Below are 57,671 nucleotides of genomic sequence, written 5' to 3' on the forward strand. Positions count from 1 at the left end.
ACCACCGACCGCCGGGGCCACGAGGTGGTCTGGGCGACGCTCCAGCGCGAGGTCAAGACGGACCCGGCGGGCACGGTCCGCCTCGGCCGGTACGACGTCGAGGCCGACAGCTGGAGCTGGTACGGCTACCGGATCGGCACCACCACCACGCCGGGCGACTGGATCGGCCTCTCCGAGATCACGGCGGTCGGCGACAAGCTCGCGGTGATCGAACGGGACAAGCTGAACGGCCCGTCCGCGAAGACCAAGCGGATCTACACGGTCGACCTCCCGAGTTCGCCGGCCCTGTCGGGCCCGCTGCGCGTCCTCCCGAAGAAGCTGGCCCACGACGTCCTGCCCGACCTCCGCGCGGGGAACGGCTGGACGCAGGAGAAGCTGGAGGGCCTGACCGCGGCCGGGAACGGCGAGGTCTACGCGGTGACGGACAATGACGGCCTGGACGACGCCACGGGCGAAACGACCTTCCTCCACCTCGGCCCGGACCGCGAGATCTTCGGCCGCCGCTGATTCGTTCGACCCCTGGGTCCCGTTGCACGGCCGCCGGCAGTGGTGCCGGCGGCCGTGCGCGGGACGCCACGGCGTCAATGATCGGCGGCCGGAGTTCGCGAGGGCGGCACCGAGGGCCGGGGAGGCGTCACACCTTGCCCTCCATGCAATGACATGGATCACAAAAGTGACCTGTGTGGGGAAAGCAACTATCCCCCTATGCGGCGATTGTCCGGCACGTGAGGGCTCCGTGCCACACCCTTCGCCCGTTTAACGTGCTTCCGCCAGCGGTGTTTTCGGTCATACGATCCGGGCGAAGCCCCGCGTGATGCCACCGCTGGGGTTGCCTCAACACCTTTCGCACCAGCTTTCAAATCCCGCTTTCTCACCTGTTTTTCGGACCCGTGAAGGACTCCGTTGAAGATTCGCCGCATGCTTGCCACGGCCGTTGTCGCCGCCGTCACCACCCCCGTAGTCCTGCTCTCCGTCACCCCCGCGCTCGCCGACGCCAAGGCGTCCGTCGCGTCGCAGGCGCAGCAGCGGGGCTCGCAGGACAAGCCCTCCATCGAGGAACTCGAAAAGGCCGCCGAGAAGGCGCAGAAGGCGTACGACGACGCCGAAGCCGCGCACCAGGCAGCCAGGGTGGTCCTCGACGCGGCTCTCTCCGACGACGCGCCTCTCAGCGTCGCCGCGAAGGCCGCCAGGGCGGAGGCGACCGCCGCCGCCACCGCGAAGGCGAACGCCGACACGGCGCTCGCCGACGCCAAGGCCGCACTCGCCGCGCTGCCCGAGACCGCCACCGACGAGGAGAAGACGGCCGCCGAGAAGGCCGTCACCGACGCCGAGACCGCCGCCGCGTCCGCGGCGGGCGCCAAGACCACCGCCGACGAGAAGGCCACGGCGGCCGACCGCGCCCGCGACGACGCCCGCGTGGCGGCCGTACGGGAGTACGGCAAGGTTCAGAACGCCCTGAAGGAGGCCCTCAAGGAGAAGGAGGCCGCCGACAAGGCGCTCGCCGACGCCCAGGAGGAGGCGGGGGAGCCGGAGGAGCCGAGCTGTGTCCCCGAGGGCAAGCTCACCACCGTCGTCACCGGCCTGCCGTCCAAGCTGGTCGCGGGCGCCACGACCAGCTTCTCGGTGCGCGTGACGAACGGCACGAAGAAGTCCATGGACAGGGTCTCCCCGAGCGTCAACTTCCACGCGACGGACAAGGGCGGCTACAACGTCATCGACGACGCCTTCCAACTCCAGTGGTCGACCGCCGCGTTCCCGGCCTGGCAGAACGTGGGAGATGACCACAAGGCCGGGACCATCAGCCCGCTGAAGGCCGGCGCCCACATCGATGTGAAGCTGCGCCTGAAGATCGACGCCAAGGCCCCGGCCGGGCACGGTCTCGCCTTCGTCTCCGGCGAGTACTCCAACTTCGACGAGTCCTGCGGCGGCAACTTCGCCACCGAGTACGCCTTCGATCTCCTGTCCGCCGGCAGCACGGTGGATGACGACGTCGACGACGCCAAGCCCGGCGGGACCACGCCGCCGGCCTCGGACAACAAGCCGCAGGGCGGTACGTCCGGCACCGTGAAGAACTCCTCCGACGACGACGGCTCCCTCGCCAGCACGGGCTCGTCCTCGCTCCTGCCGCAGTTCGCCGCGGCGGCCGGCGGCGCGCTGGCCCTCGGCGCGGCGGCGGTCTTCACGGCCCGTCGACGCCGGTCCAACTCGGCGGCCTGACACGCCCCGACCCTGACCGCACGCTGAGACAAGGGCGCCCCCTTCCCGGGGGGCGCCCTTGTCCGTCCGCTCCCGTCCGCGCGGGGCCCGCCCCGGGGCCCGTAGGACAAGTTGCAGGGGAGCGGAACGCTGCGCAAGGTGGACGGAACGGGGACCGCTCGCATCCGTGGGAAGGACGACTCTCATGACTCCCCGTGGCAACCTGCCGACCCCCGCCGAGGGCCTGGTTCTGACCCACTTCCTGACCGTCCGGGACGTCGTGGCCTCGCGCCGCTTCTACGCCGACATCTTCGGCGGGGAGGTGGTGCTGGAGGAGAACCCCTGCATCGTGAAGATCGCCAACGGCTGGATCATCATGAACCCGGGCGGCGGCCCCACACCCGACAAGCCCGACGTCATCCTCACCGCCCCCGAAGCCGGTGACCCCGTGTCCTCGTTTCTCAACGTACGGGTGGCGGACATCGCGGCTTTCTACGAGCAGGCGACCGCGAAGGGCGCGCGGTTCCTCACCGAGCCGCTCGACCGCAAGGCCGAACTCCGCTGCTATCTCAAGGATCCGGACGGCTACCTGATCGAGATCGGCCAGGCCACCGGCATCCTGGAAGGCGTCTTCGCGGACCGTACGGACCCGCCGGGCGGCGGGGCGTAGGACGGCGCCAATTAACCGCTCTGTTGTGATTCGGCCAAGCCTCCTCGCATTCCTATTCGGTGCCGACTTCGGTGCGACTTCGTTGCCGAAATCGGCACCGAATACGCGGACATGCACAAGAGGAACCGGCCGATCTTTTTCGTGGTAGAGTCTTAATGAATTTCACAGGACGCCACGAGAAAAAGGGGAATGGCGTGAATACCGAGAAGGTTACGGCTCGACGTCTTACGGCCGGCGAGGTCTCAGAGTTGGGCGTCCAGGACGCCATCTTCGTCTCGGCGGAGATGGATGGCCTTCCTCTCGACTGCTACGCTCCGGCATTCCTTTCGGAGCCGGGAAAGAATTCAGAAGGAGGGTCCTTCGCCACGCGGACGGTATTCGGCGAGGAAATCCATGTTCTCCCGGACAACGCCGACGAGCGCGGGATCTGGGTCGCCGACAAGGCGGGGGAGGAAATCGAGGTTCTCCGGAGCGCCGGCGTCGTCCTGAATCTCGCGCTCTTCGTGCCCAACGGGAACAGGGAGGCGCTGGAGGCGCTCTACTCCGCCGCGCGGGACGCGTTCGGCGCGGGGATCGTCCAGCGCTGGAGCGAGGAAGTCGTCGAGGTGCCGGACGTCAAGGTCGACCTGTTCGAAGAGCCGGTCCGGGGGCGCAAGAGCGCGAGCCAGAACCGCGACCGCCGCGCGTTGGACATCTACCCGACCCGGGTGCGTTTTCTGGAGCCCAGCGAGGGCTGGAAGTTCATTGTCGAACCCCACAAGGAAGTAGTGGACGACACACCCACGATCTGATCCGGCGGCCTAAATTCCGTCTGCGCTCGGCTGGGATTTCCCAGCCGAGCGTTTTCGTTTCCGAATGGCGGGACTCAGCCCTTCTGGGCCCGGTCGTACACCTTCTTCGCCGTGGCCCCCAACACCTCTCCGTACATCTTGGTCGGCGTCAATGCGTCCAGCGAGCCATTGACCGACACAAGGACGCCCTTGCCGGTGGTGGTGTCGAATTCGGCCAGCCACGGGCCGCCGCTGGAGCCGCCGGTCATGTCGCAGGGAATGGCCTGCATACCGTTCTCCTTCTTCGCCTTGCCGACGCAGCGCAGGAGTTCCTCGCCGCGCTGCGGGCGGGTGGCGGAGTAGCCGAGGGCGGAGACGGTGCCGCCGACGGCGCGGTTGAAGGCGATGGCCTGGCCGCCCACGACGTCGGTGAGTTTGCGGCCCTTCTTGTCGGCGTCGACGACCAGCGCGGAGATGTCATCGGTGGAGTCGTTCACCCAGGCACGCGGGCTCGCGGCGGTGCGGACCGCGAAAGCGCCGTACGGCTGCTTGCCCTTGCTGTAGCCGGGGACGAACACCATGGTGGTGTTGGTGTTGCCGGGGGAGGAGCCGCGGCGGACGCAGTGCGCGGCGGTCATCACGGCGGAGCGGTTGGCGCTCTTGACGGCGGTGGCCGTGCACCAGGTGTCGGCGCCGTTGGTGTTGACGAAGAAGAGCCGCCCCACGGTCTTGAGGGCGACGCCCCGGTACGGCTTGGCCTTGGGCCCGGTGGGACCGAGGTCCACGGACTTGCCGACGGCCTTCATCCGGGCGGTGGTCCAGTAGGCGAGGGCCTCGCGGCGTTCCCTGGCGGTGTACGTCATGACGGAGACGGGCTCGGCGGCGGCTCGGCTCTGCCCGACCACGGCGGTCGCCGGCACCGGCACGGCGAGAACGAGGGCCGTACCGGCCGCGGCCAACCCCAGCGCCCGGCCACGAAGACGTGGGATCAGGGAAGTTGCTGTCTCGGACATGGGGGATGTCTCCTCGCCTGGTGCGCGGTCGATGGGCGTGGCCGGTCGGGCCGCACTGCAAGAGAGGGGAACGGGCGTGCCCGGTTGCGCGGTCGAGAACCTGTGACAGTGCGCGTACTTCGCCCATCGAGGTGCCGTCCCGCTGTCAGAGGCGGCGGGTTGAATGAGCCCATGACCGCATACGACGTCGCGCGCCGACTCCCCGCCATCGCCGACCTGCGGAACCTGTGCCGTTCCTTGGCGGTGCTCGATACGATCCTCAGCCCGGACTGGGAGTTCCGGTACTACTCCTTCGACTCCGCCTGGGCCGAGGGCGAGGAGATGGCCTCGATGCGCAACGGCTCGGGTGACGACTACTCCATCGTCTTCTCGCCGGTCGGCGCCTATGTGCGCGGTTTCGACCACGAGTCGCCGATGAGCCCGTACGTCAACGACGGTGAGCTCTGGCCGGGTGTGATGGACGAGGTTCCCACGGCGTTCCGGTCGTGGGTCGAGGAGCCGGCGTTCAGCGACGAGGACAACGTGCCTGTCGCGACGGCCTGTATATGGCGCGAGGCCCCGGACGACCGCTGGAGACATGGAACGATTGATTTTCCGCCGGGCCGCGAAGACCCGGACGGGGCGGACAGTCTCTTCCGACTCTTGGTGGAACGTTCCCCCGAGGCGTACCGGCGATTCGCCGAGGACTACTACGAGGTTCCCGTGGACCTGGAAGCGGTACGCCATGTGTACGCGTTGCGACCGGTGACTCCCGCACTCGTGTCGTCGCTCAACGCGGAGGCCGACTTCTCGTTCGTCGCCGATGAGATCGAGCGCATCGGCCATCCATGCGTCGCTTCACGCATCGCTCAGCGCACCGGGAAGCCGAACGAGTAGCCCTGCTCCTTGAGTTGGGGGAGGAGTTGGCGCAGGGCCTCCACCGTCTGGGTGCGGTCGCCGCCGGCGTCGTGGAACAGGAGCGTCGGTCCGTTGGGCAACTCCCGTTCCACCGTGGCGACGATGGCGGCCGTACCCGGGCGCTCGAAGTCCTTGGTGTCCACGTTCCAGCCCAGCGGGCGCATGCCCCGGGAAGCGGCGAGTTGGCGGCTGTACGGGGTGAAGGCGCCGCCGGGCGCGCGGTAGTACATCGGCCGTACGCCCCCGGACGCCTTGGTGATCATGCGTTCGGCGTCGAGGATCTGCTGCGACTGGTAGGTCTGGGAATCCTTGTCCATGGCGGTGTTGTGCGACACCGAGTGGTCGCACAACCGGTGCCCGTCCGCGACCACCTTCTTCACGAGGTCGGGGTGGGCCTGCGCCTGCGTCCCGACCATGCAGAACGTGGCCTTCACCTCGTACTCCCGCAGCAGGTCGAGCATTTGGGGGGTCCACACGGGGTCGGGGCCGTCGTCGATGGTGATGTTGACCCCGCGCTCCCCCGCCTCCGAGGCGTGCGCGATGGTCGCCGCGACCGGCTTGATGTCACCACCCGGCGTGGCCGGCGCGCTGGGCTTCGCCGAGGAGTCACCCGGGGTTACGGCGTGCGTGGTCCACACCGAGGCACCGGTGGCGAGCATCGTCACTCCGAGCGCCGCCCCGATCAACTTGCCGTACCAGCCACGCCCGCCGCTGTGCCGTGCCATGTCCACCCCTTATGCGCGATCCCGTTGATCCTCGGTGGCCTGACGACCAACTGACAGGACGAGGCATGGGGGCGGTGGGATGCGTCCGTTACCGATCGCGGACAACTCCGGGAGAGTTCCCGGACAAGGTCAGAGCGGCCAGTTCCGCAGGGCCGCGTCGGTCATCGCCCGGAGCTCGTCGCGGCAGACACCGCTCGCGGCCTGCACCGCGATGCCGAACGCCAAGGTGGTGACATAGCGGGCCAGCAGCCCCGGATCGGTCTCCGGTGGCAGATCGCCCTCGTCGACGGCTCGACAGGAACCTTCTCGGACGAGGCGGGCGAACTGCGCTGGTAGACATGGCCCGATCCGGGCGACACCCCCGGGCCGCCGGCCCGGGGGTGCGTCGTGGAGCCGCTTCGATGGTGCCGCGACGCCGTCGGCGCCGGCCAACGGACGTGCGTGAGGTGTCAGTTGGACCAGGTGACCGGGCTGTCGCTGTACGCGTCGCCCTCGTCGAAGGACGCGGACGTGACCGCGGTGCCCTTCGTTGCGCTGAGTGAGCAGGTCTCGTAGGACGCGTCCTTGGTGGTGAATTCGGCGGGCGCGGTCTCGTTGTCGCACTTGCCCGGGATGTCGCCGATCAGGACGACACCCGTGGCGCCGCCACCGTCCAGCACGCCGTTCAGCTTCAGCGACGCGTACGACAGGTCGGTGCCCCCGACGTTCTCCACCTTCATCTTGATGAAGTACGGCGTCATTCCCGCCGCCTTCTCGCCGAAGGCGGCCATGTCCGCCTCGGCGCCCTTCTCGATCGCCGTGACCGTCACGGCGATGGTGCCCTTCTTCTCGCTCGTGTACTCGAACGGCACAACAGCCCTGTCGCCGACCTTGAGTTCCGTGCCCGGCGCGGTGGTGTCCCCGCCCTCGGCGCTCGGCTCGGACGAGGCCGGGTCCGGGTCCGGGTCCGGGTCCTCGGCCGGGTCCGAGGTCGATGCCGCCGGTGAGTCCTGTGCCGCCGCCCCCTCGTCGTCGCCGTTGCACGCGGAGAGCCCGAGCGCCATGGTGACCAGAGCGGCGGCGAATGCGATACGTCCCTTGTGCACTGCTGTTACCTCACTGATATTGCCTCAAGAAATGACCGGCAGCGCGGGTGGACCTGCTTGAGCGGCCCGCCGACGGCCTTTCGTTGCCGAGGCGCACAGTGACACGCACCGGAATACGGCGGGCACACGCCGGGAATACGAGGTGTCCGGCACGGCTCGGAGCCGTACCGCTCAGCGGATTCTGGCTCGCACCGCCGCCACCTCGTCCGCCAGCTTCCGCGCGGCGCTCTCGTCACCCGCCGCGGACCGCAGTCGCGCCAGCTTCTCCAGGACACCCGCGAGCAGATACGGATAGTCGATCCCGCGCGCCACCTCCACCGCGTGCACGCCCCGCTCGATCGCGGCTCGCAGGTCACGACCGTCGTGCGGGTCGTACAGGCGGAGATCGAGGAGGTCGACGAGAACTCGGGCCTCGAACATGGGGTCATGGGTCGTGCGCGCGAATTCGACGCCTTCGAGAAGACGGCGGCGCGCGTCGGCGTACTCACCCCGGGCCAGATGGAGACAGCCCCAGGCGTGGGCGGTGTAGAACGCGCCCGCCGACCCGATGTCCCGTACGCACGCGGTCAGTTCGGTGAACGACTCCGCCGCGTCCGCGTGCCGGCCGAGCGCGAGCTGCGCCTGGCCGAGCCAGTAGGTGTCCCGCGCGATCAGGGTGCGGATTCCCTGCTTCCGTGCCCCGGCGACGATCTCCGCGAGAACCTCCGCCGCGACCTCCGGCCGCCCCGCCTGGAGATGAGCGAGACCGACCTGTGAGTACGCGTGCAGTGCGGCGGCCTCCTGCCCGGCGGCGTTGAGCCGTTCCCACGCCTCGCGGCCCGCCGCGATCGCCTCGGTCAGACGTCCGTTGGGCACGAGGAAGAACGGCGCGTTGCTCAGCGCCTCCAGGTAACCCCGCCGGTCCCCCATCCGCTCGAAGAGGCCCATGGCCTCGGTGTTGGACTCCTCGGCCGGACCGTACCTGCGCCGGGTGTAGCTCAGACCGGCCATCGAGATGAGCAGTCTGGCCCGGCCCCGCACATTGCCCGCGGCGGTGGCCAGGCGCATCGCCGTCTCGTAGCACTCCTGCCAGTCGTCGAAGTACCGCTCCGTCTCGAACAACGCGTGCCCGCCCACGGCCAGTTCCCAGCAGAGCTCGTCCCTGCCCAGCTCCGCGGCCTGTCGCACACCTGTCACCAGCGGGATACGTTCCGAGTCCAGCGACACCATCGGAGCCACGGACGCCGGCAGACTCGCCTCCACCCGCTCCGGCCGCCAACGGGAGGCGTCCCGCTGGAACATGTTCTGTCCCATGTGGTCGCGGTCGGCGATGTCCGTGAGAGCCAGAAGGGCGCTGAGGACGCGGACGACGGCCGCGTCCCGGACCTCCGCCGAGTCCTCCACCTCCGCGCGTTCCCTCGCGTAGGCGCGGATCAGATCGTGGAAACCGTAACGGGCCTGGCCGTTGGGCGTTCCGGTGACGTCGAGCAGATGGACGTCGACCAGCTCGTCGAGGAGTTCCTGGGCCGCGCGCAGTTCGGTGTCGACCGCGGCGGCTGCCGCCCAGAGCGGGAAGTCGGGTGCCTCCAGGAGCCCGAGGAGCCGGAACAGCCGCCGCGCCCCGGGCCGTAGCCCTTCGTAACTCAGCCCGAAACTGGCCCGTACCTCAAGATCGCGGTAGCGGAGCGCGTCCAGCCGATGCTGTTCGTCCGCCAGCCGTGACACGAGGTCCGCCACGCGCCAGTGCGGTCGTGACACCAGGAGCGAACCGACGATCCGCAGCGCGAGCGGCAGCCGCGCGCAGAGCCGGACCAGGTCGGACAGCTCCGCCGATGTGGCCGATGCCAGCCGGTCGCCGGTGCTGTCGCGCAGCATGCCCAGGCTGTCGGGCTCGGACATCTCGCGGAGCTGTACCCGGTGCGCGCCGCCGAGCCCGCCGAGCCGTACGCGGCCGGTGACGATCACCCCGCACGTACCGCTGGCCGGCATCAGCGGCGCCAACCGCTCCTCGTCGAACGCGTCGTCGAGCACCACCAGGATCCGGCGCTCCGCGAGCAGGCTCCGGTAGAGATCGGTACGTTCCTCCGGATCGTCCGGCACCGCGGTGGCGGGCACTCCGAGTGCGCGCAGGAAGCGGCCCAGTACGGTGGCCGGTTCGGCCGGCTGGCTGCGCGTACCGGCCAGCGTCGCGAACAACTGCCCGTCGGGGTAAGCCGACTTGAGACGGTGCGCGGCCTGGACCGCGAGCGCGGTCTTGCCGATTCCGCCGGGGCCCGAGATCGTCACCACCGCGGCCGGCCGGTCGGCGGCGCGGTCTTTGCCGAGGGCCGCCTCGATCTCCGCCAACTCGGCCCGCTGGCCGCTGAAGTCGCCGAGTGTGGGAGGCAGCATCCGGGCGGTGTTGGCGTTCGGGTGCTCGCTTCTCGCGGTCGCGACGGCCGGATGCGCCGCCGGATGTGCCGTTGGGTCCGCCGCTGGATCCGCCGTGTGACCTTCCGCCGGATCGTCCGTCGGTTCCTCGCCGAGAATCGTCCGGTGCAGGTCCCGCAGCCTCCGCCCCGGTTCCAGACCGGTCTCCTCCGCCAGGATGTCCCGGACCTGGAGGTACGCCAGCAGCGCGTCCGCCCGCCGGCCGCAGCGGTACAGCGCGAGCATGAGCTGGGCCCACATCCGCTCGCGGAACGGGTGCTCCATCGTCAGCGCGGTCAGCTCGCCGAGCAGCTCGCCGTGCCGGCCGAGCCGGAGGTCGACGTCGATCCGCTCTTCGAGCACGCCGAGCCGCAGCTCGTCCAGGCGGGCGGCCTCCGAGGTCAGGGCCGGTACGTCGGCGAGCCCGGCGAACGCGGGTCCCCGCCAGAGCCCGAGGGCCTCGTCGTAGAGCCGCCGTGACTGAGGGGGATCACCGGCTACGAGCGCCGCTCGGGCCATGTCCACCAGATCCTCGAACCGCGCCGCGTCCAGCTCGTCGCGGTCGGCGCGCAGCAGATAGCCGGGGCCCTCCCTGGCGATACGTCCCGGCTCCCCCAGGCGCTGCCGGAGCCGGTGGACGTACGTCTGCACGTTCTTGGCGGCGCTTTTCGGCTGCTCATCGCCCCAGACCGCCTCCGCCAGCGCATCGCCGGAGACCGGCCGGCCCGGCCGGCGCAGCAGGACAGCCAGGACCAACTGCCCTTTCGGTGTGCCCAGTTCCACCGGTACGCCGGCCCGCCGCACGGTCAGCGGGCCCAACACCCCGAAGTCCACAGCCGCCCCCCGCCACGTTCGACGGTCATCGTAACGGCCGACGGCTCGTTACCGGCCCGACAGCGGGGTGCTCGCCACGGCCGTGATCGTGATCGTCGCGATCACCCGGCGGGCCGTTTCAGTGTGCGCCCGTGAGCAGTTCCGCCGCGGCGATTCCCGAAGCCGCCGACGCACCGTGTGTGCAGATGCGTGCCGCTCCGGTGTCCGGACCGGGCAGGCCCATCTCGACCACGAGCGCGTCCGGGCGTACCGCGGTGATCTCGGCGAGCGCCTTGCCCATCCACAGGTGCCTGGCGGAGTCCCTGACGACGACGACCAGGGGGCGTCCCGAGGCGGCTTCCAGGCCGCAGGCGTCCACCGCGGTGCCCGGTTCACGCAGGGCGTCGCCATGCACCCGGACCGAGGTGGTCCCGCGGAGCCGTTCGCTCAGCGGGAGGGCGACGCCCCACGGGGTCTCGTTGCCGACGGCCAGGTTGGTGACCGGCACCAGTTCCGCCACGTGCGGCGCGGCGGACAGCGGCAGCGCGTCCCGTACGGAGCCGGTCAGCCGGAGAGCCCGGCGGGCGGCGACCAGCCCGATGGCCTCGTCCCCCGTGGCGTCCGGCTCACCCCGGCGCAGCTCGGTGGACCAGCGCGCGAACGCACCCACCCTGTCCACCGCGTCCGCGAGGCGGTCCTCGGACAGCTCGCCGCCGATGACGGCGTCGCACAGCGCGTCGGCGAGCCGCGTGGTGGTGCCCTCGTCGGCGTTCTCGCCGCCCACACAGATCGCGTCCGCACCGGCGACCACGGCCCGGACGGTCGCGCCCTCGATCCCGTAGCGTTCGGTGACCGCGCCCATCTCGATGGCGTCGGTGACGATCAGGCCGTCGAAGCCCAGCTCGTGGCGGAGCAGATCGACGAGAATGCGACGGCTGAGCGTTGCCGGAAGATCCGGGTCGTACGCGGGCACCAGGAGGTGACCGCTCATGACGGCGCGCACTCCGGCGTCCAGCGCGGCCCGGAAGGGCGGCAGTGCCTCGACGGCGATCCGCTCCCGGGACGCGGTGTAACAGGGGAGGCTGTGATGGGAGTCGACGGCCACGTCCCCGTGCCCGGGGAAGTGCTTGGCGCAAGCCGCGACACCGGCCGACTGGAGGCCCCGTACCCAGGCGCCGGCGTGCCGGGAGACGGCCTCGGGCTCGGCCCCGAACGACCGCACGCCGATGATGGGGTTGTCGGGGTTGGAGTTGACGTCGACGCTCGGCGCGTAGTCCAGGCTGACACCCACGGCGCGCAGTTGGCGTCCCAGATCGGCGGCCACGGAGGCGGTGAGCTCCGTGTCGTCGGCGACGCCCAGGGCGTAGTTGCCGGGCCGGGTGGAGCCGGTCGCGGACTCGATCCTGGTGACGTCGCCGGACTCCTCGTCGATGGCGATGATCAACTCGGGATTCTCCGCGCGTAGTTGAGCGGTGAGCCGGGCGACCTGCTCGGTGGAGACGATGTTGCGGGAGAAGAGCACCACGGACGCGAGGCCGTTCCGGATCTCGCGGAGTATCCACTCCGGCGCGGTCGTGCCCACGAACCCTGGCTGGAGGAGGGAGAGGGCAAGCCGCCGCAGCTCCTTGCTGTGTCCGCTTGACATGATCTGTGCCTTTCGCGTGGGCCGGCGCCGCGATCTTTGGTATGGACCAATAGTCTGAACCCAGGCCGACCCCCCGCGTCAAGAGCCAACCCCCACGTCAAGTGATCGTCGGGCCTGCGTGTGAGGTGGGCAACACGGCCGGCGGCCCGACTCGCCCGCCTCGCGCGTGAATCGACTTTCCCGGGCGGCGGGGGCGTGCTCCCAGCTCGCGAACTTACGTTCCGTCAGGAGGTTTTGACGCTACGTCGCGCCGATGGAGCTGTTTGACATACGAGTTGGTCTAGTCCAACTTTGTGTGCACACGTGCCGTAGGGGATCTCGACAGAGGCACCGCGCTTCGCATCCGGAAGCGCTCCGCGCCGGACCCTGTGTTCACCCGCGCGCGCCGCCGACGGGCATGACCGCCGACGACGCGCCCCGTGTCGTCCGTTCGTTCCCTTTGTCGCGACTCCGCCACCGAGTCTCGGAGCAACGCATGCCAACGGCTAATCCGTATCTCCACCGTGCCGCCACCGACCGCCCCTACTTCAGCGCGGACGGCGAGACCTACCTCGCCCAGACACCGCTGCGCGACATCAAGAAGACGCGCCCGCTTCGCGTACTGTCCGAAGAGGACTTCACTTTCTGGCAGACCTACGGCTACGTCGTGGTGAAGCAGGCGATACCGGCGGAGTCCGCCCGGCGTCTGCTGGACTTCACCTGGGACTTCCAGGGCCTGGATCCCGAACGCCCGGAGACCTGGTACGACGAGCGGGAGTACCGCTCCGAACTGGACCAGGAGCTGCACATCTACGGCTTCGTGGAGGCGTACCACCACCAGCTTCTGTGGGAGAGCCGCCAGAGCCGCCGTGTCTACGACGCGTTCGCCGACGTGTGGGACTGCGAGGAACTCTGGGTCACCCTGGACCGGTTGAACCTCAACCCGCCCAACATCAAGACCCGTGACCGGTCCCTGATCGAATTCCGTGAGACGGGCTTCGACATCAACCTCCACTGGGACGTGGACTCCACCCTGGGCATCCCGCCGCAGCGGGTCCAGGGCATCATCGCCCTGAACGACACCAACGCGGAACAGGGCGGTTTCCAGTGCTGCCCCGAGCTCTTCCGCGGATTCGAACGCTGGAAGGCTCTCCAGCCGGCCGACCGCGACCCGATCCGCCCCGCGATCGACCGGGCCGAACTCCCCGTCGTACGGCCCGATCTGGAGGCCGGCGACCTGCTGATCTTCAACGGCTTCCTGGCCCACGGCGTGGCCCCCAACCGCTCGCAGGACAAGGCGCGCGCGGTGCAGTACCTCTCGATGATGCCCGCACTCGACGGCCACCAGAGCCTGCGCCGCGAGCGCGTCGAGTCCTGGCGCGACGTCACCACACCGACCTGGAACGGGACGCTGCTGGGCGACGCGACCCGCCCCGAGTCCGAGAGGTACGGCCGGGCCACGCTCGACGAACTCGGCAGCAAGCTCCTGGGTCTCAAGGGCTGGCGCGGACAGGACCTCGACGAGCACGACGGGGAGCGGGCATGCGAAGAATCTGCCTGACGCTGCCCACCAACCGGGCCTGCCCGGCGACCATCGAGGCCATCGGCGCGGAGGCGGTCCACGCCGCCGAGCACTTCGACGTCGAGGTGCACCTGCTGATCCTGGACTCCTGCGACACCCCGACGTACGAGGAGCACGCCGCCGCCGTGCGCCGTCTTCCCGGGCACCCGCGCGTCGTTCCCCACCACCTGGACGGGGCCCGCCAGAAGGACTTCCTGGAGCGGACGATCGGCCGGGCCGATGCCACCAAACCCGAGCTGCTGCTGCGCCTCATGCTGCCGGAGTCCCTCTCGTACGGCGCCTGCACCAACCGCGCCTTCCTGATCAGCTTCGCCCTCGGGTGCGAGTCGGTCCACCGCAGGGACTCCGACAGCCGCTACCAAGTGGCCGACGGCGCACCGGTCTTCCCCATCCACCATGAACTGACCTCGCTCGGCCGCCCGGCTGCGGAGGCCGCCCGGTCCGTCTCGGAGACGAGACTGGCCCCCGAGCACGCGGACCGGCCGGTGAGCATGGTCGGCAGCTCCTTCATCGGCCCGCCGTCGGTGGACATCGACGAGATCGAGTCGATCGACGGCGACGTCTACCACGACGTCGTCAGCCTGTGGGCTCCCCTCGACTGGTCTCCGGAACAGAAGCGGGAACTGGTCGACGAGTCCTTCCGGGGCGCCGGCAGTGTCGCGTTCGACCAGGACCGTACGACGCTGTCCCTGGTCGACCCCATGCGGGTCGACATGTGCAACATCGCCTTCCACGGCGTGCACGGGCGCGTCCCGCTGCCCCCCGCCACCGACACCATCGGCAGCGACTACTTCCTGATCCACCTCGTGTACGACGCCGGGCTGCCGGGCGTCCTGCACAACCGCAACATCGTGAACTTCTATACGGCCGAGCGCCGGACGGACCCGGGGTTCGTCGCGTACCAGACGCGCTTCGCCAAGTTCCTGCTCTCGATGCTCTATTACAACGTTGTCTACGAAGCTCTGGGCCGTGCCGGGGACACCCTGCTCGACAAGGAGGGGCACGTGCGCGCCCGCGCCGTCGCCGAACTCGTCCGCGAGAGCACCGGAGTTGACACGGCCGACAACCGCGAGCGCCTGCGCCGCCTCGACACGGCGTACCGCAAACTGGGCGGCCGTTACGCCGACTTCGCCGACCATCTGGCCCCGCACTGTGACCGCCTCCTGGACGAGGCGCGGAGCGACATGGAGGATTTCGCCCTCCTCACCGAGGAGTGGGAGCGGCTGGTGCGCGCGGCCCGCCGGACGCCCGTGCTCAACCCGGTGGGGGAGGGCCGGTGACGAAGGAACTCCCGGCACGGCTGACGGACGCGCCGGCGGATGAGTTGAGGGACGCGCCGGCTCACGGACTGACCGACGCGCTGACGCGCGCCGACCACGACCAGATCGTTCTCGACCTGGACGGGATCGGAGAGCGGTACCGCACACTGCTCGACGAACTCCCCGGCACCGACATCCGCTTCGCCATGAAGGCCTGCCCGGTGGACGATGTCATCGCGCACCTGGCGGACCACGGCTGCGGTGTCGACGGGGCGAGCCTTCCGGAACTCGCCCAGGCACTGCGGGCCGGGGTGCCGGTCGGCCGGATCCACTACGGCAACACCATCAAGTCCGACCAGGACATCGCGGCGGCCCACCGGATGGGCATCACCGACTTCGCCACCGACAGCGTCGAGGACGTGCGGGCCGTCGCGGCCCACGCGCCGGGGGCCCGGGTCTTCTGCCGGGTGGCGACGGCGGGCGGCGGAGCGCTGTGGGGGCTCAAGGACAAGTTCGGCTGCTCGCCCGAGGACGCCGTACGCGTACTGGAGACAGCCAGGTCGCTCGGCCTCACCCCGGCCGGGCTCTCGGTCCATGTCGGCTCGCAGCAGATGGACCCGGACGCCTGGCACGCCGCCGTCGAGCGGATCGCCGATGTCATGGACGCCCTCGGCCGGCGAGGCATCGTGCTCGACCACGTCAACCTCGGCGGCGGTCTTCCCGCACTGGGCTACACCGACCGGCGCGGGGTGCAGCTGGACCCTCCGATCGACAAGATCTTCGCCGTACTGCGCGAGGGCATGGCCCAACTGCGCCGGACCCACGGCGAGCAGCTGCGCTTCGTCATGGAACCGGGGCGCTTCCTCGTCGCGGACCAGGGGGCCGTCCGGGGCCGCGTGGTCCGGCTGTCGGAGCGGGAGATGCCGGACGGCGACCGCAGGCACTGGCTCTATCTGAGCTGCGGCAAGTTCAACGGGCTGTACGAGATGGACGCGCTCCAGTACCGGCTCGTCTTCCCCACCCATCGCGACGACGCCCCCACGGTCCCCGTCGTGGTCGCCGGCCCCACCTGCGACAGCGACGACGCCTACGCCGCCGAGCACCGCCCGGTGCGGGTACCCGCCGCACTGGCCTCCGGTGACCCGGTGTGGGTCCTGTCCACCGGGGCGTACGGGGTCAGTTACATGACCGAGGGCTTCAACGGCGTAGCCCCGCTGCCCCGTACGACGACGGGCGGCGGGCCGCGTGCGGCGGACAGGAGGCGGGGGACGGCGGACGGCGGCATCCGGATCCGCCCCATCGGGGAGGGCGACTGGGACGCCGTCGTCGCCCTGGAGTCCGACGCGTACACCGGGCTCGGCCTCTCCGAGGGGCGCACCGCCCTGCGGTCCCGGGCCGACGCCTCGCCCGACACCTGTTTCCTCCTGGAGACCGCCGACGGGCCGGCCGGCTATCTGCTCGCGCTTCCCTACCCGGCCGGCCGGTACCCGGACCTGGAGCGGCCGGAGGAGACCGGCTTCCGCTCGGGCAACCTCCATCTCCACGACATCGTGATCGCTCCCGCGTACCGCCGACAGGGCCTGGGCCGCCGCCTCGTGGCACATCTGGACCGGACAGCCCGGTCCCAGGGCTACGAGCGGATGTCTCTCGTCGCGGTCGGCGGGAGCGAGCGGTTCTGGTCGGCGCGCGGCTTCACCGCGCACCCCGACGCGGTGGCTTCCGGCAGCTACCCGGCGGGCGCCGTCTACATGTCCCGTACCGTCCCGGCAGCAGCCGTCCCGTCCCCCCTACCCGAAGCGAGCTGAGCCCGGTGCTCCGTGTCCACGACCCCTTCCTCCGCGGACAGTTGGCGACGGCCGCCCTCTTCTCCTCCCTGGGCTTCCAGTACGCCACCTGGGCCTCACGCATCCCGGCGTTCAAGGCCGATCTCCACCTGACGTCGGCCGAGGTCGGGTTCTTCCTGATGGCGGCGGGTGTCGGCGCCGCCGTGTCCTTCCCCCTGGTGGCGTATCTGATGCGGCGTCTGGGCTCGCAACGGCTCGCGCTGTTGTCCGCCCTCGGCCTCACCCTGATGCTGCTGGCCCTGTCGGTGGCGCCGAACTACCCGGTGGCGCTGCTGGTGATGGGCGTGGACGGCGTCTTGGTGGGGTGTCTGAACACCGCCATGAACGCGCAGGGGGCGGCCCTGGAGACCACGTACGGTCGCAACACCATGGCCAAGCTGCACGCCACGTTCAGCGCCGGGTCGTTCGCGGCGGCGCTGCTCGCCTCCGGCATGAACGCGGTCACCTCGTCCGTCGTGGCCCACTTCGGCGTCGCGGCGCTGCTGCTCGTGATCCTCGCCGCCTGTGCGCGTACGGGACTGCTCCCGGACGAAGGAGCCCCTGCCGATACCGAGGAGAAGAAGACGTCCCGCACTCGCACCGGTTGGACGCTGCCCACCGGCGTCACCCTCTGGATGTGCTGTGCGATGGCCTTCGGCACCGTGGCCGAAGGAGCCATGAACGACTGGTCCACGCTCTACATGGAGGACATCGCACTGGCGTCGGAGCAGGTCGCGCCGCTGGGCATCGCGGTCGTCTCCGGAGCGATGGTGGCGGCCCGCCTCCTCGCCGACGGCTGGCGCGCCCGCTGGGGCGACGGCAGGGTGGTCGTCCTGGGCAGCGTGGTCGCCGGGGTGGGCCTGGGCACGGCCCTGCTGGCGGGCGGCGTGATCCCGGCCCTGCTCGGCTTCGGCGCGGTGGGCCTGGGCGTCGCGGCGGTAACCCCGTGCGTCTACGTGGCGGCGGCGAAACGCGGCTCGGACACCCTGACCCTGGTCGCCGCGATGGGCACCACGGGCCTGCTGGCGGGCCCCCCACTCATCGGCTTCGTGGCGAACGCCAGTAGCCTGGCGTGGGGCCTCGGCCTGGTCTGCGTCTGCGCCTTCGTGGTCACGCTGTGCGCCACCCGGATCCCGTGGGAGACACCGGCGCCCAAGTCGGAGCCGCTGCCGGCGGACTAGGGCGTGTCCGTCGGGGCACCGCCCTGGGATGATTCGCATGTCCTGGGGCGGGGAGGTCCGATGGCCGATGTGTTCGTGTGCGCGCGGTGCCGCGCAGTGCTGACCGCCCCCGTGTCGCGGGTCGCGCTTCCGGTTCATGCCCATCACACGTACGGACACGACATGCTTCCCGCGCTCATGGAACCGGGGACGTACGCCGTCGATCCGGAGCCCTTCGGGCCGCCTTGGCGGCCGTGGAGCGAGATCGGGGCGGACGAGGCGGAGGCTCGCGGCATCTTCGCGCCCGTGCACGCCCTTTCCTTCGGTGCGCCGGGGGCGGTCGTCGTCGCGCCGGGCGACACCCGCGGCACCGTCCTGATCCCGGAGCGGTGCGACGGCTACTGCCTGGGGCTGGACGGGAGGGACGGCCCGAACCTGGCGTGTGCCCGATGCGGGTTGGCGGTGGCGACACGCATCGATGACTGCTCCCTCTGGCAGGCGGTGTGGCTCGCGCCCGACGCCGTGCGCCGGCTTCCCGCCGAAGGCTCCGCCGGCCGGACCGCCGAGTGGAAGGGCACCCCCTCGGTCGAGCAGTCCGGCAGGTGGAACCCGAGGTGGGAGGCGGCGGTTGGGGCTGCGCTGGCACACATGCTGGCTGCTTCGGCGGGCGCGCCTGTAGCCGTCCCTGACGGCCTCGTCGCGGACACCTTCGGCCGCGCGCTCGAAGTACTGCTCCCACCGGGCCAACCACCGCAGCGAGCGAGCCTCACCGGCCCGAACCTGCCTGCCCCGTGCCCTGTTGCCGACATCGCCCTGGTCCCACGGCATCCGCGAACGGGTAAGACGTGGCAGCCGCCCGGCACGGCGAAAGCCGTACCGTTGGCCGCCGACGTGTGGACCGCTCTGGCCTTCCCCCGCGAACAGCGGCCGGTTCCGGCGACAGGCGGAATGCCCGAAGGCGTCCTCCGCGACGACCCCCTGCCGCCCTACCCGCACGAGCTGTTCCGGCCCGACTCGAAGGTTTTCCTCCACACGCTGGCACGACTGCCCGCGGTCCGTGAGCCATGGCTGCGCAGGATCTACGACCACGTGCGAAAGCACCCGTACGCCCGCCCGTTCTAGGATCCGTTCCAGCCCTCTGCCCCGTCGTCATGGCCGAGCCGGTGCAGGATCTCGTCGCCCTGGGGGACGCCGATGTCGCTGAGGACACGCGCCAGGTTGACTCCGACGAAGCCCCGGTCCTCCGGTGTCAGTGACTGAAGCGTCGCTGCCAGGGTGTGTTCCCAACTGCCCTTGTCGGAAAGGAGATCGCGGTGGGTCACCGTCCATTCGAGCACGTCCTTCGCCTGTTCCGGCTGGGTCAGCAGCCAGAGGGCGGCCAGGCCGACGGGACCGCCCGCGATCACCTCCCGGTAGAAGCGGTACGCCTCACGGTGGGCTTCGCCGAAGCCTGGCGGGAGGGCGGGTTCCGTACCGGTGCCGGGGGTGGGCAGGAGCGCGGCCGGCGGGTCCAGGAACCAGTACGTGACGCCGACGCCGTCGATCACCCGTGGCCGGCCGGGCGGTTCGACCTCGGTCGTGCCGAGGTGGGGCGGCGGTCGTCGTAGCGGATCGGCGTCTCCGGGCAAGGTGGCGTTCCTGCTGATGTGGGCGGCCACCCACTCCCGTGCCCGTTCCTCGGTGATCCGGTTCCTCGCCGCGACGACCGGGTTGCTGATCCGCCAGGCGACCCCGTACCGGGCCGGGGGTTTCGGCGCTCGGCGCGGGATGTCGACCGAGATCCGCCGTTCCGCGAGCGAGACCCACACGATGTCGAAGAAGTCCCGCTGACGCACCGTGCGCACTGTCGGCCGGGGATAGCCCCAGTAGTCCCCGTCGCGAGGCGGCACCACGCCGTCGGCCCCGTCGTCCGCGAGGAACACCAGTGCTCGGTTCTCCGGAGGAGCGCTGAAGCGGAGGCGGAGCAACTGCCAGGCCGGCGAGGACTTCAGAGGTGTGACGAGCGGACCGGTCATGACGCGAACCCTTCTGCTGAGGAGGCCGTACGTATGCGATGGCGGCGCAGGACGAAGCGCAGGACGCCACGGTTGGTCCGGGCCGCGCTGGAAAGTGCTGCGAGGAAGCGCGGGAAGGCGGTCCGGCGCCGTGAGTCCGGGTCGCTCTCGATCACGGACAGACCCCTCGCCATCGCTTCGTGGGTGGCGGGGTCGTCCAGCGCGGTGATGACGAGGTCGAGGGCCCACTCGGGGTGGTCCGCGAGCAGGTCGGCCAGTCGCACGCGCCTTTTGCCCGGCGCTCTGGGCAGGGGGAAGGTATCCACGCTCACCGACTCGACGAAGTGAACGGCGAGGGCGTGACGCTGTGTGCCCGGCTCGGTCCCCTGCCACTGGCTCAACCTGTCCAGCACGAGGCCGTAGTTGGCGTCCTCGGAGAGAAGGGTGCTGAGAGCGAACGACACCGCCGTGCGCAATCTGCCGTCCAGGTCCTTGTCCGGCTCGCCGAGCACGGAGTCCAGCAGTCTCAGGGCGACGGCGGGCCGGGCCAGGCCGTAGCCGCCCGCGCAGGTCTCCGCCACGGTGCAGCGGAGTGGGACATGGGCGGCCCGGCTCCATTGCCGTAACTGATCCCGTACCGCGCCGGTAAGGGCGGGGTGCTGGACCATCTCCCCGAGCGCGTAGGCCACCAGACGGCGCCGCCAGCGTTTGTCCGAGGTGGCGAAGGGGTGCAGCTGGCGCAGAGTGTCCGGGCCGGTCGCGTGGGCGAGTACCTTCCCGATCGCCCGGCCCGCCGCCAGTTCGATGCCGGGGTGGTGGGGAACCTCGCCCAAGGTCCTCGACAGCAGGTCCCCCATGCCTTCGTGGTCGAGCCACAGACAGCGGAGCAGGGCGTCCGACCGGTGGCGACCGGAGAAAACGACTGGCTGGACCGGATAGCGCTGCGCCGGTCCGAAGCCGGGCGGCAGTTGACGTGCCCCGACGGTCTCCAGCCGTTTCTCGAAGGAGGGCCCGAGAAGGTCTCGTGGCGTGTGAGCCCCGCGTTCGGCCGGCTCGGCCGTGACAGGTGCCGGGCCGCCGCGTTCCTCGATGCGGGGGCGCAGGATCGCGCTGAACTTCTCGATGACCGTACGGTCCTGTTCCGAGAGCAGCGAGATCGCCGCCATCAGGGCGAGGCTGTCGGCCTGGTGGCTCGATTTCGCCAGCGCTTTCCGGGCCGCCGTGAGGCTGCCGGCCTGTAGATCGTCGAGTACGGATGCGGCGGACTTTCCAGGTACCACGAAGAGATCACCCAGTCCCTCCGCCACCTCGACACCGTCCTGTGGCAGCGAATGGGCCCGCAGATGGCCGGTGAAGTCCGCGGAGGCGAGGTGCCTCAGTGCGTCGGCACCTTGCCCCGGGGTGAGTTCGCCCGCCTCAACCATGATTTTCAGACGCTTCGAGGCCACCTCGACCGGCGGTGGCGGGCGGTGTACGGCCTGCCAGGCCACCGTGTCGCCGGGCAGCTCCGTCTCCGCCCGTACGGTGACGATCAGATGGGCACCCGATTGAAGCAACACCTCCGCCAGCGCGGTGAGTACGACTTCGCTGAGCGAGTCCGCGGCCCTCGGTGACAAACCCTGGAGCAGATAGCCGCGCCTCTCCGTCGGGCGCCAGCGCGAGAAGTCGTCCGGTGAGTCCAGGCCGGTGATGCCGTCGGCTCCGTACCGCTCCGCGAGCAGTGCGAACGCGGCCGTGCTCGCGCCCGTTCCGCTGCCGGCCGTCAGCAGCAGAACGCGGCTGTCCAGCACCTTCCGGCACCGCGCGTAGGTGGGCGGTTCCACGAATCCGCGCAGTCGTTCGTGGACATCGGCCGCGGGGTAGGGACCTTCCCGGAGCCGCGGCGGAACGATGAGGTCCGTGACGTTCTCGTCGAGCGCTGCCGCGTTGATCACGGTGACGTTGCCGCCGACCGGGCCCATGACTTGAGCGCCCTGGCCCAGCCGCTGTTGATTGCCGCGGTAGGAGTCCCGTACCCCCGCCTGGTCCGCGCTCTCCGAACCGTCCGGGTCCGGATCCGGGGCCGCCTCGGCGCTCACCGCTCGTCCCCGTCCCCGCCGACCCGCTTGTCGCCCGTCACGTTGTCGCCGCTGCCCCAGTGCTGGTTGGTACCGCGGTACGAGGTGGCACCGCCGGTGTAGGTGACGTCCCGTCCGACGTTCCCCATCACGGCAGCGCCCTCGCCCACGTGCTGGGTGTTGCCGCTGTACTGCGTGCCGGGCCGCGCGACCGGCTCCTGTTGATGATCGACCGATTCGCCGCCCTGCTCCGCGGATTCCTCACGCGGTCGTACCCCGGCCTGCACCAGGTTTCCGGACGGGGACGGGACGTACAGCCAGGCCCGCTGCGAGAAGTTCTTGCCCTCCACGGTGGCCGGGACCTCCACGCAGCGGTCCGGGTGCAGTCCGGTGTACCCGCCGAGCACGACGTCTTCGAAGACGCGCTCAGAGATGACCGCCGCCAGGTGGGTGACCTGTTCACTCGCCGCCGCCAGGATGGCCTTGACGGGACGGGAGTCCAGCAGCCGGTGTGTGTCGTTGCGGGCGGTGCCGTTGCCGTCGCCGGGGTTGTCCGCGTCCGGCAGCGGCCCGACGTGGACACTGGCCCGGAGCCTGATACGGGGGCCCACGGACTGCTTGTTGTACGCGCCGAGGATGTCGTCCAGCACGCCCAGGAACGGCCAGAGGACATAGGGCAGCGACGCCGGGTCGAAGCCGAACACCACGCCGTCGCCGGTGTTGGCCGGAAACCGCTTGGAGTCACGCAGTTCGTGAAGCCCGGCCTGCTCCAGCGCCTGGTCGACGAGTTCGGGGATCAACTGGCTGACGGGGCCGTGCTGCACGGCGGGAAGACCGGTGAAGTCCTTCGCGTCCACGGCGAACAGGGCGCGGTAGGGAGGCAGCGGTCGGCTTTCGGAGTACGGGGCGGGAACGGGCGTGGACATGCGGGATCTCCTCGTGGAAGGGGGCGTTGGCGAAGCCGATGGCCGGCTGCTTCGAGGTTCTGCCGGTTCCGCGCGTCCGACTGCACAGTGGTGGGCGCTTCGCGGGTGTCCCACGTCACAGCGTCCGTGTGCCCTTGGGGCGAACCGCGTTCACCCGTCTACGGTGCGGCCGTCGCCCAGGCGCGCAGTACCTTCATGTCCCTGACGACGATCGTCCTGCGGGCCGTCTCCACCGCGCCGGACTCCCGCAGCCGTTGCAGTCCCGTGATGGCCGCGTTGCGGGTCACACCGATCGCCTGGGCGATCTCCTCCTGGCTCAGGCCGGTCAGTCGTACGACGTCCGATTCGGTTCCGGGCGCGGTGAGTTCGACCAGTCGCAGGAGAGCCCGCGCCAGCCGGACGACCAGCGGCAGGGTCAGCAGTTCGCTGCGGTGGGCGTCGGACTCCCGCAGTCGCGAGAGGGCCTGGCGCATCAAGTCCATGACGAGACCGCGCCGTTCGACGAACTGGCGGAACCGTTCGGCTTCGAGCACGACAGCCGTGCAGGGGGTGAGTGAGACCACTTCCGCCGTACGCGGGGTGCCGTTGAAGACGGACACCTCACCCAACAGGTCACCCGGTCCGCGGAAGGCCAGCCAGGTCACGACTCCACCCGGCTCCCGTGACACGACTTTGGCAAGGCCGTCGGTGAGTGCGAGCAGGTGCGTTCCCGCGGAGCCCTGTCTCAGCATCACGCTACGTTCGCGAAAAGTACGGGTGGTTCCCTGCCCCAACAACTCACGCCATGCGTCGTCCGACAGCACCCGTCGCCTTCCCCGCCAGCGTGACTCCCCGCTCCTCCCACAAGTTCTACGCCGGACCCCCCGCTTTCACCGCGAGTCGCACGACCTTGTCCGAGAACAGCTGACGGCCGCAATCCGGCGCTTGCGGACAAGTCGCCCGGCCGTTCGGACCGGAAGCGTGGCAGGTCGGCCGGCGCGGAGCCGGAGGGCGCGGGCTAGCGTCCTTCTTGGCAGGTGACACCAGGGAGAGGAAGACCCCGATGGATCAGCGAACCTCCGACCGCGACGCCGGTGCGACCACCGAGTTCGAGAGCGATGTCGTCAAGCTGTTGCTGGAGACGATGAGCAACGTGGACAAGCAGGAACGCGAGGATGCCGGTACGGAGAGCCTGCTTGCCGCGCTCGTGTCGGGTGACTCGGACGCCGGTTCCGCGATCGCCCCCGGGATGAGGGCCTCCGGCTCGCTCAGCGGTTCGATCTCGGCCCGTGGGACATCCGTGTGGGTCAGCGGCGACGCGGGTGACGGCGTGGCGGGAGCCCCGGACGACGAGCGGGAGATCGACTCCGTCTGGCGGGAGGTCCGGCAGGACAGGGCCAGGAAGCTGCGGTGGAAGAACCGGAAGAAGGAGGAGGGGGAGCAGGAAAGCGTTGAACTCCCGCCGGTGACCGGTGCGTTGCGGGCCTGTCTGCGCGATGCGCTGGTGAACGCGCGGGAGGAGGGCGCCGTTTCGGTGCGTGTGCGCCATGTGGCGTACGCACTGGTCGAGTTGCCCGATACACGTGCGCGCGAGGCCATGGTCGTGGAGAAGGTGGACGTGGCCGCCGCCTCGGCCGCGCTCGACGCGTTGCGTGGGAGCGACACAGCGCCGGAGCCCGGCTCGGTGTTGATGCTGCGCAAGTCGGGGACGTTCGGGAAGAGCGGCAATCCGCTGACCCGGAAGTTCAGCGCGTGGGTGTTCGGTGGCGGCGCGGGGTTCGGTTCCTCGGTCGTGAGCGCGGTGCGCGCGGAGGCGCTGCGGGGGGCGGTGCGGCGCGGGGCGCCGGAGCAGGAGCCCGTCGACGTACTGCTGGGAATCCTGGCGCTGGACCGGTCGTTGGCCGTCGCGGGACGTGAGCTGCCGGAGAAGCTGACGGGCGCGAACCAGGGGGCGGAACTGCTGCGCCGGTACGGCGCACGGCCGGACGCTGTCGCCCGGGTGCTGTTCTCTGCCACAGGGGCCGCGGAGGGGGAGCTCCCGTTGGGCGACGGCGCCGGCGACCGGGACCGACGGCTTCTGCACGTCGCGCAGTACACCGCTTCCTCCCAGGGCTCGCCCACGGTCGGCACCACCCATCTGCTGGCGGCCCTGCTGGACAAGACCGGGACGGACGCGGAGTCCGCGGCGGAGATCGAACGTGTACTGACCGAGAGCGGGGTGGACGTCGCCGCGCTGCGCGCGGAGCCGGAACTCCGGGTCCCGGGAGGAGCGGCACGAGCTGCCTGAGGCCGCGACGGTTCGCCGACGCGTATGACGAGAACAGCCGTTGAGCACGGCGCCCACACGGAGGAAACCATGACCCCGGCCGTGCGACCGTGGAGGCGGGCGCGCCGCGAGGCCGCCGCGATCCGGGACGCGGTGCGCGCGGCGCCCCGGCGGACCGTCGCCACGGAATCCGTACTCGTCGGCCTGGTCCTGCTGTGCTCGCTGGCGCCGATTTCGCTGATACCGCCGGCCCACCCGGTGACGACGGCCCTTCTGGGGGTGTGGGCGGCGCTGCTGGTGCCCGCGCGGCGGCTGTACCCGGCCCTGACGGTCCTGTGTTGCGTGCCGGTGGTCGCCGGGGACAACGTGTGGGCGATGGTGGTGGCGCCGTTCGTCGTGTGGTCCGCCGCGCGCCGCATCGCCCCAGCGCGGCGCGCCTGGAAGGTGGTTGGGGCGAGCGCTGTCGGCTCCGCGCTCGCCGCGACCGCCGTCCAGTCCCTCAGCGGACTTCCGACGATGCCGTATCTGGCCGCCGGAGCCGGCATGAGCGGGCTGTTCATCCTGCTGCCCGCGCTGTCCGGCATGATGCTGGGGCGTCGCCGTCCGCTGACCGGGCTGCTGCGCGAACGCAATGCCTACCTCGAACAGGCCCGCTTCCTCACCGACGAGGCGGCCCGCATGGAGGAACGGGCGCGCATCGCCGCCGAGATGCACGATCTGCTCGGCCACCGCATCGGTCTCATCTCGATGCACGCCGGAGCCCTCCAGCTCGCCGCCGAACGACAGGCACCCCCGCTGGCCGCCCAGGCCGAACTCCTGCGCACCACCGCGGGAACAGCCATGGAAGAGCTGCGCGGGATCCTCGGCGTCCTGCGTCACCAGTCCTACGAGGAGACCGGCGAGCGGGGGACCCGCGAGGATCTCGCGGCCCTCGTCGCGGACTCCCGGAACGCGGGAGCCGACGCCGAACTGCACTGGAACGCGACGGGAGTTGCGGACGCGGACGCCCGCACCCGGCAGGCCGTACACCGTGTGACCCGCGAAGGACTCGCCAACGCGCTGAAGCACGCGTCCGGCGCGCCTGTCCGCGTGACGTACCACGACGAGGGGGACCTGGTGGTGGTCTCCGTCGTCAACGACGCCCCGCCGGTGCCCCGTTCGCCCGGGGACGGGAACCGCAGCGGACTCGTCGGCCTTCGGGAAAGGATCGGCCTGCTCGGTGGCACGCTGAGCGCCGGGCCGTCTCCGGAGGGCGGCTTCGCTCTCTCCGCCCGGATACCCGCCCGGCCCGCCGTGCCGAAGCCGGTGTACGCGCCGTCGCCTGTGTACGCGCCCTCGCCCGTGTACGCCGCTTCGTCCGGGCCCGTGTCCGGCGGGGCGGGCTCCCAGCCCCCGCTGTCCACGGAAGTCCTCACCTGGCCCCGCCTCCTGGGCGGGGGCTGCGCGGCGATGCTGGTGTTGCTTCCGACGGTCGGCGGCACCCTCCTCCTATTGATCATGGCGGTTCTACACTGAACCGATGATCCGAGTGCTGATCGCCGACGACGAGGCGCTGATGCGCGCCGGGATCCGGCTGATCCTGGAGAACGACGACGAGATCCGTATCGTGGCCGAGGCCCAGGACGCCCGTGAAGCCGTCGAGGCCTGCCGCGCGCACCTCGTCGATGTCGCACTCCTCGACATCCGTATGCCGGGCGACGGCATCACTGGCGCCGCCGAGATCGCCCGCCACTCGCCCCGCACCCGGGTGGTGATGCTGACGGCCTTCGGCGAGGAACCGAGCGTCACCCGCGCCCTGCGCGCCGGAGCGCACGGCTACCTCCTCAAGGACACCGGCCCCCGCGACCTCATCGACGCCGTACGCCGCGCCGCCGCCGGAGAACCCGTCCTCGCCCCGCAGGTCACCCGCCAACTCATCGACTTCCGGACCCGGTCGGGCCACAGCAGCGACGCCGCGTCCCGTCGGATCGCGGACCTGACGCCGACCGAACGGGACGTCCTCCGGCTGCTGGGCACCGGCCTCTCCAACGCCGGCATCGCGGCACAGCTCCACCTGAGCTCCGGCACGGTCAAGGCCCACATCAGCAGCATCCTCACCCGCACCGACTGCACCAACCGCGTCCAGGCGGCGGTGCTGGCGCGGGAGGCGGGGCTCCACGACTGACCCGCTCCGCCCCGCGGCGCCCGCCGCCCGCCCCGGAGAAGCCGCCGCGCGGCAGGGGAAGTTCCAGCAGATGTACAGCAAGCTGTTTGAAACCCAGCCTCGTTGAGGACGAGTTCAGGGACCTCATCGAGGCTCGGCTCGCCCGGTGAACGCGCGGGACATGGCCGGCCCGGAGGGTGTTCGGACGCGTCTACGATGGTGAGGTGGGCGAAGAGCCGGTTGACGGTGGAGGGGACTCCGGAAGTGCGGTGGCTGGGGAACCTGGAAGCCGAGATCATGGACTGCCTGTGGAAGTGGGGGAGACCCGCCACCGTCCGTGAGGTGGTCGACGACATCAACACGCGGCGGCCGGCGGCGTACACGACTGTCATGACGGTGGCGTCGATCCTCCACGGCAAAGGGTGGCTGACAAGACAGAAGCAGGGCCAGGCGTGGCTCTACACACCTGTGCGCAGCCGTGAGGCGTACGCGGCGGCCCTCATGGAGGACGCACTCGGAGCGAGCGAGGACCGGCGGGTCGCGTTGGCGCACTTCGTGGAACGCATGTCGGACGACGAAGTGGCCGCGCTGCGTGAGGCGTTGCGCGACGCCGACCGCGACATCGACGGCGCCTCGGACCGCAGCACCGACCGTGCCGCCGACCACGACGTCGAGCCGTGAACGCCGCCCCCGCACTGCTCGGTTACGCCGCCGCCGTCGGCGTGCTCGCGCCGCGCGTGATGCTGCGCAGCGCGTGGCCGCACCGGGCACCGGTGCTGGCCGCCGCTGTGTGGTTCGCGCTCGCCGCGTCCTTCTCCGTGTGTGTCGCCCTCGCCGCACTCCATCTCGCGACGCCGGGCGCCCATCTGCACGGAATCCTCTACTCGTGCGGCGTGGCACTGGGCGTCGGCCCGCCCGGCGCCGGCGCGGTGCGGTTCCTGGGCATCGGTGTCGCGGCGGCCGTACCGACAGCCCTCGTGGTCACCTTCACGTACCTCGTACTGCGAGCCCGCATGGCCCGCTCCCGGCACCGCGAGGTCCTGGACAAGGTGGGCCGACCGTCGGCGAGGCTGCGCGCCACGGTCCTTGAGCACGCGACCCCCGCCGCCTACTGCCTGCCGGGCCGCCGTTCCAGGATCGTCGTGAGCAGCGGCGCCGTGGAGCTGCTGTCCGACGCCGAGATCGCCGCGGTCGTGGAGCACGAGCGCGTCCACATCGCCGGCCGCCACCATCTCCTGCTCGCGGCGGCGCGGTCCTTCGCCGTCGTGTTCAAGGGAGTGCCGCTGGCCCGGCAGACAGGGGAGCAGATCCCGCTCCTGCTGGAGATGGCCGCCGACGACGGCGCCCTGCACGTCCACTCCCAGCGGACACTGATCAGCGCCATGTTCGAGATGGCGTCGGCCGAGACGGTCCCGAAGGGCGCGCTGTCCGCAGGGGGACGCACCGTGCACATACGGCTGCGCCGGATCCTGACGCCTGCCCGGCGTACGCATCCGGCGTTCCGGGCCGTCGTATCCACCGCGGCTGTGCTGATGCCCCTATTGCCCGTGCTGCTCGCGTGCCCTCCCGGCCTGTCCTAGAGGCGCACGCCCCACATGAACGGCATGCCGCTGCGGGCGATCGACTCGTAGCGAACCTGCGCGCCCGGCTTCGGTGAGTGCAGGATCTGGCCGTTCCCGGCGTAGAAACCGACATGGCTCAGGTCGGTGCGCATGATGATCAGGTCGCCCGGCTTGAGCGCGCTCAGTGAGTTGATCCGGGTGCCCACGTTGGCCTGGTCCTGGGACGTACGGGGTATGGCGACACCGCCCTGCTGGAACGCCCAGGACGTCAGACCGGAGCAGTCGAAGGAGTTCGGGCCGGCCGCTCCCCATACGTACGGCATGCCGACCCGGCTCTTCGCCGCGGCGAAGGCCGCCGCGCCGCGCTGTGACGCACTGGCCTCGTCGCCGAGGTCGACGCGGTCGCTGTCGCGGTTCACCCGGTCCTCCTCGGCCGCCCGCTCCGCGCGCTCCTCGGCCGTCAGCGAGTTGAGGAGGGTCTGCGCCTTCGCCAGCTTGCCCTGGATCTCCTTCTTCTTGTTCCCCAGCTCCTTACGCGTGTCCTGAAGCGCCTTCAGCTGTTCGCCGGCCCGCGCCCGCAGCTGCTGCGAGGTGCGCTGCCGGGACTGGTACTGCTTGAGCGTCTCCGCCTGCCGGTCGCTCAGCCGGTCCAGGTCGGACGCCTTGTCCAGATAGCTGTCCGGGTCGGTGGAAAGCAGCAACTGCACCGACGGGTCCAGCCCGCCGCTGCGGTACTGGGCGGTGGCCACCGAGCCGAGACGGTTGCGGAGTTCGTTGAGACCGTCCTGGCGGCGGGCCGCCGAGTCCTGGAGACTGTCGACCCGCTTTTCGAGCTTGTCGGCCTTCTCCTTCGCCCCGCTGTACTTCTCCGTGGCCTGGGTCGCTTCCTCGTACAGGCGATCGATCTGCGCCTGGACACCCTTCTTGTTCGGGTCGGGAAGCGGGTCGGCGGACGCGGACTGGGTCGACAGCGCCACGGCAGCTGCGGCGGTCGCTGTGAGCATGCCCGTGTACGCGGGGTTCGGCTGCTTAGGACGACGATGGGACGCCACTGAGGCGAGCTCCTTCTTCCTCCGCCGTCACCCCGGGTGGGCGAATCGCTTTGCGAGGACTTGACCGCTGATACTAATCATCTTAGTGGCTGGCTCCAAGTCCTCCGGGTCTCAACGGTCTTGAACCCCGACGGCGCGGAGACAGGTGAACGGCGTGCCCGACCGGTACGTACCTCCCGGCACACCCGACCCGGCAGGAAGGCAACACCGGTGACCGCACCTCGCGCCGATCCCGCACGCACCACGAGTGCGCTCGCCGTGCCCCTCCTCCTGGCATCCCTGGTCATGGGCTGCTCGGCCGATCCCTCCGGCAAGGCGAGCACAGCCCCGAAATCGACTGCCCCGCCCGTCCCTTCGGCCGCGCCCGCGAGCATCGAGAAGATCGCGTCCATGACCGGCTGTGCGGCTGAGATGCGTACCGAGGCCGAAGAACTCCGCGAGGCGGTCTGCGTCACTCCGGAGGGCAACTGGATCGTGACGACCTTCCCGACCGAGAAACTCAAGCTGACCTGGCTCGATACGGCGAGCATGTACGGCGGTACCTACCTCGTCGGCCCGAGATGGGCAATCGGCGCCAAGCCCCAACTGCTCAAGACGCTCCGCACGAAGGTGGGCGGCGAACTCCAGGAACTGCGCGGCATGAAATAGCGTTCCAGGCGAAGGCTGACGATGATCTCGTTCGGCCGCGTGGTTCGGTTTCTCCTTCTCAGCTCAGTTGCTCGGCCAGTCCGACGATGATGCCCTCCGGGCCGCGTACGTAGCAGAGCAGATAGCTGTCCTCGAACCGGGCCATCTCGCCGACGAGTTCGGCGCCGTGCGGGCGCAGGCGGGCAACCGTGTCCTCGATGTCGTCGACGGCGAACATGACGCGGTGCGTGCCCAGAATGTTGTGCGGCCGGTTGCGCGGCCCGGCGCCGATCGCCGCGGGGCTGCGGTACTTCGCCAGCTCAAGCCGGCTGTGACCGTCCGGGGTCCGGACCATCGCGATGTCACAGTGGACGCCGTCGAGTCCCGTGCACTGATCGGCGACGAGGCCCTTGACCTCCGCCCTGCCCTCCAGCTCCATACCGAGTTCCACGAAGAACGCGATGGCGGCATCCATGTCCTCGACGACGATGCCGACGTTGTCCATCCGCTGAATCGCCATGCTGGTTTCTCCTTCTTCCTCGTGCGGCCGGTCGTGGCCGCTGATGTCCCTGGGACGGAGCCGGTGGCACGTTCTCGACATCCGCAGACCGCCGAACCCCGAAAGATCTGACTTGGTCCACCTGGATGCGGCGGCTCCGCGGAGTGGGACGAGGAGGGCAGGTCCGTTGAGGCCGATGAGCTTTCCCGAGCCCCGGCCGGCCGGACGGAGGGATCAGCGCAGTCCGGCGAAGAGATCGTTCTCGGGTACGGTCGCGCCGGTGGCGTCCTTGACACGTACGAAGGTCTCCATGCCCATCAACTCGCCGAACTTCTCCTTGCCCATCTTGAGGAAGAAGATGTTCTCGCCCTGACTGGCGTGCGCGGCCAGCGCGTCGTACTTCTGACCGCTGAACGGGGTGGTGTCCACCCACGTGGTGATCTCGTCGTCGGGGAGGCCGATCTCGGCCATCGCGGCGGCCTCGGCGGCCTCCGCGGGATCCGGCTCCGACTCCGGCACGTCCTCCTGAAACTCGCGCATGGTCTCACCGAACCGCCGCATCAGCGAGCGGGGCATCGTCGTCCAGTACACCTTCGGTGTCAGCGCGGACATCTCCAGCGCCGCCATCGTGATGCGGTGGGCCTGGATGTGGTCGGGGTGACCGTAGAAGCCGTTCTCGTCGTAGGTGACGACCACATCGGGCCGGTAGTGCCGCATGAGTTCCGCGAGCCGGGCGGCGCCTTCCTCCACGGGGGTCTGCCAGAAGGATCCCGGGGCGTCGTTGCTCGGCCAGCCCGCCATTCCGGAGTCGGCGTAGTCCAGCATCTCCAGATCGCTGATCTTCAGGACGTCACAGCTCGCCTCAAGTTCTCGCCGGCGCAGCGAGGCGACGGCCGCCGGATCGTGACCGGGGTCGCCCGGCTTGACACCCCCCGGCCCGTCACCGCAACCGCCGTCGGTACACGTCACGAGAACGGTGCGGATGCCTTCCGCCGCGTACCGCGCGAGGATCCCTCCGGTTCCGGTGGCCTCGTCGTCGGGGTGGGCGTGTACTGCCATGAGCGTCAGGGGCCGGTCAGTCATGGGACAGTCCTTCGGTAGAAATACGTCGTGGTCCGAGTACGCGCCGGGCGTACCGCGATCCCGACGGCCTGGATCCTGGCAGGGGCTGACGACCTCATGGGTCTCCGTGTTCCCCGCCCCGCCCGGCGGCGTCGGTCTCTCGGATGCAACGGCGCTGGCCGGACCGGCTGTTCCCGGCGCGGCGCCGCTGTTACTACACGTGGCTCGGCCACTCCTTCGCGGGACCAGCCAGGCGAACCCCAGGCGAACCCGCCCCGCGCACGAGGCATCACCCCGGCGCAGGTCGCTTCAGGGGTGCTTCAGAGTCGCTTCAGGGCTTTCGGGCAACCGCCCCGTACATGGCGATGTCGCGGCCGTCGATGCCGGCCTGTTCAGGGCCGGGGCGCCAGGTGTGCACCTGGGTGACTCCTGGCTCCTGTAGTTCCAGGTCCTCGAAGAACGAGGTGGCGGTGGGGAGATCACGTAGCACCATGGGCATGTTCTGCTGCCGGTACTCCTCCGCCACCCGGTTGACTTCCTCGGGCGCGAAGTCGGCGGTGCCGATGGTCATTGCCAGATAGCTGCCGGACGGCAGCGGTTCCAGGAGCCGCTTGACCAGGCGCCGGTCGTCCGGAGGCAGGATGAAGTGCAGGATGCCGATCACCATCAGGCCGACGGGCCGGTCCAGATCGATGAGGTCACGGAACTCGGGGCTGTCCAGGATGGTGTCGGGGTGGTGCATGTCGGCGTCCACATACGCGGTGGCCCCTTCGGCCGAGCTCTGGAGCAGGGCGCGGGCGTGGGCGAGGACGATGGGGTCGTTGTCGACGTAGACCACGCGTGATTCCGGCGCCACCTCCTGCACGACCTCATGCAGGTTGGGTGAGGTCGGCAGACCGGTCCCGACGTCGAGGAACTGGCGGATGCCCCGCTCCTCGGCCAGGAAGCGGCCCGCGCGATGCATGAACCGGCGGTTCTCCATCATGTGGACGGGCAACGCGGGCCAGTGCCGGCACATGGCGTCGCCCGCCTCGACATCGGCGGGATAGTGATCATTGCCGCCCAGAATGTAGTCGTACACCCGGGCGGAGTGGGCGCGCGAGGTGGCAAGTCCGCTCTGTCGTTCGTGCGGAGCATTCATGCGGCGCCTCTTTCGGTCAAGGACGGCTCACCAACGGTATAAACGTGGTGTTCGGGGTGCAAGCGAAACAGCGGAATGAGGACGCGTCCGGCAGGCCGGCCAGGCCGGCCAAGCCGGCCCTCAGCGGGCCGAGGGCGGGGGCGGGACCGGGGACTGGGCATCACCCCTCCCTCCGGACTTGCAGGGCGATCACGGCGATGTCGTCCCGGCGGTTCTGGACAGGCGGCAGGAGCCCCCGGATCAGGGTCAGCTGGGGCACCCCCTTTTGGACCAGCGCGTCGGTGTGCTCACGCAGGCGCTGGAGACCGTCACCGATGTCCGTACCCGGCACCTCCACGAGTCCGTCGGTGTAGAGCACCAAGGTGTCGCCCTCCCGGATGACCGCGTGGAGGTCGGTACGGGGGAGAGCCTCACCGACGCACAGTGGTGGGTCCGAGGCCGTGAGGTCGTGCAGGTACCGCGACGGCGCGCCGGCCGGGATCAGCAGGGGTGGCGGGTGGCCGGCGTTGGACAGGGCGATGTGCCAGGCATCGTCCTCCTGCCGGTGCAGGACCGCGTGCACCGCCGTGACCATCGACGGGCTGTCGAGCGCCTGCACGATGCGGTCGAGCCGGCTCAAGGTGGCCGCCGGGCTGGCGGCCGGGCCGCTGTCGTAGGCGAGTCCCCTCAGAATGCTGTTGACGCGCCCCATCGCGGTGGCCGCGTCCAGGTCGTGACCCGCGATGTCGCCGATGGACAGGGCGAGCGAGTCGGCCGAGAGTCTGACGGCGTCGTACCAGTCCCCGCCGACCTCGGCGGCCGAGTCGGCCGGATGGTAGAGCGCCGTGATGACGAGACCTTCGACGGACGGCGGGACGGCCAGGAAGGACTGCTGCAGTACGAGGGCCATGTCGCGGATGCTCTGCAGTTCCATTGTCCGGCGCAGGGGCTCGCTCATCTGCTGAAAGACGTCCTGCAGCAGGGAGAGGTCGGCCTCGTCCGAGGGCGGGTTGCCCCGGCAGGTCGCCGTGGTCGCCAGCGCGACAGTCCGGCCGTCCACCACGACGGGCAGCAGGGCCACGCTCGTCGCGTCGGCCTCCCGCAGCCAACGGACGGTGACCTTGGAAAGACTGTCCTCGGGCGGCTCTCCGGGCGGGAAGGTCAGCAGCCCCGCCTCCTGGCTCTCGATGGCCTCCTGAGCGGCCGGCCCCAGCAGGAAGTCCGCGTCCAGCGGATGGATGGGAGGCAGTCCGGGGGCGAGCCCCACCCGCTCTGCGGACGCCGCGGCCGGTACGCCGTCGGAAGTCCGGAAAGCGGGTTGGGTGTCGCCCTGTACGTGGAAGACAGCGACGGCGTCGGCGAGTTCGGGCACGACGGCTGCCGCGGTGGTCAGAAAAGCCTCGGACAGGTTGTGCGCGGCCGGTACCGGTGCCATACGAGCCAGCAGCTTCTCCCGCATGCGGGAGCGCCAGTCGTCCTCGGCATCGGTGGCGGTACCGACCCACTCCACTTCCCCGCTCCGGTCCTCGACGGGTGCGGCGATGATCTTGATGTGGCGGAAACGGTCGGGGGCGTTCTCCAGCCGTACTCGTACGATCGTGTCGAGTGAGGACCGCTGCTGAGTGGCCTTGCGCCACGCCCGCTGGAACCAGTCCCGGTCCTTCGGATGCACCGCGTCCATCCATGAGCTCTCACCGTCGGGGTGCCACAGCCTCTCCGGCATCCCGCTGCCCATCAACAGAGTGACGACCCCGTCGGCCGACATCACCCAGACCGACTGCGGTACGGCGCCCAGGAGTGCTTCGTACCGTCTGAGGAGAGATCCCTCATTCACCGCCCCTCAGCCCCGCTCCGCACCGAACACCAGAGGATCATCGCCACTCATGGTCCGATCATCCCTCGCATGCGGGACAACAGCACGCCCTGGACCTACAACAGCACGCCTTGGCCCTTCGAGGGTCGGTTCTCGACGCGGTTGTCGCGCCACGTGCCGTTGAAGGCGAGCGCGGTGTCGATGAGCAGTGAGAGCTCCTCTCGGCCGATGTATATCGTTTCACTTCTACCTCGGTCATTTCTTTCGTCCAATGTGTTGACCCGTTTTCTGGACAGCGCCTAGCCTCCGAGGGCCCGAATGAAACCTTTCATCCGCGGAGGCTGCCCATGTCCAGACCCCCGACGCGCAGAACCGCCCTGCGACTGGGCGCCGCCGCGTCCGCCTCTGTCGTGTTCACCGGACCCCGGGCGTCCGCCGCCGCGCAGGGCAAGGGCGACGGCAAGGGCAAGGGCGCGCCAGCCGCGCCCACCGGACTGCTGACCGACCTGCTGCCCCAGGGCCTGGGCACCACCGCCGGACAGCGGCCCCGGTTCAGCTGGCAGGTCCCCGACCTCGGCCCCGGCACCCGCCAGCGTGCCTACCAGCTGGAGGTCGCCACCACCCCGGCCGGGTTCAAGAACCGCCGACTGGTCTGGAGCAGCGGCAGGGTGGCCGCCGCCGAGTCCACCGCCGTGGCCTATGGCGGCCCGGCGCTCAAACCGCGTACCGCCTACTGGTGGCGGGTCCGCAACTGGGCGGACAAGCGGTCGTCGTCGTGGTCGGAGCCCGTGCTGATGGCGACCGCGGTGGAGGACGAGTGGCGGGCCGAGCCCATCTGGGCCCCGGCCGGGCCCACCCTGACGGACGGCACCTTCGCCGCTCGCCTGAAGATCACCGCGGTGGCCGCCGGTCTGTGGTTCCGGGCCACCGACACCGCCAACAACTACATGTGGCAACTGCGCGCCGACGGTATCGCCGGAGTCCTGCGCAAGCACGTGTGCGTGAACGGTACGTACAGCGTCCTCGGCGAGGTGACTCTGCCCTTCCCGGTCGCGACCGGTGAGTGGCTGGACCTCTCCGTCACCATGACCGGCTCCACCTTCACCACCAGCGTCAACGGCACCGTCGTCGACACCACCACCCACACCCGCTACCCGGCGGGCAACATCGGCTTGCGCAACGGCCGCACCGAGTCGCAGGTGTACGACAGCGTCCGCTTCACCGCGGCCGACGGCACCGTGCGGCTCCAGGACGACTTCGCCTCCCACAAAGGCACGTTCTCCGGGGGCACCGTCGCGAACGGCGTCCTCACCTTCCCCACCGGCGCCTCCTCGCTCTCCTCCTACGGCGGCGACAACACCTGGGCGCTGCTGCGGCACGAGTACGGCCTGGCGTACGGCAAGAGGGTCGCCGCCGCTGTGCTGCACGTCGCCGCCACCTCCGCCGGCCCGGCCAGGCAGTACGTGGCCAAAGTGTGGAGCAACGGCAGCCTGGTCGGCTACGCCTCCGTACGCTCCGGCTCCGGGGTCGCGTACCAGTCCTTCGACATCACCGACACCCTGCGCGCCGGCCGGGCCAACGCTCTGGCCGCGCTGTGTCACACCCCCTCGGAGCAGAAGTTCCTGGCCCAACTGGAGATCACCTACACCGACGGCAGCCGGGCCACCATCGGCTCGGGCGGCGACTGGAGAGCCCGCGGCGAGGACGGTCTGCTCCCGGCCGGGGGCAGCGCGGGCAGCGGCTTCTTCACCGCACCGCAGGAGTACTGGGATCTGCGCAACGAGCCCGTCGGCTGGACCGAGCCCGGCTTCGACGACGCCGACTGGCTCACCCCCGCCTCCCGTTCCGCCATCGACGGCCTGGTCCCGGCGCTCATCGAGCCCGTACGGCTGCACGACGTCACCCCGGCCTCGGTGACCGAAGTGGCTGACGGACGCTGGCTGGTCGACCTCGGCCGGGAGATCGCCGGCGGGCTGGCCCTGGAGGTCACCGGGACCGCGGGTGACACCGTGGAGGTACGCCTCGGCGAGGAGCTCAACGCCGACGGCACCGTGAAGCATCAGTTGCGGGCCACCAACCTCTACCGCGAGGTGTGGACCCTGCGCGACGGTCCCCAGCGCTTCGAGCACTGGGGTTACCGCGGCTTCCGCTGGGCCGAGCTGCGCACCTCCGTCGACCTGTCCCGGGCGACAGTCAAGGGCCGCGCCTGGAAGCTCGACTGGGACGAATCCGACGCCCGCTTCAGCAGCTCGGACCCCGATCTGGACCGGGTCTGGGACCTGTGCCGCTACTCCATCGAGGCGACCCGCGGCGACCTCTACCAGGACACCCCGACCCGCGAGCGTGGCCCCTACGAGGGCGACGCGCTGATCAACCAGCTCTCCGAGTACGGCGTACAGCGCTCGTACGCGCTCGCCCGGTGGTCCAACGACTACCTGGTCCGCAAGGGCACTTGGCCCACCGAGTACCGGCTGATGTGCGCGATCTCCGCCTGGGAGGACTATCTCGCCACCGGCGACGACCGGCAACTCGCCAAGGACTACGCCCTGCTCGCGGCCAAGAACCTCACCTCGTATCTGGGTTCCGACGGTCTGGTTCACAAGTCGCCCGGCAACTCCAGCCAGGATCTGGGTGACTTGGTCGACTGGCCCGCCACAAACCGCGACGGCTACGTCTTCACCAATGTCAACACCGTCGTCAACGCCTTCCAGTACGCGGCCTTCGACGCTCTCGCCAAGTGCGCCGACGCCCTCGGCGAGAGCGATGAGGAAGCGTTGATGCGGGAACGGGCCGACACCCTCGCCGCCGCCATGCGCGACACGCTGCTCGACACCTCGGCGGGCCGGTTCCGCGATGGTGCGGGCACCACCCACAGTGCCCAGCACGCCACCGCCTTCCCGGTCGCGCTCGGTGTCGACGCCGCTCTCGACGGCGAGGTGCTGACCAGGATGGGCGACACTCTCGCCGCGGGCGGTATGAGGATGAGCGTGTACGGAGCGCAGTTCCTGCTCGACGCGTTGTTCCGGCTCGGCCGCGCCGACGCCGCGCTCGCGTTGCTCACCTCCAGGGCCACCAACTCATGGCTGCACATGATCGACGACCTGAGGGCCACCATTGTCGCGGAGGCATGGGACCCGTCCCTGAAGCCGAACATGACCTTTTCCCACGCCTGGGCCTCCGCCCCCGCCAATGTCGTGGCCCGGCACGTACTGGGCGTCCAGATCACGGAACCGGGCGCGGCCGGGTTCCGTGTCCGGCCCAGGACCGGGAGGCTGACCCGGGTCGACGGAACGGTCCCGTCCGTGCGCGGCCCCGTCTCGGTCTCCCTGCGCCGTTCCAAGGGCACGCACTCCCTCAGGGTGACCGTGCCGCCCAACTCCCGGGCGGTGGTGGAACTGGAGATCGGCGACGCCGACCCGGGGGCGTACCGGGTGGCCATGTCGGCCTCGGACGCGCACGGAGTCGTCAAGATGACGTCGTTCGACGACCTGACCGGCACGGTGCTGCGGGCCGGCCCGGTCGGCTCGGGCACGACGGTGATCGCGCTGCGTGCGTAGCCGCGTGCGCAGGCGGTGCGGGGCAGGTCAACGGCGGCGCAGGTGAGCGCGGCGCAGGTCAACGGCGGCGCAGGTGAGCGCGGCGCAGGTCAGCGGCGGGGCAGCACGCCGAGGAGGGCCGCGGTCAGGGCCAGCTTCAGGGACACGATGGTGTGCGTCGGCCAGCCGACGGGCAAGGCGGTCCTGATGCCCTTCGACCACGACCGGCAGAAGGAGGTGGCGGGTGGACTGGACCGGATGGTGCGAGCGGCCCGGGAGAGGGCGCGAGGGGCGCGAGAAGGGGGCAGGTGGTGCAAGGCGCTGAGAGGTCGAGACAACGACGAACCCCCAGGTCGATGACCTGGGGGTTCGTGGAAGAGCGGGTGACGAGAATCGAACTCGCGCTCTGAGCTTGGGAATCCACGGCGCTTTGGAGCACCACAGGGCTCTGAACAGGTGTTACTTGGGTCTATGAGCTGTGCTGGCTCCGGTTGGACTGACCGCTTCTGACCTTGGCGTACCGCACTGAAGGGCTGGGACGGGGCTGGCCTGTGAACGGACGGACACGAAGACGGCTCGGGTGGCCTGGGCCGGGTGCGAGGAGGGACGTCGCGTTCAAGGCCACGGAGTGGTGTGCTCGCGCGAAGGATCGCATCCCTGTATCCAGGCTCTCCGCGAATCCGCCCCGAGGAGCGAGTCTCTTGGCGATCGTCGTGCGTATCGCGTCTTCGGATTGTCCATGGGGGCGGAAGAGTTCAAGTTCTCAGCTCGGCGTCAGCTGTATGTGCTCGTCGCTGGCTGGGCGTTGTCGAACAAGGTGCTCCTCACGAGTGGGACAGGTACTCGATCCCGGAGTTCGTGACCCACGTGGCAGCGCTGTCGGCGTCCGCCGGTCGAACGGGAGGTTGGGCCCGGGACTTGCTCGCTGCGTCGTCCGGGAGGTCGGCGAAAACCTCGACTTCGCGTGTGTCCGTGGCCGGCGGTGGTTGTCGGACCTACCCGGCCGGTTCGGGTGAGGGGCGGAAGCGGGCGGGGGAGGCGGTGCCCGCGTAACCCTGTTCCATCGAGAGTGCGCGGGCGGCCCGCAGGGCCGTTTCGGTGGCGCGGGTGCGGGCCAGTGGGTCGCGCATTCGCTGGCCCGCGGCGGCGAGGGTGATGCTGGACGTGGTCTGGCCGGTGGACCCGAAAACCGGCGCGGACACTGCCCAGACGTCGTCGTCCAGTTCGTTCTCGCACACGTCAAAACCCTGCATCCGCACCTGGACGAGATGGGCGGTCACACGCTCCTCCGTGTGCGGGGTGTCCGGGGTGTAGGCCGTCAACTCCTGTGCGCGCAACACCATGGCGACGGTCTCGGGTGTCTGGTACGCGAGGATGCTGCGCGCCGAGGCTGCCGCGTGCGGTGGCATGTCCTGGCCCACCCGGACGAACAGACGGAGCGGGTGCACGCCCTCGACCAGAGCCACGCAGAGCAGACGGGTGCCGGTCAGTTCGGTGAGGAACACGGTCTCGCCGCTCTCCCTGGCGGCGTCTTCCATGGGGCGCGGCGGGCTGACCGCCGTGCCCTGGGAGGCGATGGCCATCGTGGACAGCTCGGTGAAGGCCGGTCCGAGGAAGTAGCGGCGGTTGCTGGGGGAGCGGGTCACGTAGCGTTCTTCGACGAGCGCGGCCATCACCCGGTGCAGGCTGCCTATCGGGATGCCCAGAACCTCGTGCAACTGTTGCAACGAGATACCGCGCAAGTGGGTCGCGATGACCCGCAGGATGCGCAGCGTTCTGGTGTAACTGTCGGTACTCAGCGGTCTGTCCGTTCGTTGGGGCCAAAGGACTACCGGGCGGGGACAGAGGGGCGTCGTCCTGGCACCGTCGTCACGCCCGCTCGTACGTGGCTCCGGTACTGATGTGCGGCTACCGGGCGCTGTTCAGGACGTGACCGCGGTGTCCGCCTGCGGATCGTTGTCGTCCGAGAGTAGCGCCGCGGCGCTTATCGCCACCCGCAGCATGGCGAGTTGGACGGGACGGTAGTCCTCCAGCCAGCCGTCGGTGGCACGGTTGGCGTGCGCGACCAGAACGGCGCCCGCTCGCAAGCCGAGGGCCCCGGCCACCGCCAGCACCGTCTCGGTCTCCATCTCCAGCCCGTCGGCTCCCAGTCCGCGCAGGACGTCCATCCTCGCGGCGGCACGTTCCTCGTGTCCGGACAGCGGTCGTCCCTGACCGAGGTAGTACGAATCGACCGTGGCGACGGAGATCTCGGTGAGTGGTACGTCCAAGTCGCGTGCCGCACGCCGCAGGGCGGTCAGGACGGCCGGATGGGCCGCTGGGCCGGCCGGGTCGGCGGGGTAGTACGAGGCGGCGCCGCTACCCGGCAACGCCCGGGTGGCCGAGCAGACGGTGCCCGGCGGTATGCGGTCGGTCAGGGAGCCCATGCCGCCGGTACGAAGCACGGTCTTCACTCCGAGCCGGGCGAGTTCGACGACGGCGATCTCGGTGGAAGGGCCTCCGATGCCGGTCGAGCAGACCGCGATCCGCCGGCCGCCGGGTGCACGGCCGGTACCGATCCTGAACTCCCGGTTCTGGCCGAGGACATGGAAGTCGTCGAGCACCTCGGAGGCCAGGTCGACCCGGGCGGGGTCTCCCGGGAGCAGACAGACCGGTGGGAGTGCTTCGTCGGCGGCGCCGGCCGGGAGATGGGGCGGTGCCCCCCTGTGCCATGGATCCTGCGCGCTTCTCGCCATCGGCGACAACCTCCGTATGAGCTCTTGGGTTCCACAGGTGGAAATAATGCGTGACGGGGGCGTAACTTTTTGGCGCCCGGGCTGTGGTCACGCAGGCCCCCGTGCTGCGGAAAATCGTACCCGCATCACGGTATACCCCGAATTGCGGGCCAGATCTAGGTCTTGACTGTGGCCGAAAAACAGCCCAACCTCTGACCAGCGCAGTGGAAACGCCTTTTCCAGATACGGAAGCTGCGAGGCGGTGGTGTGCCGGCGCCCGGAACGATCCCGCTGGGCTCCGTACGGACACCGAGCCGCCGTGACTATTGAGGAGATCTTCATGCCACACCACCCCACACAGGCCGATGACAGGTGTCACCGCGTCCCGGGCGTTTCGGGCCGCGCGACTCCGGGGGCGGGGTCCGCATGAACCCCCTCCTGTCGGTGCGAGGCGTCCACAAGACCTACACCGCCGCCAAGCGCTCGAAGGTGGTGGCTCTGGAGGACGTCGACCTGGACGTGGGCGAGGGCGAGATCGTCGCGCTCATCGGCCCCTCGGGGTGTGGCAAGTCGACGCTGCTGAGAATGATGGCCGGCCTGGACACGGACTTCGAAGGAGACCTGAGCTGGAGCGTCCCTCCGCGCCCGGGCAAGGACATCGGCTTCGTCTTCCAGGAGCCGGCGCTGCTTCCGTGGCGCACGGTGCGGCGCAATGTCTCCCTGGGGCTGGAGGCGCAGCGCGACACCTCGGAGCAGGGGCGCGAACAGGTGACGACCCTGCTCGACCTGGTCGGTCTCACCGACTTCGCCGACTCGTTCCCCAAGGAACTGTCCGGCGGCATGCGCCAGCGCACCGCCATCGCCCGGGCGTTGGCCTACAACCCCCGGATCCTGCTCATGGACGAGCCCTTCGGGGCGCTGGACGCGATCACCAGGGACCGGCTTCACGACGACCTGTTGCGCATCTGGGAAACGACCCACAAGACCATCGTCCTGGTCACCCACAGCGTTGAGGAGGCCACCTACCTCGCCGACCGCGTGGCTGTGATGTCGGCACGGCCGGGCCGTATCAAGGCCATCCACACCGTTCCCCTGAGCCGTGAACGCACCCCGGAGACCAGGCAGTTGCCCGAATTCGCGAAGTTCTCCGGCATGCTCCGTCAGGAGCTGGTGTGAGCATGGAAACCCTCACCCGCCGCCGGGGCGCCGACCGGGACGTGAAGGGTTCCGCCGCGTCCGGCCCCGGTGACGGCGGCATCTCCCGCAGGGTCGTACGCGTACTGACGCCGCTCGCCTACGTGGCAGCCGTGCTGGCTGCCTGGAGCGCCTACGTCACGCTGGCCGACGTACCGCCCTATCTGCTGCCCGCTCCCGGTGACGTGCTGGACGCGGGGCTGAAGCTGGTACAGGACGGCACGCTCTGGCCCAACCTCACGTACACCCTGCGCAACATCGTCCTGGGTTTCGTCGGCGGGTCACTGATCGGCATCGCCCTGGGCTGGGTCCTGTGGGCCTCCCGCACCGTCCGGGAGATCCTCGCCCCCTACATGGTGCTGCTCCAGGCGGCTCCCAAGATCGCCGTCGCACCACTGCTGGTGCTGTGGTTCGGCCTCAGCCTGACCTCGCAGTACGCGCTCATCCTGCTGCTGGTCTTCTTCCCGATGGCCATGGCCACGATGCTCGGGCTGAAGGACGTTCCCGCCGACATCAGCACACTGGGGCGGCTGCTGCATCTGTCTCGATGGCAGTACCTGCGGATGATCCAGCTCCCCGCGGCCGTGCCCGCGCTGCTGGCCGGCGCCAAGATCGCCGTCATCGACGCCATGACCGGCGCGTTCCTGGCGGAATACCTCGCCTCCGAACGCGGCCTGGGATACCTCATGGTGCTCGGCAACACATCCAGTGACACCCCCCTGTTGATCGCCGCGGTCCTCGTCACGGTAGCGGTCGGGCTCCTCGGTTTCGGCCTCGTCTCCCTGGCCGAGCGCAGGCTCCTGCGCGGACGCCGCTGAGTTTCACTCCCACTTAGCCCTAAGGAAAGATCATGAACAGAAGGCCCCTGAAGCTCGTCGGCATCCCCGCCGCCGTGGCCGCCGCCGCTCTCCTCGCCGCCTGTAGCCCTGGCTCTTCCGAGTCGGCGAAGACGTCGTCCGACGGCACCAAGAAGGTCACCATCCAGATCGACGGCGCCGCGGTGCCGTACTACGCCCCGCTGTACGCGGCCAAGGAGCAGGGGTACTTCGCCGACGCGGGCCTGGACGTCGAATTCACCTACGCCCAGGGCTCCGACATCGTGAAGAACGTGGCGTCGGGCAACGTCGACTTCGGCTTCCCGAACGGCGACTCGGTCGTCACCGCGTACGGCAAGGGCATCAAGACCAAGGTCGTGCACACCACGTACCAGCAGGGCATCGGGGCGCTGCTGTCCCAGCCTTCGGCGAACATCAAGTCCCCCGCCGACCTGAAGGGCAAGACCGTCGCCGTCACCGACCTCGGCAGCCCGAACTACATCCAGCTCCAGGCGATGCTGGGGAGCGCCGGCCTGAAGCTCTCCGATGTGAAGGTCCGCACTCTGGGCACCGGCGTCATCGTGGACGCGCTGAAGAACGGGCAGGTCGACGCGATCGTCTTCTCGCGCCTGCGCTACTACGCGCTCCAGTCCGCCGGGGTCGATGTGAACCAGATCCTGAGCGACAAGTACCTTCCCTCCTTCGGCAACGTGGTCATCGCCGGCGAGGACAAGGTGAAGAACGACCCGGACACGGTCAAGGCGTTCGACAAGGCGCTGAACAGCGGCATCGAGTACACCGTCAAGAACCCGCGCGCGGCGGTCGACATGTCGGTGAAGAAGTACGCCTCGTCCTTCAAGGGCCAGGAGAGCGAGATCACCACGATCGTCGAGGACCTCTTCGCCAAGAGACTGTGGCAGTCGGACAACACCAAGAAGAACGGCCTGGGCTCCCCGGACCTCGCGCGCTGGCAGCAGGCCATCGACTCCCAGAAGCAGTTCAAGCTCCTCGACACGTCCTTCGAGGCGAGTGATCTGGTGGTGAAGCCGGATGACCTCGGCTGAGACGGCCGCCCGCCCCGGCAGCTCCGCCCGCCCCGGCCGGACGGCCGACGCCGTCCGGCCGGTGGTGATCGGCACGTTGTCCCTGCTGGCAGGTGTCGCGCTCTGGTGGCTGGTCACGGCGGCTTTCGGTATACCGGCCTACAAACTGCCGAGCCCGGCCGCGGTGGCCGAGCACGCTCTGCGGTTGACCGCGGACGACGTGCTCACGGTGCACATCCAGCAGACGCTGGCGGAGGTCGTGCAGGGTGTAATGATCGGGGCGTTGGCAGGGGTCGTCCTGGCGATCCTCTTCACCCGTCTGCCGTTCGTCGAACGCCTGCTGATGCCGCTCGTCATCGTGGCGCAGGTGACCCCGAAGATTTCGATCGCCCCGCTGATCGTGCTCTGGCTGGGGCTCGGTGTCGGCTCCAAGATCGCGCTCGTGGCACTGGTGTCGTTCTACCCCGTCATGATCAACATGGTGACCCGGCTGCGGTCCGTACCCAGGGGCGTCGACGACCTGGCCCGCCTGCTCCGTATCGGACCGGTCGCCAGAGCCGTCAAGATCGACCTGCCGTACAGCTTGCCGGCCATCGCCGTAGGTCTGCGCCTGGGGGTTCTCCAGGCGGTGACGGCGGCGGTCATCGGTGAGTTCATCGGAGCGCAGTCGGGGCTCGGCTACCTCGAGAAGCAGGCGCAGGACAACGACGACATCAAGCTCGTGATCATCTGCCTCGGGCTGCTCTGTCTCATGGCCTGGGTCATGTACGCCCTCATCGGCTGGGCCGAGCGCAAGCTCACCGAGCGATTCGGCGGCTGACACCCCGTTCTTCTCCTCGATCCCCTGATTCTCTCCTCGATCCCCCTGACGCAGAAGGCAGGCCCCATGACGGAGGTCCAGGACCACAGTCCCGCGGTGCTCGACGACCGCGACCGGCATTTCGCGGACCACGCCGCGTTCCAAACCGATCTCGCGGTCTCGCTGGGCCCGCTGCGGCTGGCCAACCCCGTCATGCCCGCGTCGGGCTGCTTCGGGCCTGAACTCGCCGGTCTCCTGCCGGTACACGAGCTGGGCGCCGTGGTCACCAAGACCCTCTTCTCGCAACGGCGTTCCGGTAACCCCTCGCACCGGCTCACCGAGAGCGCGCAGGGGATGCTGAACAGCGTGGGGATCCCCAGCCCGGGCTCGGCGGAGTTCATCCGCACGGTGCTGCCCCGCTACCGGTCGTTCGGGGTACCCGTCGTGGTGAGCGTCGGGGGTCTTGCCGTGGAGGAGTACCTGCGGATCACCGAGGATCTCGCCGACGCCCCTTGCGAGGCACTGGAGGTGAACGTCTCCTGCCCGAACCTTGAGCACGGCGGGCTCGCCATCGGAACGGACGCGGCGACCGTGGAGCGTGTCGTCTCCGGTGTCGTGGCACGCACTCCGCTGCCCGTCGTCGTCAAACTGACCCCGAACGTGACATCGATCGGTGACATCGCGCGGGCCGCCGAGCAGGCGGGCGCGACCGCCGTGACCGTCGCCAACACCTTCCCCGGCATGGCCATCGACCTGGACGGGCGGAGCGCGGTGCTTGGCAACGGGGTGGGAGGACTGTCCGGCCCCGCGGTCCGGCCCATGGTACTGCGCCTGGTGTGGCAGGCCGCCGCGGCCGTCCGGATACCCGTCGTCGGATGCGGCGGCATCAGCACCGCGCGGGACGTCCTGGAGTTCGTCCTGGCCGGAGCCACCGCCGTACAGATGGGCACCGCGACGTTCACCCGCCCGTACGCGATGACCCAGGTCCTGCGGGACCTCGACGCCCTGTGCCGCGAACTAGGCATCGCCCGTATCGCGGACGAACGCGGCACCGTGCGGACCTGACCCTCAGCCGCGGACCACCTATGGACCGTCCCATCCTCGGACCGTCCGGTCCACAGACCGCCCACCCCGGAGCCCCCATGAACCTTGCCCAGGTCCTGCGAACGGCACCCGACGCCCCCAGCGCCTTCCAGAGCGCCCGGCAACGAAGCGCCGAACTGTACGCCGACATACTCGCGGTGGCCCCCGGCGGAGGCCAGGTCGACGCCGAAGCCGTCCAGAGTCGGCCGTCCATCCTGCGTCGTACCGCGGCGCTGCTGTCCGAAGCGCTCCCGCCCGGGACCGACCGGTTGGTGTGTGCTGCCCCCGACGGCATCGCCGCCACCACCGCCCTGGCCCTGCACACGGGGCTGCCGTTCGCGACGGTGACCGGTACCGGGGACGACGCCCGGCTGACCGGCGAGGCCCACGTCGGCGAACACACCGTTGTCGTCGTGCCGTTGGTGGGCACGGCGCGGGACGCGGCACCTCCGGTACTCGCCGCCACGAGGGCGGGGATGCGGGTCTCCTGCGTCCTCAGCGTGCTCGACAGCGGCGACGGCAGCGTGGCGGACACGCTCCTGGAACTGTACGGAGTACGGTTCCACGCGCTCTTCTCCACCACCCCGTCGCGGGCCCCGCTCGGGTCCGCAACCGACAAGAAAGAGGTGGAACCCCGATGACCGAAAGCACCTCCGCGATCCTCTCCGGCGTCCGTGAACTCGGCGCGGCCACGGACGCCTATGGCACCACCCTGAACACCCAGGTTTCCCCGGCCGCGGCCGACCTCGTCGGCCGGGCCGTCGCCGACGCCGTGCGTGACCTGGCGCCGGACCGCATCTCGGTGTGGGAGAGCAGCGACGAAGCCGTGCTCGCCCACATCGTGGCCCTGTCGACGGACGCGACGGTCCTGCGGGTCACCGACGAGTCCGGAATCACCTCCGTCACCCCGGCGATCACACCCGGCGACCGGGTCGTCCTGCTCGCGACCGCCTGGGAGCCGCGCCGGCTACAGGCGATGCTCGGCCTGCTGCGCGGCGCCGCCGCCGAAGTGACCGGGGTGGCCGCTGTCCTGCACACGCCGGCGCTCGATGCCGCGGGTTCCGCACCTGTGGTGTCGCTGCTCTCCGAGGCGGAAGCCTCATCGGCCGGACTCCGATGACCGCACCGACCCTCGCCGCTCCCCGTCGCGCCGACGCCGACCGGCTCCGAACGCACCTGGACACCTTCGCCGGAATGTCGGAGCCCGGCCAGGGCCCCGGCGTCACCCGGCTGGCCTACACCCCGCTGGAGCGCCAGGCCCATGGCGTGTACGCGGCGCACATGCGTGCGCTCGGCCTGGACGTACGTACGGACACGGCCGGCAACACGGTCGCCGAACTGCCCGGCACGACCCCCGGACTGCCTGGCCTGGGTACCGGCTCCCATCTTGACAGCGTGCCGGGAGCCGGCGCGTACGACGGCATAGCCGGTGTGGTCGCGGCGATGGAGGTGGCACGGCTGTTCGTCGCGGGTGGGATCCGGCTCACCCGGCCGGTCCGCTTCGTGGCCTTCGCCGCCGAGGAGGGAGCCCGCTTCGGACAGGCGTGCACGGGCAGCCGGATCGCCGCGGGACTGACCGGCCCCGCCGACCTGAGGACCAAGCAGGACGCCGAGGGCGTATCGCTGGCACAGGCCATGACAGCCGTGGGCCTCGACCCGGACGACACCGAGGCGGCCCGCTGGCGGGGCGAGGACTGGGCCGCCTTCCTGGAACTGCACATCGAGCAGGGCTCCCTGCTGGAGTCCGAGTCCGTTCCCGTCGGACTCGTTGACCTGATCTCGGGCAGTACCAGGCTGCGTATCGATCTCACCGGACGGGCCTCGCACACCGGGGGAACCCCGATGCGGATGAGGGCCGACGCGATGGCCGCGGCGGCGGAGATCATCCTGATGATCGAGACCCTCGCCAACGACAGCCGCCATCACGGCACCCGGGCGACCGTCGGACGCATGCACGCCTCGCCCGGGTCCCTCACCACGATCGCCGGGAGCGCCGAGGTGTATGTCGACGTCCGGGACGTCGACAACGACCGACAGCGGCTGACCGCGGCGGAGATCGTCGACAGTGCGCAGAACATCTGCTCCCGGCGCGGGATCGGATGCGAATCCCGGCTGCTGGCCGACGCCTCCCCCGTCATCCTCCCCAGATGGCTCCGGGACACCGTCGCCGAGGCCGTGACGGAGGCCGGGATCGCTCACCGGGTCATGCCCAGCGGAGCCAGCCACGACGCACAGATGATCAACCATGTGGTGCCTACCGGCATGATCTTCGTCCCCAGTCACAACGGCGGTGTCAGCCACAGTCCCGAGGAGCTGACCCGGCCGGCCGAACTCGCCGTCGGCACCGACATCCTGGCGTCGGGTCTCCTGCGACTCGACGCCAGGCTGTCCGCACAGGAGGCCCCAGCAGCATGAACACCCTCGACACGGAGGCCGGCATACCGGTCCGGGACCGCGTGACGCCGCTGCTCGGGTCCGGGACGGGCCTGCCCGCCCCGACCTGGCACCGTGCCCGGGTCCTCGCCTCCGCCCCGCACGGCCGGGGCTACCACTTCCTGCGCCTGGAGGCACCGAGCATCGCCCGGACGTGCCAGGCAGGACAGTTCGTGATGCTGACCGCGGCCCGGGACGGGGACAGCGGCCCCGTCCTGCCCCGCCCCATGGCCGTGTACGGCCGGAACCCGCGGGCCGGCACCATCGACATCCTTCTCGGAGTGGTCGGTGACGGCACCCGTCGGCTGGCCTCATTCCGACCGGGAGAGCGGATGCTGGTCGTGGGACCGCTGGGCCAGGGATTCCGGCTCGCCCGGCGAACGCGGCGCGTCCTTCTGGTCGGACGAGGCATCGGCACCTGTTCGCTGACCACGGTCGCCCAGGAGTGCGCCGGGACCGACGTCGAGATCGTCGCCGTGGCCAGTGGCAGAAGCGCGGACAGGGTCGTCGGCGCGGATGTCTACCGCGCGGCCGGTGTGACACGACTGCACGAGGTCACCGACGACACCGGCAGCAGCGACCTGACCCGGCTCCGGGACACGCTGACGGGGGACCTCGACCAGGCCCCTCCACAGCAGATCATGACGTGCGGTTCGGAGCGGCTGGCCCGGCTCTGCGAGGAACTCGGCCGACGCTGGGCGGCGGACGTCCAGGTATCGCTGGAAGCCCACATGGCCTGCGGCCTCGGGTACTGCCACGGCTGCGCGACCGGGACCAGAAGCGGTCCCGAGGAGTCCCCGTTGATCTGCGCGGACGGACCGGTCTTCCGCCTCACGCACCCGGATACGCACCCGGATACGCACCTGGGCGTGGACCGGTGAACGGCTCCGTGGGGACGATGATCCTGCGGGGCGTCCGGCCTCTCGGCGGCGTGCCCCGGGACGTGACCGTACGGGGCGGTCGGATCGTCGCCGTTACGGCCCCCGGGACCGGGGACGGCACGAGTGCCGCAGACGCGACGACAGCGGAATGCGACGGTCTGATCATGCTGCCGGCCTTGGTGGACCTCCATACCCACCTGCGTGAGCCCGGTGACACCGCCTCGGAGACCATCGCGAGCGGCACGAGGGCGGCAGCGCACGGCGGATACTCCGACGTGCTCGCCATGGCCAACTGCGTGCCGGTGACCGACACCCCGGAGCGGGTACGGCACATCATCGAGCGGGCGGCACGAACCGCGTCCTGCCGGGTACACCCGGTGGGAGCCGTCACCACCGGGCTCGCCGGCCGCGGCCTCGCACCCCTCGACGGCATGGCTGCGGCCGGCGCCCTGATGTTCTCCGACGACGGCGTATGTGTCGACGACCCCAGACTCCTGCTGCGGGCGCTGGAGGCGGCCCGCCGCACGGGAACCTTCGTCGCCCAACACGCGCAGTGCCCGCGTCTCGTGGAGCGAGGCCAGGTCAACGCCGGCGCGGCGGCGCGGGCCACCGGTCTGCCGCCCTGGCCGGCGACGGGCGAGGAGACGATCGTCGCCCGTGACGTGGTACTCGCCGGGGCCACCGGCGGACGCCTGCACATCTGTCACGTATCCACGGCGGGCACCGTCGAAATCGTCAGATGGGCCAAGTCGCGAGGCTGGCCGGTAACAGCCGAAGTGACCCCCCACCACCTGCTGTTGACCGATCTGATGACGCGCGACGCCGACCCTCTGCGCAAGGTGAATCCGCCCCTGCGCGGCGCCGAGGACGTGGCGGCGCTGCGCGCGGCCCTGCGCGACGGAACCGTCGACGCCGTCGCCACCGACCACGCCCCGCACACCGCGTCGAGCAAGGACAACCACTGGTGCGAGGCGCCTTTCGGCATGCTGGGCCTGGAGACCGCGCTCCCGGTGGTCGCGGAGGCGCTGGGCGCCGGGAGCGAACCGGACTGGGGCCTCGTGGCCACGGTGATGTCGACACGCCCCGCCCGTATCGCGGGGCTCGCCGACGTGGCGGGCCGCCCGCTGCACGCGGGGGAGCCCGCGACGTTCACCCTGGTGGACCCCCGGGCCGACTGGCGGGTGGACCGGACCGAGTCGGTCAGCGCGTCGGACAACACCCCGTTCCACGGCATGACGTTCCGCCACCGCGTCGTCGCGACCATGGTCGAGGGCCGCGTCACCGTCGACATCGACCGCAGGCTGACCTTCCCCACGCGGATGTCGTAGTCGTGTTCACCAACGGCCAGAAGGTCGTGTCCGCCCCGAAGCCGCGCGCCGGGAAGCACGCTGCCCACCGGGCGGGTTCCTCCTCTCAGGCATCCTGGGTGATCAACTCACGACGAACTCCCGGTGAAGCGGACGGACCAGGCGCAGCCGCTCAAGCCCTCGTGCGGTACCCGGCGGACCTCTCTGACCTGACAACCGTCGTGGGCATACTTACGGGCGAACGGGTCGAGGCGCCGTGCGTCGGTGAGATCTTCCATGGAGAGCGGTGCCCCGACGACGAGGTCCTCGTGAAGGAAAAGAAGACCCAAGTCGTTGACTTAGGCCTTCGTCCTGGAGCGGGTGACGAGAATCGAACTCGCGCTCTGAGCTTGGGAATCACTCAGTACCGCGTAGGCTTGCCCGGCTCTGACCTGGGGAAACGCCTCCCTGGGAGCGTGCCGCAGTGGCTTCGTTCGGGCCCAGCTGACCGCTGTTCACTGTCTTGACTGGCACGTAGTGGCATGCCCATCCCGGGTGGTCGGCCGAAACCTGGGCGGGAGCGGCCGCGTTCGGTACGGCCGCAGACCCCGGAGCGGCAGCGGGGCCCGGACCGTGCGTCGAGGCCCCGGCCCTGCCCCGTACGGTGCCGCCCCGCGACAGTGGTGCGTCAGCTCTGTGCGGTGTCGTCGCCCGTCTGCCCGGCGCCCTCGGCTGCGCCTGCCTCTCGCGGATGTATCAGTACAAGCGCGAGACATCGATCCCGAACTCCCCGGTCGCCAGCGCCCCGACCGTGCCCGCCATGGTCTCGAGCTGCGGGACAATCGCGTTCAGCGCCCGGCCACCTACGGCAGAAGCCCTCGTACCGCTCGGCAAGAGCATCCCGGACTCGAGGGGCTCACCAGCCTTCAGCGCGTGACGATCCCCGGGGCGGGTGCCCGGCCGGGCAGCGGGACGGCCGGCGCGAGGCCCGCGCTGGTAAGGTCGGGTCACGCTTGCGGAGAGCCTGGGCCCGTGCCGGACAAGGCACGGGCCCAGGTCCGTTCAGGGCGCCGAAACGAGGAACCCCAATGAAGGCGAAGCAATCGGCCTCCGGTCGCTCCGGACCCGGCAGGTCCGACCGGGGGAGCGCCCTGCGGGGCGAGCTCTCGGTGCCGGGGACACCGGCGCCCGGCCTCCCGCCGGCCGGCTCCTTCGCGGAGCTGGAGCTGCCGGTGGAGCTGATGGGGGTGCTGGCAGGACTCGGGATACGGGAGCCGTTCCCGATCCAGGCGGCCACTTTGCCGAGCGCGCTGGCCGGCCGTGATGTCCTCGGGCGCGCGCGGACCGGCTCGGGAAAGACACTCGCCTTCGGGCTTGCGCTCCTGGCGCGTACGGCGGGCCGGCGCGCCGAACCGAAGCGCCCTCTCGCGCTGGTCCTGGTGCCGACGAGGGAACTCGCGCAGCAGGTGAGCGAGGCGCTGGCTCCCTACGCGGAGGCGCTCGGGCTGCGCTCGGTGACTGTGGTCGGCGGGCTGGCGATCGGGCGGCAGGTGGCGGCACTCCGGGCGGGTGCCGAGGTCGTGGTGGCGACGCCGGGACGGCTGGCAGATCTCGTCGCCCGGCGGGACTGTCACCTGGACCGGGTGCGGATCGCGGTGCTGGACGAGGCGGACCAGATGTGCGACATGGGTTTCCTGCCGCAGGTCTCGGAGGCCCTGGACCGGACGCCCCCCGGCGGGCAGCGGATGCTGTTCTCCGCGACGCTCGACCGCAACGTCGATCAACTGGTCAGGCAATATCTGAGTGAGCCGGTGTTCGCCGCGGTCGATCGGGCGGAGGGCTCGGTCGCGACGATGGAGCACCACGTACTGAACGTCCATCCCGCCGACAAGTACGTGACAGCCACCGAGATCGCGGCTCGGGACGGGCGGGTGCTGATGTTCCTGGACACCAAGCACGGTGTGGACCAGTTCACCCGCCACTTGCGGAGCAGCGGCATACAGGCGGGTGCTCTGCACAGCGGGAAGTCGCAGCCGCAGCGCACGCACACGCTGGCCCAGTTCAAGGACGGGGAGATCACGGTGCTGGTGGCCACCAACGTCGCTGCCCGTGGCATCGACGTCGAGCACCTGGACCTCGTCGTCAACGTGGATCCGCCCTCCGACCCCAAGGATTACCTCCACCGCGGCGGGCGCACCGCGCGTGCCGGGGAGTCCGGCAGCGTGGTCACGCTGGTCACGCCCGGCCAGCGCCGGGACGTGAACCGGATGATGTCGGATGCCGGGATCCGGCCCACGGTCGCTCTGGTTCGCTCCGGCGAGGAGAGGCTGACCAGCATCACAGGCGCGAAGCGCCCGCCGGTGCAGGACGGGGCGAAGACCGGCAACGCGGCGTTCCGGGGTCTGGGCACCCGCGCGGGCCGCCCGCCGAAGGAATCCCGCAAGGCCGCGGAGGCGCGCACGATGGCGGAGGCCCGCAAGGCCGCCCGAGCGCGCAGGGCCCACTGACGAGCGGTACGGCCGTCGCGGTCGGGAGACACAAGGAGGCACCCACTGCCTCGCATCGAGTGGAGCGTCAAGGAGTGCCGATGGCGAACAGGAGCGGTCCGATGTCCAGGACAGCGCTCGGGGAGTTCCTGGACGCCCACCTGTGAGCAGGCCGCATACCGGCCGGCGAGTCCCAGCACGTCGACGGCCGGTCCCCCGCTTGCGGCCCGCCACTGTCTTGTTCGTGTCCAGCCCCGTCGTGGTCCTCGGGACACCGGCGGCCGCGCGGAGCGGGTTCGTGCCGGCGCCGGAGAGCTGACCGGCGCCGACGCGGACCGCTCGACTCAGCTCACCGGTTCGACGCGCAGATCCACGGAGAGCGTCCCGGAAAAGCTGATGGTGAGGATGCGATGGGTGCGATTGCCCAGGTATGAGCGGTCCATCGGCGCATACTTCGCTTCACGGTCCACTCCCCAGTCGATGTTGAACCTCATGCTTCCGCGGGTGACGGTGAGCCCTCGGGTGACGGTGATCGTCTCCTGTCCGTAGGGCGCCGGCGTGCCGTTCGCGAAAGCCACTTGATCTCCGGTGCCGATGATGAGAGGGATGCGTTCGCGGGAGGCTCCCGGTGTGGTCAGCACACGCCTGATTCCATCAGCGCGATGTGTCACGTCCGTTGTCACAGCGCCGTCCGCGGTCACGTACCTCGTGGTGAACACGCCCCTGTATCCGGTCAGCGCGTCCGCCGGGATGGCGGCACCGGACGCCGTCGACCCGGCATGGTGCGTCGCGTTCACCGGGCCACGTGAGGAGGCGGTGCCGACGGTGTCGGCGACGGTCGTCCAGTCGTCCGGACCTGTGCTGTTGACTGTGAGGGCGAGCATGCCTGCGACGGGGTGCCAGAACGCGTTCGTCCCCATCCGCTGGAGCGAGTTCTGCCGCACGCCGTAGAGACCGGCGGTGTAGTAGCCGGGACGGCGGACGAACACGTACTGCTGGTTGAGGGTGCCCTTGCGGAGTTCGGTGAACGTGGACTCGCGCAGATAGCGCAGTGCGGCGACCTGTGCGTCGCGCTGGGCTCCAGGGATCCCGAGCGGGGCCTGCGGGACGTGCATGTGCAGCCGCGGCGACGAGTCCTGTTTCTGCCGAGGCGAGACCGGAGCCGTGGAGTCCCTCCAGGCGTTGCGCGCTTGCGTCTTCTCCTCCGAGCTGGCGAAGAACGCGCCCAGGGCAGGCACGTGGGGCACCAGGGTTCGCGCGAGCGCGCTGCGGTCCACGTCGTCCACCGGGGTGGTGACGAACGTCGCGACGATGTTGCGTGCGCTCGTCCCGGAGAGGATGAAGCCCTCCTTGCGGCCGGGTTCCATGACGACGATGTACCCCCACCAGGCGGCGAACCGCTCGGCTAGCTGGATGATGGCCGGGTCCGGCAGCCGCTTGTACAGCGCGCCGAGATCGGGGAGCATCACGTCGAAGTTGTACCCGGCGTCCGGTGCGACGGGCTCGTGGAAGAACCCGGCGGGCGCCTGTCCGTCCTTGAGGATGATCTGCAGCCGGTTCGGGACGGAGGCGCTGACGGCCGGTTCGCCGAGGATGTGCGCCGCTTCGACGACGCCGGAGAGCCCTGCGACGACCTGGTTGGCGAACTGGACCGGGCGGTTCCAGTGCGGACGGGAGGTGTCGACGAGCCACGCGGAGCTGTCGCGGATGGCGTCGCGGATCTGCAGTCGGCGGTCGTAGAGCTCACCGGCTGCGCGGAGGTCCCGGAGGACGGCGGCGAGCGCGACGGTGCCGAACCCGGTCGGGGAGAGGTGGTGCTCGGTCGGCGAGTACTCCGGGTACGACCCGTCGGCGTGCTGCAGGGAGAGGTAGTAGCCGAGGGCGGCGTCCAGGCGCGCGAGGAGCGCGGGGTCGCGGTAGTACGGGTTCCACGGCCGATCGTTGGCATAGAACCACGAGAGGGTGGCGACGTGCTCCATGATCCGGGAGTTGTACGGCTCGTTGGGCGTGCGCCACCAGCCGTCCTCCATCCACCCGTAGTTCGGCGCGACGTCCCGGACGCTGTTGGCGAGCGGAGCGACGATCATCAGGTACGCGGCCAGTACCTGCTCGTTGGGCGCGAACTGGGTACGCACCGGCTGCCCGGCCGGGAGCGGGGCGACGAGTGGCAGCACGGTGCCGTCCGATGTCGCCAGCGCGGGCGCCGCTCCCGCATTCCCTGTCCCGATCACCGCCGCGGTGGTGCCGACGCCGACCAGGAAGTTACGTCGGCTGAGCGCCGGCAGCATCGGTGGGCGTGTCTGATCCTCATGCATCGTCTCGACTCCTTCGTCTCTCGACCGGGGCGATGAGGTCAGCGGCGGCGTCCGGTCCGCGTCGTCGCTGTGGTGGGTCAGCTCATCCCTTGAGCCCCGTCTGGGCGAGGCCCTGGACGAACTGCTTCTGTGCGATGAGGAACACAACGAGGATCGGGACGACGGTCAGCGACGCGGCGCCGAGCTGCGTGTTCCACATCTGCTCGCCGTAGAAGTCCTGATAGCGCGTGATCGCGAGCCCGAGCGTGAAGTTCTCGGGGGTCCGCAGGAAGATGAGCGCCTCGAAGTACATGTTGAACGAGCGCAGGAACGCCATGATCCCGACCGCCGCGATCGCCGGCCTCGCCAGAGGGAGGGCGATCCGGAAGAAGACCCCGGCACGTGACACACCGTCAAGCCGTGCGGCCTCCTCGTATTCCTTCGGGAAGCTGAGGAAGTGCTGGCGGAATATGAACACGGAGACGACCGCCGTGGGTCCGAAGACCGGCAGGATGATGAGCGGCCAGTGCGTGTTGGTGAGCCCCATCGCCTTGACCGCCGTGAAGATCGGGATGATCGTCACCTCGGTCGGCACCATCATCGTCGCGAGCATGAGCGTGAACGCCGCGTTGCGCAAAGGGAAGCGGATGCGGGCGAAGGCATAGCCCGCCATCGCCGACAGCAGGATCGATGCCGTGGTGACGACCACCGCGATGTACATCGAGTTGCCGTACTGCCGCAGGAACGGCTGCGCGGTGAACACCTGCGCGAATCCGTCCAGCGTCCACTCTTTGGGCAGCAGGGTGGGGGGCTGGAGGAAGATCTCGTTCGCCGGCTTGAACGACGAGAAGAACATCCACAGCGTCGGATAGAGGAACGGGATGGACGCGGCCACGAGCAGCACGTACAGCGTGACGGTCGTCACCCGCGAGCGGCTGCGTGCCGCGCTCGATGCATCAGACCTCATCGTGTACCCACCTCCGGCGGGAGGTCCACTGCAGCATCGTCAGCGCCAGGATGATGGCGAAGAGCACGACGCCGATTGCGCTGGCGTATCCGAACTGCTGGCTGACGAAGGCCGTGCGGTAGAGGAAGAACGGCAGGACGTTCGTGGCATTGCCCGGCCCGCCGTCGGTGAGCAACTGCACGGGAGCGAACACCTCCAGCGAGCCGATGGTGGTGAGGATCCCGGTGAGGAGGATCGTCGGCGCGATCATCGGGACCGTGATCGACCAGAACGATCTCCACGGCGACGCGCCGTCTATCTGCGCTGCCTCTCGGATCTCCTCCGGGACGCTCTGGAGAGCGGCGAGGAAGAGCACCATGTTCAGGCCGACGCCCTTGAACACCTGCACGACGACGAGGGACATGAGCGCGGTCGAGGAGTCGGTGAGCCAACTGGTTCCGTCGATGCCGAGGAGCTGGAGTACGCCGTTGAGCCCTCCGTTGGGGGCGAGGAGGAAGCCCCATGTCACGGACCAGGCGACCACGGACACCACGACGGGTGAGAAGAAGATCGTGCGGAACGCGGTGATGCCCTTCATCCGCCGGTTGAGGAGGACGGCGAGGCTGATGGCGATCACGAGGTTCAGCACGAGGACGCCCGCGCTGAAGAGCAGACTCGCGATGACCGACGCGGAGAAGGTCGGATCGGCGAAGAGGCGGGAGTAGTTGTCGAGTCCGGTGAACTCCATCTCGCCGGTGAGCGGCCGCCACTCGTTGAGGCTGTACCAGATGACGAAGAGGAAGGGGACGACACCGAGGATGATGACGCCGAGGACCTGGGGTGCGACGAAGGCCACGCCGAGCCAGCGGTCCCCGTCAGGACGGGGGCGCCGACTCCGTATGACTTTTCGGTCGTTCGCTGCGGAGGTGCGTGCGGTCACCGGGGTCAGCCCTTGAGCGTCGGCGAGATCTGCTCGCATATGCCGGTGACGGCGGTCTTCACGTCGCCTCCCGACCACACCGAGTCGAGACCTGCGCGGACCTTGTCGGAGAACTG

General features: G+C 70.0%; 49 protein-coding genes and 1 pseudogene (1 of these 50 running past the window's edge). 29 read left to right on the top strand and 21 right to left on the bottom strand.

Annotated elements, in window-relative coordinates; genetic code table 11:
• The 4 genes from ACFWV8_RS23555 to ACFWV8_RS23570 all read left to right on the top strand — a co-directional run.
• The coding region (locus ACFWV8_RS23555) for an esterase-like activity of phytase family protein (RefSeq protein WP_384205960.1) at positions 1 to 507 on the top strand (507 nt) is incomplete at its 5' end.
• Positions 508 to 918: 411 nt separating this feature from the next.
• Complete coding sequence (locus ACFWV8_RS23560) at positions 919 to 2,217, top strand: peptidase (protein WP_384205967.1); 1,299 nt, start codon at positions 919 to 921, stop codon at positions 2,215 to 2,217.
• Positions 2,218 to 2,401: 184 nt separating this feature from the next.
• Positions 2,402 to 2,866, top strand: a complete 465-nt coding sequence (locus ACFWV8_RS23565) for a VOC family protein (protein ID WP_384205975.1) — start codon at positions 2,402 to 2,404, stop codon at positions 2,864 to 2,866.
• A 194-nt stretch (positions 2,867 to 3,060) separates the two neighbouring features.
• Positions 3,061 to 3,657 carry a hypothetical protein gene (locus ACFWV8_RS23570; protein ID WP_384205981.1) on the top strand — a complete coding sequence of 199 codons (597 nt, stop codon included), beginning with the start codon at positions 3,061 to 3,063 and terminating at the stop codon, positions 3,655 to 3,657.
• A 74-nt stretch (positions 3,658 to 3,731) separates the two neighbouring features.
• Here ACFWV8_RS23570 and ACFWV8_RS23575 read toward each other — a convergent pair whose 3' ends face one another.
• On the bottom strand, positions 3,732 to 4,649 hold the full coding sequence (locus ACFWV8_RS23575; protein ID WP_384205988.1) for a trypsin-like serine peptidase: 918 nt from the start codon (positions 4,647 to 4,649) through the stop codon (positions 3,732 to 3,734).
• 171 nt (positions 4,650 to 4,820) lie between these two features.
• Here ACFWV8_RS23575 and ACFWV8_RS23580 point away from each other — a divergent pair, with 171 nt between their 5' ends.
• A complete protein-coding gene (locus ACFWV8_RS23580; RefSeq protein WP_384205994.1) occupies positions 4,821 to 5,525 on the top strand; it encodes a hypothetical protein in 705 nt (234 codons plus the stop codon).
• Here the strand turns inward: ACFWV8_RS23580 and ACFWV8_RS23585 are convergent.
• From ACFWV8_RS23585 to ACFWV8_RS23605, 5 genes are all read right to left on the bottom strand, one after another.
• Positions 5,498 to 6,271 (bottom strand): polysaccharide deacetylase family protein, encoded by a 774-nt coding sequence (locus tag ACFWV8_RS23585; protein ID WP_384205999.1) that lies wholly within the window; start codon positions 6,269 to 6,271, stop codon positions 5,498 to 5,500. The two genes, ACFWV8_RS23580 and ACFWV8_RS23585, sit on opposite strands and share 28 nt — an antisense overlap.
• A 129-nt stretch (positions 6,272 to 6,400) precedes the next feature.
• Complete coding sequence (locus tag ACFWV8_RS23590; RefSeq protein ID WP_384206002.1) at positions 6,401 to 6,703, bottom strand: hypothetical protein; 303 nt, start codon at positions 6,701 to 6,703, stop codon at positions 6,401 to 6,403.
• 17 nt (positions 6,704 to 6,720) lie between these two features.
• Entirely contained in the window at positions 6,721 to 7,356 is a 636-nt protein-coding gene (locus ACFWV8_RS23595; protein ID WP_384206008.1) for a hypothetical protein, read from the bottom strand.
• A 171-nt stretch (positions 7,357 to 7,527) separates the two neighbouring features.
• Complete coding sequence (locus ACFWV8_RS23600; RefSeq protein WP_384206015.1) at positions 7,528 to 10,578, bottom strand: BTAD domain-containing putative transcriptional regulator; 3,051 nt, start codon at positions 10,576 to 10,578, stop codon at positions 7,528 to 7,530.
• 118 nt (positions 10,579 to 10,696) lie between these two features.
• Positions 10,697 to 12,205, bottom strand: a complete 1,509-nt coding sequence (locus ACFWV8_RS23605) for a glycoside hydrolase family 3 protein (protein ID WP_384206352.1) — start codon at positions 12,203 to 12,205, stop codon at positions 10,697 to 10,699.
• Positions 12,206 to 12,677: 472 nt separating this feature from the next.
• Here ACFWV8_RS23605 and ACFWV8_RS23610 point away from each other — a divergent pair, with 472 nt between their 5' ends.
• The 6 genes and pseudogenes from ACFWV8_RS23610 (at position 12,678) to ACFWV8_RS23635 (ending at position 19,127) form a co-directional block, all read left to right on the top strand.
• Positions 12,678 to 13,742, top strand: a complete 1,065-nt coding sequence (locus ACFWV8_RS23610) for a phytanoyl-CoA dioxygenase family protein (protein ID WP_384206022.1) — start codon at positions 12,678 to 12,680, stop codon at positions 13,740 to 13,742.
• Positions 13,724 to 15,043, top strand: a complete 1,320-nt coding sequence (locus tag ACFWV8_RS23615) for a DUF6271 family protein (protein ID WP_384206028.1) — start codon at positions 13,724 to 13,726, stop codon at positions 15,041 to 15,043. Before ACFWV8_RS23610 ends, ACFWV8_RS23615 begins: the two co-directional genes overlap by 19 nt.
• A gap of 44 nt (positions 15,044 to 15,087) precedes the next feature.
• Positions 15,088 to 16,263: pseudogene (locus ACFWV8_RS23620) on the top strand (type III PLP-dependent enzyme); the annotation flags it as partial.
• Between the two features lie 57 nt (positions 16,264 to 16,320).
• Entirely contained in the window at positions 16,321 to 16,827 is a 507-nt protein-coding gene (locus ACFWV8_RS23625; protein WP_384206357.1) for a GNAT family N-acetyltransferase, read from the top strand.
• 5 nt (positions 16,828 to 16,832) lie between these two features.
• Complete coding sequence (locus ACFWV8_RS23630) at positions 16,833 to 18,026, top strand: MFS transporter (RefSeq protein ID WP_384206031.1); 1,194 nt, start codon at positions 16,833 to 16,835, stop codon at positions 18,024 to 18,026.
• Between the two features lie 60 nt (positions 18,027 to 18,086).
• Entirely contained in the window at positions 18,087 to 19,127 is a 1,041-nt protein-coding gene (locus tag ACFWV8_RS23635) for a hypothetical protein (protein WP_384206038.1), read from the top strand.
• Here ACFWV8_RS23635 and ACFWV8_RS23640 read toward each other — a convergent pair.
• From ACFWV8_RS23640 to ACFWV8_RS23655, 4 genes are all read right to left on the bottom strand, one after another.
• Complete coding sequence (locus tag ACFWV8_RS23640; protein ID WP_384206045.1) at positions 19,124 to 20,020, bottom strand: hypothetical protein; 897 nt, start codon at positions 20,018 to 20,020, stop codon at positions 19,124 to 19,126. The genes ACFWV8_RS23635 and ACFWV8_RS23640 overlap by 4 nt on opposite strands.
• Positions 20,017 to 22,077, bottom strand: coding sequence for a hypothetical protein (locus ACFWV8_RS23645; protein WP_384206052.1), 2,061 nt, complete (start codon positions 22,075 to 22,077; stop codon positions 20,017 to 20,019). The genes ACFWV8_RS23640 and ACFWV8_RS23645 overlap by 4 nt, the downstream gene beginning before the upstream one ends.
• Positions 22,074 to 22,982 (bottom strand): hypothetical protein, encoded by a 909-nt coding sequence (locus tag ACFWV8_RS23650; protein WP_384206055.1) that lies wholly within the window; start codon positions 22,980 to 22,982, stop codon positions 22,074 to 22,076. The genes ACFWV8_RS23645 and ACFWV8_RS23650 overlap by 4 nt, the downstream gene beginning before the upstream one ends.
• 158 nt (positions 22,983 to 23,140) lie before the next feature.
• Positions 23,141 to 23,785, bottom strand: coding sequence for a Crp/Fnr family transcriptional regulator (locus tag ACFWV8_RS23655; RefSeq protein WP_384206057.1), 645 nt, complete (start codon positions 23,783 to 23,785; stop codon positions 23,141 to 23,143).
• 239 nt (positions 23,786 to 24,024) lie between these two features.
• Between ACFWV8_RS23655 and ACFWV8_RS23660 the strand changes: the two genes are divergently transcribed.
• The 5 genes from ACFWV8_RS23660 to ACFWV8_RS23680 all read left to right on the top strand — a co-directional run bounded on the left by ACFWV8_RS23660 (position 24,025) and on the right by ACFWV8_RS23680 (position 28,950).
• Complete coding sequence (locus ACFWV8_RS23660; RefSeq protein ID WP_384206060.1) at positions 24,025 to 25,248, top strand: Clp protease N-terminal domain-containing protein; 1,224 nt, start codon at positions 24,025 to 24,027, stop codon at positions 25,246 to 25,248.
• A gap of 69 nt (positions 25,249 to 25,317) precedes the next feature.
• Positions 25,318 to 26,742, top strand: coding sequence for a sensor histidine kinase (locus ACFWV8_RS23665; protein ID WP_384206067.1), 1,425 nt, complete (start codon positions 25,318 to 25,320; stop codon positions 26,740 to 26,742).
• Positions 26,743 to 26,746: 4 nt separating this feature from the next.
• The gene (locus ACFWV8_RS23670) at positions 26,747 to 27,391 is read left to right on the top strand and encodes a response regulator (protein WP_384206072.1); all 645 of its coding nucleotides are present in this window, start codon (positions 26,747 to 26,749) and stop codon (positions 27,389 to 27,391) included.
• Positions 27,392 to 27,634: 243 nt separating this feature from the next.
• Positions 27,635 to 28,051 (top strand): BlaI/MecI/CopY family transcriptional regulator, encoded by a 417-nt coding sequence (locus tag ACFWV8_RS23675; protein ID WP_384206076.1) that lies wholly within the window; start codon positions 27,635 to 27,637, stop codon positions 28,049 to 28,051.
• Positions 28,048 to 28,950 (top strand): M56 family metallopeptidase, encoded by a 903-nt coding sequence (locus tag ACFWV8_RS23680; RefSeq protein WP_384206079.1) that lies wholly within the window; start codon positions 28,048 to 28,050, stop codon positions 28,948 to 28,950. The genes ACFWV8_RS23675 and ACFWV8_RS23680 overlap by 4 nt, the downstream gene beginning before the upstream one ends.
• Here the strand turns inward: ACFWV8_RS23680 and ACFWV8_RS23685 are convergent.
• Positions 28,947 to 29,984: an NlpC/P60 family protein gene (locus tag ACFWV8_RS23685; protein ID WP_384206082.1), complete on the bottom strand. Its 1,038-nt coding sequence runs from the start codon at positions 29,982 to 29,984 to the stop codon at positions 28,947 to 28,949. The two genes, ACFWV8_RS23680 and ACFWV8_RS23685, sit on opposite strands and share 4 nt — an antisense overlap.
• 210 nt (positions 29,985 to 30,194) lie before the next feature.
• Here ACFWV8_RS23685 and ACFWV8_RS23690 point away from each other — a divergent pair, with 210 nt between their 5' ends.
• Positions 30,195 to 30,632 carry a hypothetical protein gene (locus tag ACFWV8_RS23690; protein WP_384206087.1) on the top strand — a complete coding sequence of 146 codons (438 nt, stop codon included), beginning with the start codon at positions 30,195 to 30,197 and terminating at the stop codon, positions 30,630 to 30,632.
• Positions 30,633 to 30,690: 58 nt separating this feature from the next.
• Here ACFWV8_RS23690 and ACFWV8_RS23695 read toward each other — a convergent pair whose 3' ends face one another.
• From ACFWV8_RS23695 to ACFWV8_RS23710, 4 genes are all read right to left on the bottom strand, one after another.
• On the bottom strand, positions 30,691 to 31,131 hold the full coding sequence (locus tag ACFWV8_RS23695) for a VOC family protein (protein WP_329384298.1): 441 nt from the start codon (positions 31,129 to 31,131) through the stop codon (positions 30,691 to 30,693).
• Positions 31,132 to 31,344: 213 nt separating this feature from the next.
• Positions 31,345 to 32,193, bottom strand: coding sequence for a PIG-L family deacetylase (locus tag ACFWV8_RS23700; protein WP_384206091.1), 849 nt, complete (start codon positions 32,191 to 32,193; stop codon positions 31,345 to 31,347).
• A gap of 310 nt (positions 32,194 to 32,503) precedes the next feature.
• Positions 32,504 to 33,313 (bottom strand): SAM-dependent methyltransferase, encoded by an 810-nt coding sequence (locus tag ACFWV8_RS23705; protein WP_384206094.1) that lies wholly within the window; start codon positions 33,311 to 33,313, stop codon positions 32,504 to 32,506.
• 160 nt (positions 33,314 to 33,473) lie between these two features.
• Entirely contained in the window at positions 33,474 to 35,126 is a 1,653-nt protein-coding gene (locus ACFWV8_RS23710; protein ID WP_384206097.1) for a SpoIIE family protein phosphatase, read from the bottom strand.
• A gap of 326 nt (positions 35,127 to 35,452) precedes the next feature.
• Here ACFWV8_RS23710 and ACFWV8_RS23715 point away from each other — a divergent pair, with 326 nt between their 5' ends.
• Complete coding sequence (locus ACFWV8_RS23715) at positions 35,453 to 38,662, top strand: family 78 glycoside hydrolase catalytic domain (protein WP_384206100.1); 3,210 nt, start codon at positions 35,453 to 35,455, stop codon at positions 38,660 to 38,662.
• A gap of 974 nt (positions 38,663 to 39,636) precedes the next feature.
• Here the strand turns inward: ACFWV8_RS23715 and ACFWV8_RS23720 are convergent.
• Both ACFWV8_RS23720 and ACFWV8_RS23725 read right to left on the bottom strand, forming a co-directional pair.
• A complete protein-coding gene (locus tag ACFWV8_RS23720) occupies positions 39,637 to 40,440 on the bottom strand; it encodes an IclR family transcriptional regulator (RefSeq protein ID WP_384206363.1) in 804 nt (267 codons plus the stop codon).
• A 123-nt stretch (positions 40,441 to 40,563) separates the two neighbouring features.
• Positions 40,564 to 41,376, bottom strand: coding sequence for a nucleoside phosphorylase (locus tag ACFWV8_RS23725; protein WP_384206103.1), 813 nt, complete (start codon positions 41,374 to 41,376; stop codon positions 40,564 to 40,566).
• Between the two features lie 405 nt (positions 41,377 to 41,781).
• Here ACFWV8_RS23725 and ACFWV8_RS23730 point away from each other — a divergent pair, with 405 nt between their 5' ends.
• The 11 genes from ACFWV8_RS23730 (at position 41,782) to ACFWV8_RS23780 (ending at position 53,396) form a co-directional block, all read left to right on the top strand.
• Positions 41,782 to 42,531: an ABC transporter ATP-binding protein gene (locus ACFWV8_RS23730; RefSeq protein WP_384206109.1), complete on the top strand. Its 750-nt coding sequence runs from the start codon at positions 41,782 to 41,784 to the stop codon at positions 42,529 to 42,531.
• A gap of 2 nt (positions 42,532 to 42,533) precedes the next feature.
• Positions 42,534 to 43,367 (top strand): ABC transporter permease, encoded by an 834-nt coding sequence (locus ACFWV8_RS23735; RefSeq protein WP_384206370.1) that lies wholly within the window; start codon positions 42,534 to 42,536, stop codon positions 43,365 to 43,367.
• A gap of 32 nt (positions 43,368 to 43,399) precedes the next feature.
• Positions 43,400 to 44,428 (top strand): ABC transporter substrate-binding protein, encoded by a 1,029-nt coding sequence (locus ACFWV8_RS23740; protein WP_384206114.1) that lies wholly within the window; start codon positions 43,400 to 43,402, stop codon positions 44,426 to 44,428.
• On the top strand, positions 44,415 to 45,227 hold the full coding sequence (locus tag ACFWV8_RS23745) for an ABC transporter permease (protein ID WP_384206121.1): 813 nt from the start codon (positions 44,415 to 44,417) through the stop codon (positions 45,225 to 45,227). The genes ACFWV8_RS23740 and ACFWV8_RS23745 overlap by 14 nt, the downstream gene beginning before the upstream one ends.
• Positions 45,228 to 45,293: 66 nt before the next feature.
• On the top strand, positions 45,294 to 46,271 hold the full coding sequence (locus ACFWV8_RS23750) for a dihydroorotate dehydrogenase (protein WP_384206126.1): 978 nt from the start codon (positions 45,294 to 45,296) through the stop codon (positions 46,269 to 46,271).
• A 77-nt stretch (positions 46,272 to 46,348) separates the two neighbouring features.
• Entirely contained in the window at positions 46,349 to 46,930 is a 582-nt protein-coding gene (locus ACFWV8_RS23755) for a hypothetical protein (protein ID WP_384206132.1), read from the top strand.
• Positions 46,927 to 47,409, top strand: a complete 483-nt coding sequence (locus tag ACFWV8_RS23760; protein WP_384206137.1) for a hypothetical protein — start codon at positions 46,927 to 46,929, stop codon at positions 47,407 to 47,409. Before ACFWV8_RS23755 ends, ACFWV8_RS23760 begins: the two co-directional genes overlap by 4 nt.
• Positions 47,406 to 48,704 (top strand): Zn-dependent hydrolase, encoded by a 1,299-nt coding sequence (locus tag ACFWV8_RS23765; protein ID WP_384206142.1) that lies wholly within the window; start codon positions 47,406 to 47,408, stop codon positions 48,702 to 48,704. Before ACFWV8_RS23760 ends, ACFWV8_RS23765 begins: the two co-directional genes overlap by 4 nt.
• Positions 48,701 to 49,603, top strand: coding sequence for a dihydroorotate oxidase electron transfer subunit (locus ACFWV8_RS23770; RefSeq protein ID WP_384206147.1), 903 nt, complete (start codon positions 48,701 to 48,703; stop codon positions 49,601 to 49,603). Before ACFWV8_RS23765 ends, ACFWV8_RS23770 begins: the two co-directional genes overlap by 4 nt.
• 8 nt (positions 49,604 to 49,611) lie before the next feature.
• A complete protein-coding gene (locus tag ACFWV8_RS23775; protein WP_384206153.1) occupies positions 49,612 to 50,931 on the top strand; it encodes a dihydroorotase in 1,320 nt (439 codons plus the stop codon).
• Positions 50,932 to 51,977: 1,046 nt separating this feature from the next.
• Positions 51,978 to 53,396: a DEAD/DEAH box helicase gene (locus tag ACFWV8_RS23780; RefSeq protein ID WP_384206158.1), complete on the top strand. Its 1,419-nt coding sequence runs from the start codon at positions 51,978 to 51,980 to the stop codon at positions 53,394 to 53,396.
• A 323-nt stretch (positions 53,397 to 53,719) separates the two neighbouring features.
• Here ACFWV8_RS23780 and ACFWV8_RS23785 read toward each other — a convergent pair whose 3' ends face one another.
• From ACFWV8_RS23785 to ACFWV8_RS23800, 4 genes are all read right to left on the bottom strand, one after another.
• Positions 53,720 to 55,690 carry a twin-arginine translocation signal domain-containing protein gene (locus ACFWV8_RS23785; protein ID WP_384206166.1) on the bottom strand — a complete coding sequence of 657 codons (1,971 nt, stop codon included), beginning with the start codon at positions 55,688 to 55,690 and terminating at the stop codon, positions 53,720 to 53,722.
• An 82-nt stretch (positions 55,691 to 55,772) separates the two neighbouring features.
• Positions 55,773 to 56,636, bottom strand: coding sequence for a carbohydrate ABC transporter permease (locus ACFWV8_RS23790; RefSeq protein WP_384206174.1), 864 nt, complete (start codon positions 56,634 to 56,636; stop codon positions 55,773 to 55,775).
• Positions 56,626 to 57,471 carry a carbohydrate ABC transporter permease gene (locus ACFWV8_RS23795; protein ID WP_384206181.1) on the bottom strand — a complete coding sequence of 282 codons (846 nt, stop codon included), beginning with the start codon at positions 57,469 to 57,471 and terminating at the stop codon, positions 56,626 to 56,628. The genes ACFWV8_RS23790 and ACFWV8_RS23795 overlap by 11 nt, the downstream gene beginning before the upstream one ends.
• Positions 57,472 to 57,560: 89 nt before the next feature.
• Positions 57,561 to 57,671: the final stretch of an ABC transporter substrate-binding protein gene (locus tag ACFWV8_RS23800; RefSeq protein WP_384206189.1), read on the bottom strand. Its footprint extends 1,179 nt past the window's final position; 111 of the gene's 1,290 nt are visible here — the last part of the coding sequence; its start codon lies beyond the right edge, outside the window — the gene reads right to left on this strand; its stop codon occupies positions 57,561 to 57,563.

The sequence above is a fragment of the Streptomyces sp. NPDC058665 genome (assembly GCF_042714995.1).
Classification (GTDB): domain Bacteria; phylum Actinomycetota; class Actinomycetes; order Streptomycetales; family Streptomycetaceae; genus Streptomyces.

Bases quoted from the DNA above. Each gene is read 5' to 3' on its own strand.
- ACFWV8_RS23560 (WP_384205967.1), top strand. From the start codon at position 919: ATGCTTGCCACGGCCGTTGTCGCCGCCGTCACCACCCCCGTAGTCCTG.
- ACFWV8_RS23565 (WP_384205975.1), top strand. From the start codon at position 2,402: ATGACTCCCCGTGGCAACCTGCCGACCCCCGCCGAGGGCCTGGTTCTG.
- ACFWV8_RS23575 (WP_384205988.1), bottom strand. From the start codon at position 4,649: ATGTCCGAGACAGCAACTTCCCTGATCCCACGTCTTCGTGGCCGGGCG.
- ACFWV8_RS23580 (WP_384205994.1), top strand. From the start codon at position 4,821: ATGACCGCATACGACGTCGCGCGCCGACTCCCCGCCATCGCCGACCTG.
- ACFWV8_RS23585 (WP_384205999.1), bottom strand. From the start codon at position 6,271: ATGGCACGGCACAGCGGCGGGCGTGGCTGGTACGGCAAGTTGATCGGG.
- ACFWV8_RS23610 (WP_384206022.1), top strand. From the start codon at position 12,678: ATGCCAACGGCTAATCCGTATCTCCACCGTGCCGCCACCGACCGCCCC.
- ACFWV8_RS23615 (WP_384206028.1), top strand. From the start codon at position 13,724: ATGCGAAGAATCTGCCTGACGCTGCCCACCAACCGGGCCTGCCCGGCG.
- ACFWV8_RS23635 (WP_384206038.1), top strand. From the start codon at position 18,087: ATGGCCGATGTGTTCGTGTGCGCGCGGTGCCGCGCAGTGCTGACCGCC.
- ACFWV8_RS23640 (WP_384206045.1), bottom strand. From the start codon at position 20,020: ATGACCGGTCCGCTCGTCACACCTCTGAAGTCCTCGCCGGCCTGGCAG.
- ACFWV8_RS23650 (WP_384206055.1), bottom strand. From the start codon at position 22,982: ATGTCCACGCCCGTTCCCGCCCCGTACTCCGAAAGCCGACCGCTGCCT.
- ACFWV8_RS23660 (WP_384206060.1), top strand. From the start codon at position 24,025: ATGGATCAGCGAACCTCCGACCGCGACGCCGGTGCGACCACCGAGTTC.
- ACFWV8_RS23665 (WP_384206067.1), top strand. From the start codon at position 25,318: ATGACCCCGGCCGTGCGACCGTGGAGGCGGGCGCGCCGCGAGGCCGCC.
- ACFWV8_RS23670 (WP_384206072.1), top strand. From the start codon at position 26,747: ATGATCCGAGTGCTGATCGCCGACGACGAGGCGCTGATGCGCGCCGGG.
- ACFWV8_RS23695 (WP_329384298.1), bottom strand. From the start codon at position 31,131: ATGGCGATTCAGCGGATGGACAACGTCGGCATCGTCGTCGAGGACATG.
- ACFWV8_RS23700 (WP_384206091.1), bottom strand. From the start codon at position 32,193: ATGACTGACCGGCCCCTGACGCTCATGGCAGTACACGCCCACCCCGAC.
- ACFWV8_RS23705 (WP_384206094.1), bottom strand. From the start codon at position 33,313: ATGAATGCTCCGCACGAACGACAGAGCGGACTTGCCACCTCGCGCGCC.
- ACFWV8_RS23715 (WP_384206100.1), top strand. From the start codon at position 35,453: ATGTCCAGACCCCCGACGCGCAGAACCGCCCTGCGACTGGGCGCCGCC.
- ACFWV8_RS23725 (WP_384206103.1), bottom strand. From the start codon at position 41,376: ATGGCGAGAAGCGCGCAGGATCCATGGCACAGGGGGGCACCGCCCCAT.
- ACFWV8_RS23730 (WP_384206109.1), top strand. From the start codon at position 41,782: ATGAACCCCCTCCTGTCGGTGCGAGGCGTCCACAAGACCTACACCGCC.
- ACFWV8_RS23735 (WP_384206370.1), top strand. From the start codon at position 42,534: ATGGAAACCCTCACCCGCCGCCGGGGCGCCGACCGGGACGTGAAGGGT.
- ACFWV8_RS23740 (WP_384206114.1), top strand. From the start codon at position 43,400: ATGAACAGAAGGCCCCTGAAGCTCGTCGGCATCCCCGCCGCCGTGGCC.
- ACFWV8_RS23745 (WP_384206121.1), top strand. From the start codon at position 44,415: ATGACCTCGGCTGAGACGGCCGCCCGCCCCGGCAGCTCCGCCCGCCCC.
- ACFWV8_RS23750 (WP_384206126.1), top strand. From the start codon at position 45,294: ATGACGGAGGTCCAGGACCACAGTCCCGCGGTGCTCGACGACCGCGAC.
- ACFWV8_RS23755 (WP_384206132.1), top strand. From the start codon at position 46,349: ATGAACCTTGCCCAGGTCCTGCGAACGGCACCCGACGCCCCCAGCGCC.
- ACFWV8_RS23760 (WP_384206137.1), top strand. From the start codon at position 46,927: ATGACCGAAAGCACCTCCGCGATCCTCTCCGGCGTCCGTGAACTCGGC.
- ACFWV8_RS23765 (WP_384206142.1), top strand. From the start codon at position 47,406: ATGACCGCACCGACCCTCGCCGCTCCCCGTCGCGCCGACGCCGACCGG.
- ACFWV8_RS23770 (WP_384206147.1), top strand. From the start codon at position 48,701: ATGAACACCCTCGACACGGAGGCCGGCATACCGGTCCGGGACCGCGTG.
- ACFWV8_RS23780 (WP_384206158.1), top strand. From the start codon at position 51,978: ATGAAGGCGAAGCAATCGGCCTCCGGTCGCTCCGGACCCGGCAGGTCC.
- ACFWV8_RS23785 (WP_384206166.1), bottom strand. From the start codon at position 55,690: ATGCATGAGGATCAGACACGCCCACCGATGCTGCCGGCGCTCAGCCGA.
- ACFWV8_RS23790 (WP_384206174.1), bottom strand. From the start codon at position 56,636: ATGAGGTCTGATGCATCGAGCGCGGCACGCAGCCGCTCGCGGGTGACG.